30 protein-coding genes and 2 pseudogenes are annotated in these 57,045 nt (G+C 70.4%); 16 read left to right on the forward strand and 16 right to left on the reverse strand.

The genetic code is table 11. The features are described 5' to 3' along the window. Positions 1-128: 128 nt before the first annotated feature. Entirely contained in the window at positions 129-857 is a 729-nt protein-coding gene (locus IF09_RS0132445) for a 4'-phosphopantetheinyl transferase family protein (protein ID WP_078613585.1), read from the reverse strand. Positions 858-1,173: 316 nt separating this feature from the next. On the opposite strand from IF09_RS0132445, the gene IF09_RS0132455 reads away from it, so the two are divergent. Continuing rightward, positions 1,174-1,509, forward strand: a complete 336-nt coding sequence (locus tag IF09_RS0132455) for a hypothetical protein (RefSeq protein ID WP_051833261.1) — start codon at positions 1,174-1,176, stop codon at positions 1,507-1,509. Between the two features lie 83 nt (positions 1,510-1,592). On the opposite strand, the gene ligA is transcribed toward IF09_RS0132455, so the two are convergent. After that, on the reverse strand, positions 1,593-3,632 hold the full coding sequence (gene ligA, locus IF09_RS0132460) for an NAD-dependent DNA ligase LigA (protein ID WP_030301921.1): 2,040 nt from the start codon (positions 3,630-3,632) through the stop codon (positions 1,593-1,595). Between the two features lie 226 nt (positions 3,633-3,858). Here ligA and IF09_RS0132465 point away from each other — a divergent pair, with 226 nt between their 5' ends. Next, positions 3,859-4,200: a HopJ type III effector protein gene (locus IF09_RS0132465; protein WP_030301922.1), complete on the forward strand. Its 342-nt coding sequence runs from the start codon at positions 3,859-3,861 to the stop codon at positions 4,198-4,200. A gap of 301 nt (positions 4,201-4,501) precedes the next feature. On the opposite strand, the gene IF09_RS0132470 is transcribed toward IF09_RS0132465, so the two are convergent. Then, positions 4,502-4,933, reverse strand: a complete 432-nt coding sequence (locus tag IF09_RS0132470; protein WP_030301923.1) for a hypothetical protein — start codon at positions 4,931-4,933, stop codon at positions 4,502-4,504. A gap of 239 nt (positions 4,934-5,172) precedes the next feature. On the opposite strand from IF09_RS0132470, the gene IF09_RS0132475 reads away from it, so the two are divergent. From IF09_RS0132475 to IF09_RS42140, 8 genes and pseudogenes are all read left to right on the forward strand, one after another. Then, positions 5,173-6,756 (forward strand): class I adenylate-forming enzyme family protein, encoded by a 1,584-nt coding sequence (locus IF09_RS0132475; RefSeq protein WP_030301924.1) that lies wholly within the window; start codon positions 5,173-5,175, stop codon positions 6,754-6,756. 55 nt (positions 6,757-6,811) lie between these two features. Beyond that, positions 6,812-8,098, forward strand: coding sequence for a 5-aminolevulinate synthase (gene hemA, locus IF09_RS0132480; protein ID WP_051833266.1), 1,287 nt, complete (start codon positions 6,812-6,814; stop codon positions 8,096-8,098). Next, positions 8,098-9,639 (forward strand): long-chain-fatty-acid--CoA ligase, encoded by a 1,542-nt coding sequence (locus IF09_RS0132485; RefSeq protein ID WP_030301926.1) that lies wholly within the window; start codon positions 8,098-8,100, stop codon positions 9,637-9,639. Before hemA ends, IF09_RS0132485 begins: the two co-directional genes overlap by 1 nt. A 104-nt stretch (positions 9,640-9,743) precedes the next feature. Beyond that, the gene (locus IF09_RS48100; RefSeq protein WP_078613587.1) at positions 9,744-22,379 is read left to right on the forward strand and encodes a type I polyketide synthase; all 12,636 of its coding nucleotides are present in this window, start codon (positions 9,744-9,746) and stop codon (positions 22,377-22,379) included. A gap of 44 nt (positions 22,380-22,423) precedes the next feature. After that, positions 22,424-33,826: pseudogene (locus tag IF09_RS0132495) on the forward strand (type I polyketide synthase); the annotation flags it as partial. Between the two features lie 605 nt (positions 33,827-34,431). Then, entirely contained in the window at positions 34,432-36,009 is a 1,578-nt protein-coding gene (locus tag IF09_RS40985; RefSeq protein WP_234321229.1) for an MFS transporter, read from the forward strand. 38 nt (positions 36,010-36,047) lie between these two features. Beyond that, entirely contained in the window at positions 36,048-38,120 is a 2,073-nt protein-coding gene (locus tag IF09_RS0132505; protein WP_418953089.1) for a HelD family protein, read from the forward strand. An 894-nt stretch (positions 38,121-39,014) separates the two neighbouring features. Then, complete coding sequence (locus IF09_RS42140; RefSeq protein ID WP_158710111.1) at positions 39,015-39,638, forward strand: helix-turn-helix transcriptional regulator; 624 nt, start codon at positions 39,015-39,017, stop codon at positions 39,636-39,638. Here the strand turns inward: IF09_RS42140 and IF09_RS45985 are convergent. Beyond that, the gene (locus IF09_RS45985; protein ID WP_158710112.1) at positions 39,631-40,002 is read right to left on the reverse strand and encodes a hypothetical protein; all 372 of its coding nucleotides are present in this window, start codon (positions 40,000-40,002) and stop codon (positions 39,631-39,633) included. The genes IF09_RS42140 and IF09_RS45985 overlap by 8 nt on opposite strands. A gap of 460 nt (positions 40,003-40,462) precedes the next feature. Further along, complete coding sequence (locus IF09_RS45990; protein WP_158710113.1) at positions 40,463-40,600, reverse strand: hypothetical protein; 138 nt, start codon at positions 40,598-40,600, stop codon at positions 40,463-40,465. A gap of 169 nt (positions 40,601-40,769) precedes the next feature. Here IF09_RS45990 and IF09_RS45995 point away from each other — a divergent pair, with 169 nt between their 5' ends. Then, positions 40,770-41,174, forward strand: a complete 405-nt coding sequence (locus IF09_RS45995; RefSeq protein WP_158710114.1) for a hypothetical protein — start codon at positions 40,770-40,772, stop codon at positions 41,172-41,174. A 116-nt stretch (positions 41,175-41,290) separates the two neighbouring features. Here IF09_RS45995 and IF09_RS0132525 read toward each other — a convergent pair whose 3' ends face one another. Next, entirely contained in the window at positions 41,291-41,731 is a 441-nt protein-coding gene (locus IF09_RS0132525) for a DUF4267 domain-containing protein (RefSeq protein ID WP_030301937.1), read from the reverse strand. A 318-nt stretch (positions 41,732-42,049) separates the two neighbouring features. Then, positions 42,050-42,496: a DUF1772 domain-containing protein gene (locus tag IF09_RS0132530; RefSeq protein ID WP_030301938.1), complete on the reverse strand. Its 447-nt coding sequence runs from the start codon at positions 42,494-42,496 to the stop codon at positions 42,050-42,052. Positions 42,497-42,588: 92 nt separating this feature from the next. Between IF09_RS0132530 and IF09_RS0132535 the strand changes: the two genes are divergently transcribed. Then, positions 42,589-43,167 carry a TetR/AcrR family transcriptional regulator gene (locus IF09_RS0132535; RefSeq protein WP_030301940.1) on the forward strand — a complete coding sequence of 193 codons (579 nt, stop codon included), beginning with the start codon at positions 42,589-42,591 and terminating at the stop codon, positions 43,165-43,167. Between the two features lie 89 nt (positions 43,168-43,256). On the opposite strand, the pseudogene IF09_RS46545 reads toward IF09_RS0132535, so the two are convergent. After that, positions 43,257-43,457 (reverse strand): annotated as a pseudogene (locus tag IF09_RS46545) (MerR family transcriptional regulator); the annotation flags it as partial. On the opposite strand from IF09_RS46545, the gene IF09_RS0132545 reads away from it, so the two are divergent. Continuing rightward, positions 43,426-44,394 (forward strand): 12-oxophytodienoate reductase, encoded by a 969-nt coding sequence (locus IF09_RS0132545; RefSeq protein ID WP_051833276.1) that lies wholly within the window; start codon positions 43,426-43,428, stop codon positions 44,392-44,394. The pseudogene IF09_RS46545 and the gene IF09_RS0132545 overlap by 32 nt on opposite strands. 27 nt (positions 44,395-44,421) lie before the next feature. On the opposite strand, the gene IF09_RS0132550 is transcribed toward IF09_RS0132545, so the two are convergent. The 5 genes from IF09_RS0132550 to IF09_RS46000 form a co-directional block, all read right to left on the reverse strand. Continuing rightward, positions 44,422-45,138: a hypothetical protein gene (locus tag IF09_RS0132550; RefSeq protein WP_158710115.1), complete on the reverse strand. Its 717-nt coding sequence runs from the start codon at positions 45,136-45,138 to the stop codon at positions 44,422-44,424. Positions 45,139-45,308: 170 nt separating this feature from the next. Then, positions 45,309-46,247 carry a helix-turn-helix domain-containing protein gene (locus IF09_RS0132555; RefSeq protein WP_030301949.1) on the reverse strand — a complete coding sequence of 313 codons (939 nt, stop codon included), beginning with the start codon at positions 46,245-46,247 and terminating at the stop codon, positions 45,309-45,311. 680 nt (positions 46,248-46,927) lie between these two features. Next, on the reverse strand, positions 46,928-47,182 hold the full coding sequence (locus IF09_RS0132560) for a hypothetical protein (RefSeq protein WP_030301951.1): 255 nt from the start codon (positions 47,180-47,182) through the stop codon (positions 46,928-46,930). Positions 47,183-47,748: 566 nt separating this feature from the next. Continuing rightward, entirely contained in the window at positions 47,749-48,303 is a 555-nt protein-coding gene (locus IF09_RS47540; protein WP_234321230.1) for a hypothetical protein, read from the reverse strand. Positions 48,304-48,637: 334 nt separating this feature from the next. Next, positions 48,638-48,988, reverse strand: coding sequence for a hypothetical protein (locus tag IF09_RS46000; protein WP_158710116.1), 351 nt, complete (start codon positions 48,986-48,988; stop codon positions 48,638-48,640). A gap of 1,249 nt (positions 48,989-50,237) precedes the next feature. On the opposite strand from IF09_RS46000, the gene IF09_RS40995 reads away from it, so the two are divergent. Then, positions 50,238-50,438: a hypothetical protein gene (locus IF09_RS40995; protein ID WP_037636635.1), complete on the forward strand. Its 201-nt coding sequence runs from the start codon at positions 50,238-50,240 to the stop codon at positions 50,436-50,438. 690 nt (positions 50,439-51,128) lie between these two features. Here IF09_RS40995 and IF09_RS0132585 read toward each other — a convergent pair. Next, positions 51,129-52,526 (reverse strand): MFS transporter, encoded by a 1,398-nt coding sequence (locus tag IF09_RS0132585; protein ID WP_234321231.1) that lies wholly within the window; start codon positions 52,524-52,526, stop codon positions 51,129-51,131. A gap of 101 nt (positions 52,527-52,627) precedes the next feature. Here IF09_RS0132585 and IF09_RS41000 point away from each other — a divergent pair, with 101 nt between their 5' ends. Then, entirely contained in the window at positions 52,628-53,155 is a 528-nt protein-coding gene (locus tag IF09_RS41000; protein WP_078613590.1) for a winged helix-turn-helix transcriptional regulator, read from the forward strand. Positions 53,156-53,732: 577 nt separating this feature from the next. On the opposite strand, the gene IF09_RS0132595 is transcribed toward IF09_RS41000, so the two are convergent. Beyond that, the gene (locus tag IF09_RS0132595) at positions 53,733-54,035 is read right to left on the reverse strand and encodes a hypothetical protein (RefSeq protein WP_158710117.1); all 303 of its coding nucleotides are present in this window, start codon (positions 54,033-54,035) and stop codon (positions 53,733-53,735) included. Positions 54,036-54,933: 898 nt separating this feature from the next. Then, positions 54,934-55,872 carry an NADP-dependent oxidoreductase gene (locus IF09_RS0132605; protein WP_030301961.1) on the reverse strand — a complete coding sequence of 313 codons (939 nt, stop codon included), beginning with the start codon at positions 55,870-55,872 and terminating at the stop codon, positions 54,934-54,936. A gap of 740 nt (positions 55,873-56,612) precedes the next feature. Between IF09_RS0132605 and IF09_RS0132610 the strand changes: the two genes are divergently transcribed. Next, positions 56,613-56,825 carry a hypothetical protein gene (locus IF09_RS0132610; RefSeq protein ID WP_030301963.1) on the forward strand — a complete coding sequence of 71 codons (213 nt, stop codon included), beginning with the start codon at positions 56,613-56,615 and terminating at the stop codon, positions 56,823-56,825. Positions 56,826-57,045: the final 220 nt, after the last annotated feature.

A 57,045-nucleotide genomic window follows, 5' to 3' on the forward strand; every position in this document is an offset into this window, starting at 1 on the left:
TGCAGCAGGTGCAGATCGATGAAGAGGAGGTCGGGCTCGCCCTCGGCGCGCCGGACGACATGGTCGTCCCAGACCTTCTCCGCGAGTGTCCTACCCATCACGTTCCCCCTGGCTGCTGGTCGTTCCTGTCACCTGGCCGACGCTAGGTGAGCCCCTCCCCGAGTCGTCCTTGATCGGTCCTCGACCGCGAAGGCGACGGCGACCGCCGCCGCGTAGCCGTCGGGAACGGACACGTCCCGCACGGTCCAGTCCTGCGGGTGCGCCGCGGGGGTGGGGCCGGTGCCCAGGTAGTCGAGGGTGGTACTGCGCGACAGGCCCGTACCGGTTCCCTTCAGGTACGCCTCCTTCCGGGTCCACGCACGGGTCACCGCGGCGGGCCGCAGGTCCGCGGGGAGGGCGGCCAGCTCGGCCGCCTCGTACGGGTGCAGGACCTCGGCCACCGAGGCGGCGGTCTCCGCTGCCGGGACGCGTTCGATGTCGACGCCCACGGGTTCGGCGGCGATCGCGATCAGGGCGAGGTCGCCGCTGTGGGACAGGGAGAACCGGACGTCGCCACCGCCCGCGACCTCGGGGCGGCCGTGCGGCCCGCCGCAGTCGGCGCAGGGCCGGCGGGTGAACCGTACGGCCTGCGGCGCCAGCCCCAGGCGGGCACCCAGCAGCCGGCGCAGTGCCACGTGCGCGGCCGCGTAGGTCCGCCGGTCCGCCGCATGGCGGAAGGCAGCCAGCCGCTCGAGCTGGCCCCCGTCCAACAGGCCGGGCGCCAGCCGCAACGCCCGGTCCCCGGCCCGCCGACCGTCGACGAGCCACACGGAAAGGGGTACCGGCGCAGACGCCGGCAACAGGTTCGCTCGGATCATGCGCCGAAGCCAAACCCCTCCCGTCCCCGAACCGTCCTCATGGGCCGGGCCGCCCCGGGCCTGTGGCTGACCACCGTCGGCCAGGGGCCCTCGGAGCCGCGTGCCGCAGAAGTGTGGGCCTTCACGAGGATCTCGCTCGGGTACTGCTGGTCCCCGGCGGCCTGGACGTCCCTGGACGAAAACTGGGCGATGGCCTCCCCCGATCGGGGGAGCACCTTCTCCCGCCTTCCCGCGATGCGCATCCGCCGCCCCGGAAGCAAGGATCGTGCCCTGAACAGCTGACCGGAGGCGTTGGATGAACACGCAAGGAACAGAGATGCCGCCGCATCACACGGCATCGAACAACGGCCTGGCCGGGGCGGCCGTGCTGCTCGGGGTCATCGGCGTGAGCACGTCGGTCTTCTTCATCGGCGGCCTGTTCGGCGGCATCGGCCTGATCCTGGGCATCGTCGCCCTGACGACGGCCAAGCGGACCGGTATCGGCCGGGGCAAGGCCCTCACCGGCGTGGCGACGTCGGCCGTCGCGATCGTGGTGTCCGTCCTGGCCGCCGTCTTCTTCGTCTGGTACGCCGACAAGACGCAGGAGTGCTACCGGCCCGACAGCTTCCGGCAGTACGAGCAGTGCGTCCACCAGCAGCTCACCGGGAAGTGACGGGCGGCGCCTCGGCCGAGTACCGCCGGTCCTTTGGGCCGACGCCGGACAAGGCCGTGCCGAGGGCTGGCGGGCGGCGAGGGCTAGGTGGTGGGGAGGAGACCGGCGACGAGGACGGCGAATTCCTCGGGGTCGAGGATGCGGATGCCCAGTTCTTCGGCCTTCGTGCGCTTGGAGCCGGCCTTCTCGCCCGCCACCACGAGGGTGGTGCGCCGGGACACCGACGACGACGCCTTTCCGCCGGCCCGCTCGATCAGTTCGTTCATCTCGTTGCGGGACAACACCGCAAGGGGGCCGGTCATGGCTCCGGTCACCACGACGGCCTGTCCGGCCAGAGGGCCGCCCGCCGAGTCGTCGCCGTCGTTCGCGTCGGCCGCGGGCTTCTGCGGCTCGGTGACCTGCGTGCCGACCTGCTGGGCCTGGAGTTTGTCGAGGAGCGGGGCGAGTTCGGCGAGTTCGGCCGCAATGACGCGGGCCTTCTCGGTGCCGATGCCGTCGACCCCGGCCAGCGTGTCCGCGTCCGCCGCCCGGATCGCGGCCATCGAGCCGAAGTGCGCGGCGATCCGGCGGGACATCGTGCGCCCGGTGCCGCGGACACCGAGGGCGCAGAACACGCGGCTCAAGGCGGCACCGCGGGCGGCCTCGATCGCGGCCAGGAGGTTGGCGGCGCTGGTCTCACCCATCCGCTCCAGACCGAGGAGCTGTTCGCGGGTCAGCGTGAACAGGTCGGCGACGTCCTTGACCAGACCGGCATCCACCAGCTGGATCGCGCGTGTGCCGCCGAGACCTTCGATGTCGAGCTGGTCCCGGCCAGCCGCGTAGATCACCGAGGCCACGGCCTGACAGCTCCGGCCGCGCACGCACCGCCACCGCTGCTCGGAGGTGTCGATCGCGTCGCCACAGCGGGGGCACGCCTCCGGGAAGAGGATCGGGCTCTCGGCGCCGGTGCGCTGGTCGACCAGCGGTGCCTCGACCCGGGGGATCACGTCGCCGGCCCGGTACACGAACACCTGGTCGCCGATCATGAGCCCGCGACGGGTGATGTCGGACGGATTGTGAAGCGTGGCGTAGGTGACCGTCACCCCGTCGATGACCACGGGCTCCAGGACCGCGCGCGGGGCGATGATCCCGGTCCGGCCGACGTTCCACTCCACCGCCAGCAGGCGCGTCACCTTGTGTTCGGCCGCCAGTTTCCGGGCCACCGCCCACCTCGGGGCGCGCGAGCCGTTGCCGGCCTGCCGCTGGTCCTCGGCCGTGTCGGCCTTGACGACGACACCGTCGATCCCGAACGGCAGGTCTCCGCGCAGGCCGGCGATCACGTCGATGCGTTCCTGCACCTGCTCCACGGTCTCGCATCGCACCGGGGCGGCGGCCGTGCTGGCGGCCGTGTTCGCGCCGAGCGCGGCCAGGTTCTCCAGCAGAGCCACGTGGCCGAGGTCCTCCAGGCCGATCGCGCTGTAGGCGAAGAAGGTCAACTCGATCCGGTAGGGGCGGTCCTTGGCCCGAAGCGTGCCGGCCGCCCCGCTGCGCGGGTGCGCGAAGGGCGTGGCCTCGTGGGCGAGCCGGATCCGGTTGGCCTCCTCGAACTGCGCGGTCGTCAGCAGCACCTCGCCGCGCAACTCGACGTCGATCGGCTTGCTGAGTACCGGCGGCAGACCGAGGACGGCGTCGGCGGCGTGGGTGATGTCCTCGCCGGCCGAGCCGTCGCCGCGGGTGAGGACCTGGACGAGCCGACCACCCCGGTACCGGGCGGCCACCGCGAGGCCGTCGAGCTTCGGCTCCACACACCACCCGGCCACAGGGCGCCCGAGACGCCGTTCCAGCCCTGCGGCCCACTCGGCGAGCTCGTCGGCGTCGAAGACGTTGTCGAGGGAGAGCATCGGCACCGAGTGCGGCACGTCACCCTGCACAGCCCCGCCCGCCACCTTCCCGGTCGGCGACTCGGCAAGCACCTCGTCCGGGTGGGCCTCCTCGTAGGCCGCGATGGCGCGCAGCAGCCCGTCGTACTCGTCGTCACCGAGCGGGGTGGTCCCGTCGCCGTAGTACGCGGCCGACGCCGCCACGGCAGTGGTCACGGCCTCCACGTAGGCGGCAGGAGAGAGCAGGGCACTGTTTTCGGTCATGAACGTCATCATCCTGCCCCGCACTGACAACGCCACCACCCGGCCCCGCCCTGCCCCGGCACGCAACCGAGCCGCCCTGCGGCACAGGAGTGCCGGCTCTCGGCGAATCGCACAGTCGCACATCGTGACCTGCGGAGATGCGGCCCGTTACCGGCTGACCTCAAGGGGGTTATCGTCGTCCGGTCGCGGACGGCAACCGGTCGTCCGTTCAATCCAGGGGACCACCATGACTGATCTGAACTCGCTGCGGGCAAGCCTTGCGTCAGGTGAGCACGAGTTCGCCGACACCTTGGCCTTCATCGCCGCGCATTACGAGTATCAGCCGCAGACGTTCCGCAACGGGGAACTGGAAAATGCCGCGGGTGAGAACGAGGGTTCCTGCAAGACGCTGGGACTGGCCCTGCTGGAAGGGCTGAGCGGCCAAGAGGCGCTGCTGGCATTCGGTGAGCACTATCGCAGTGTGCTGGCGACGCCGAACGGCACTGATCACGCCAACATTCGCAACCTCATGGCCCATGGCCTGGAAGGGGTGAGCTTCGCCGGGCAACCGCTGGCCCGCAAGAGCTGAACAGCAAAATCCGGGCGGGCACCAAAGGCCGGCAACGTCCGCTGCTGGACTGTGGGACGGCGCGGTTCGAGGACGTGGCTGCGGTGCGGCCACTTCGCCAACACCGTCGGGTGACGTGTAGCGCAGCGCTACTGCCGTGATCCTCGTTTCCCAACTGACCATAGAAGCCCCGGCTTCGGCCTGCCGGGCGCGCCGCTGCGCGCGGACGCCAGTGCCAGACCTGTCCGGGCCCGGCGGCCCTGCCCCGGGCAGGACCGGCAACGGCGACTTCAGTACCTGTCCGAACCCAGTCTGGACCCGGTCACCAGCACGACCGTGGATCTTGTACGTGCTCCGGCGAGTGCCGGTCCTCTCCCCTGCCCAGGCCGGTCCGGACCAGGAAGCCGGGGTCGGCGTCCCACGGCGGGGCAGCGATGTGCACCCGCTGGGTGCCGGGGATGCCCACCTCGACGAGGACTCCGCCGCGGAACATCCACAGACCGAACAGGTCGTCGTCCTCGTCGTGCAGCATGACCTGCACGCAGGCGGGCTCGTTCCACGGCAGCGACTCCAAGTCCTTGAGCACGCCGCGGCGCCGGTTCCACCGCTCGAACTCGATGTGCCAGCCCCCTACGAACCAGGGGATCTGCACGAAGCAGCCTTGCCAGGTGCGGGCCTCGTCCGGCCGTGTCAGCGGCTCCATCACCTCATCCTCGTACCGCGCCAACACGATGACCTGCGCCATTCTGCTCATGCCCCCATGTCACACCGGGCCGGGTACAGAGCGCAATCGGGTTGGGACCCCGGAGCCAGATGGTGACGGCTGCGGCGCGCTCACCGGCCCGTGCACCGAACGGCTACCCAGATCGTGACGCCTTCCGACACCCCGTTGTAGCCAGTCGAACGATCTACCGCTTCCTTCAATTGTGCGGCGAAGATTGAACCGCCCAATTAGATAACGTCGTTATAGTTGGCGAAATCAAAGGAAGTCCCATGAGCCTGCCCGAGCCTTGGTGGCGTGCAAGTCAAAGTTATGTCTCGGAGATCCTCTCACTGTTCGCAGCCGCGCCCGATCGAGATGTCATGCATTGGCGTGGCGAATCCTTCTCCGGTGGCGACCTGATTCGGTCCGTGACTGAAACGTTTCTTGCGCTACGCAACCGCGGAGTGGGCAAGGGAGATGTGGTAGCGGTCCTGGTCGCACCCAACAGCCCTGAGACGCTCACCGTGCGGTACGCGACGCACCTGCTCGGCGGCGGCGTGTGCTATTTGCGGACCACCAACCCTGGTACCAGGGCAACGGTCCTCCCGCTGGATCACCAGATCCAGATCCTGCGTGAGACCGAAGCCGTGACCATCTATGCCGATGCCGAAGGTTCGGAGCGCGCGGCAGAGCTTGCTGATGGTAGTGGGATCCCGGTGACGCGACTTCAGCACGGGGAAGGCGATGAGGCCGGCCGGGCCGATGTCGCCGATACCCCGGACGCCGTTTCATGGGACCCGAATGCGCTGGCCTTCATCAACTTCACGAGTGGCAGCACGGGACGGCCCAAGGGAATCCGGTTGTCGGGCCGCGCGTGGGAAGCCACCGTGCGTGCATGGATGGATGTCGGTCGTGAGTACGACTGTGCGTCGATCCTGATATCGACCCCTCTGAGCCATGGCGTCGCCCCGATGGCAGACGCGGTCTTCGCCATGGGCGGAGCGCTCTATGCCCATGAGGCCTTCGATGCCGAGAAGTTCGTGGACACCGTCTCCGCGGAAAAGGAGATCTCTTGGACGTTCATGGCGACGAATCACGTGTTCCACGTCCTCGATCATTTGCTTGAGCGAGGAATCGGCGACCGGGATGCCTTGGAAGCCGCGGGTCTTTCTTCGCTGAAGCGGATCGTCTACGGCGGCAGCCCCGCGGCGCCCGCCAGAATTGCACAGGCTTTTCGGATCTTCGGCCCCGCTCTGGCGCAGGGTTATGCCGCGAGTGAGTGTGGTCGGATCACGATCCTGACGCCTGAGGAGCACGGCGACCCGGATCTCGCGGCCACTGTCGGCCGGCCCTTCCCCGGGGTGGAACTTGCTGTCTGCAACTCGGATTCGGGTGCGCAACTGGCGGTCGGGGAAGTCGGTGAGGTTCGCGTCCGCTCGCCTCAGATGATGGACGCCTATAACGGCGAACCGGAACTGACTGAACGAGTTCTCCGTGACGGATGGTATTTCACCGGAGATATCGGTCGTCTCGACGAGCGAGGCTATCTGACTCTCCTGGGCCGGGTGGCCCACGTCATCAAGGTCGGTGGCGTCAAGGTTCATCCCATCGTTCTCGAGGCGGAAATCCTTGCCCACCCGGGTGTCCGGCACGCCGCCGTCTACGGCGTGCAGGACGAGGACGGAAGCGAGCACATCCACGCCGCGATCGAATGCGATCCGGCCGAGGTGGTCGAAGTGGAGAACATCCGCGCGAGCATTGCCGAGAAGCTGTCCCCGATTCACGTGCCCGAGAAGATACATGTCTTGAGCGCACTGCCGATGAATAACAACGGAAAGCCCGACAAGGTGCTCCTGAAGTCGCAGTATTCCTAGCGCAGACCTTTCGGTTCGCAGGTCAATCCAACCGCTACGTCGAGAAGGCGAGTGAATGAACGTTCACCTGGCATCATACCTGAGTGGGAACACCGCTGACGATCTTGCTGAAAGCAAGCGCGAGTTCCTGGAGATAGGCCGCCGTTCCGGCCATTACCCCATGGCCAGTGCACGGCGCGATGGGGTGGATTCGGAAGTAAGCGTCTGGTGCAGCAACGACTATCTGGGAATGGGTCAGAACCGCCAGATCGTCGAGGCCATGCACGCCGCGATCGATGCCCATGGCGTAGGCTCCGGCGGTTCCCGGAACATCGGTGGAACCAACCACTACCATGTCCTTCTCGAAAACGAGCTGGCGGATCTGCACGGCAAGGAATCCGCTCTCCTCTTCACGTCGGGATACACGGCCAACGAGGGGTCCCTCTCCGTGCTGGCGGGGCTCCCGCAGGACACCATCGTATTTTCCGACGCGAAGAACCACGCCTCGATCATCGACGGTCTGCGGCACAGTGGCGCGAAGAAGCACGTCTTCAGGCACAATGACGTCGCCCACCTGGAAGAATTGATCGCGGCCGCTCCCGCGGACGCCCCGAAGCTCATCGTCGTGGAATCGGTCTATTCCATGTCGGGCAACGTTGCGCCGCTCGCCGAGATTGCCGACATTGCGGACAAGTACGGTGCCACGACCTTCATCGACGAGGTCCACGCGGTCGGCATGTACGGCCCGCAGGGCGCCGGCATCGCCGCGCGGGAAGGCATCGCCGATCGCTTCACGGTGGTGATGGGCACCCTGGCGAAGGGTTACGGAACGGTCGGCGGGTACATTGCGGGACCGGCGGCCCTCGTGGACGCGGTGCGGACCTTCTCGCGCTCGTTCGTCTTCACCACCTCGCTTCCGCCCGCGGTCGCGGCCGGTGCGCTGGCGTCGGTTCAGTACCTGCGGTCCTCCGATGTCGAGCGAAAGCTCCTCTCGGAGAATGCGCAGCTTCTGCACAGCCTGCTGATCTCGGCCGACATCCCGTTCATTTCGACGGACTCCCACATCGTTGCGGCCTTCGTCGGTGATGACGACCTGTGCAAGCGGGCGTCCCAGCTGCTGTTCGAGCGGCACGGGATCTACGTCCAGTCCATCAACGCCCCCAGCGTGCCCGCGGGCGAGGAGATCCTGAGGATCGCTCCGTCCGCCGTGCACGACCAGAAGGACGTCGAGAACTTCGCCGACGCCCTTCATGGAATCTGGAAGGAATTGGACATCCCGACCGCCAGTGCCCGGGACTGGTCCACGTCCGAGCTCCGTGGTGGCGGCGCCCGCACCGCCGCGAAAGACGGACAGCTGTCGTAATGACCATGTCAGTTGCCGGCGTGCTGGCCGACACGGCGGCGCGGCGACCCGAACACTCGGCCGTGATCTACGAGTCCGAGCATTTCACCTACGGGTGGCTGTGGGAACAGGCACGTCGCTACGCCTCCGTGCTGCGGGCGAACGGGGTACGGCCAGGAGACCGGGTCGCCATGCTCCTGGTCGACACCCCGCAGTTCCCCGCCGTGTACTTCGGCGTGCTGGCGGCCGGCGCCGTCGCGGTCCCGCTGAACGTCATGTCGACGGCGTCGGAGATCGATCACGTACTGACCGATGCCGAAGCCCGTTTCCTGGTGTGCGCCGCCTCCTTGCTCGCCCGGGCGAGAGAGGCGGCGGAGCCGCTGGGCACGGTGCTCCTCACGGTCGGTCCGGGCCCCGCGGGCACGGTCGACCTGGAGGACGCGGCACAGGACACGGCGCCGATCGACGATTGCGCGGTGCGGGAACCCGACGACGTCGCGGTCGTGTTCTACACGTCCGGTACGACGGGTGAGCCGAAAGGTGTGATGCTCACCCACCGGAACATTCTGTACAACGTCGAGAGGATGGTCGCCACTCCGTACATGTTCCGGAGCGACGACGTACTGCTCGGGTGTCTTCCGCTGTCGCACGGCTTCGGTCAGATCTGCGGCATGCTGACCGGCTTCCGCGCCGGTATATCCATCGTCATGATGCCGAGGTTCTCCGGACGGGAGGCCCTCGCGTTGATGACGGAACACCGGTGCACGGTGTTCATGGGCGTGCCGACCATGTATTTCAAGTTGCTCGACGCGGTGGCCCAGGGAGAGCCGGTTCCTCGGCTCGACCGCGTGTACAGCGGGGGATCGGCGCTTCCGGTCAAGACCCTCGAGGATGTCCGAAGCACGTTCGGATGTCCGGTGTACGAGGGCTACGGGATGACCGAGACCTCCTGCAGCGTTGCCTACCACTACCCCGGCCTGACTTTTCGATCCGGAACGGTCGGTGTTCCGATCACCGGCATCACTGTCGGTATAGCTCGGCCGAATGCCGACAGGATCGATCTCCTGCCCGTCGGTGAGGTGGGCGAGATCGTGGTGCGCGGTCCGAATGTCATGGCCGGATATCTGGGTCGCCCGGATATCACCGCCGAGGTTCTGATCGACGGCTGGTTCCTTACCGGTGATCTCGGCAGGCTGGACGGCGACGGCTACCTTTCGGTCGTGGGCCGTAAGAAGGACTTGATTCTGCGCGGTGGCTACAACGTCTATCCGCGCGAAATCGAGGAGACCCTCCTCGGGCACCCGGACGTGGCGCAGGTGGCGGTGATCGGTGTTCCGCACCCCGTGCTGGGTGAGGAAGTCTGGGCGATTGTCGTTCCCGCCCGGCCGGAGGACGTCACCCTTGGATCGGACGAAGAGCTCATCGAATGGGGCAAACAGCGTTTCGCCGCATATAAGTACCCCCGTCGAGTCGAGTTCACCGAGGCTCTCCCGTTGGGGTCCAGCGGAAAAGTTCTCAAGCGGGTGCTCGTCTCGCAATACGAGTCGACCACCGGCTCGTAGCTGCAAACGAAACAGAATCACACGGGCATAGCACCCGCGGCACCGCTGCGGGTGCTACGCCTCCGCTCAGGCATCGTACGTAACAATAGGTAGGGCGACCGACCATGGGTGAATTCCAAGCTGACACGTCGACATCGACCGAGGCCATCGCCATCGTCGGTATGTCCTGCCGACTGCCGCACGCGGAGAACCCCGCGCAACTGTGGCAGCTGCTGCGCGACGGCCGCAGTGCGATCGGCGCGCCTCCGGCAGGCCGTCCCGAACTGCCCTCTCGGCCGGGGGGTTATCTCGAGGACGTCAGCGGCTTCGACGCGGGCTTCTTCGGCATCAGTCCGCGTGAGGCGTCCTCGATGGACCCGCAGCAGCGGCTGATGCTCGAGCTCGCCTGGGAGGCACTGGAGGACGCCAGGATCCTCCCGTCCGACCTCGCCGACAGCCGGACCGGTGTCTTCGTCGGCGTCATTGCCGACGACTATGCCGCACTCACGCGTCAGCACGGGGCCGAAGCCATCACCCGTCACACCCTGACCGGTCTCAACCGCGGCGTCGTTGCCAACCGGATCTCCTACACCCTGGGGCTGCACGGACCGAGTGCGGCCGTGGACACCGGCCAGTCCTCCTCGCTGGTCGCCGTGCACCTGGCAGTCGAGAGCCTGCGCCGCGGCGAGTCCGCCATGGCCATCGCCGGCGGTGTCAACCTCAATCTGGTGCCGGACAGCACCATCGGCGCGGAGCGGTTCGGCGCACTTTCCCCGGACGGCCTCAGCTTCACCTTCGACGCCAGGGCGAATGGATACGTACGCGGTGAGGGCGGCGCGTTCGTGGTGCTCAAACCGCTGCACGCCGCCATGGCGGACGGCGACCCGGTCTACTGCGTGCTGCACGGCAGCGCGATGAACAACGACGGCACGACCGAGGGTCTCGCCGCGCCGAGTCCGGCCGGCCAGCAGGATGTCCTGCGGGAGGCGTACGAGCGTGCCAAGGTGTCCGCGGAGCAGGTGCAGTACGTCGAACTGCACGGCACGGGAACCAAGGTGGGCGACCCGATCGAGGCGTCGGCCCTGGGCGCGGTGCTCGGTGACGGCCGCGTGGACGGAGCCGAGCTGCGGGTCGGATCGGTGAAGACCAACGTCGGACACCTCGAGGGTGCCGCCGGCATCGTCGGCCTGCTGAAGGCGGCGCTCTGCATCCGTCACCGCGAGCTCGTGCCGAGCCTGAACTTCGAAACCCCCAACCCGGACATTCCGTTCGACGAGTGGAAGCTCGCCGTGCAGCGAAGCCTCGGGGCATGGCCGCGGCCGGACGAGCCGCTCTACGCGGGTGTCAGCTCGTTCGGCATGGGCGGTACGAACTGCCACGTCGTGCTTTCGGACTGGCGCACCGAGTCGGCGGCGGAAGAGGAGTTGCCCGGCGCCGAGTCCGGCTCGGGTGCGGTGCCGTGGGTGGTGTCGGGCAAGTCGGCCGAGGCCGTGGCCGGTCAGGCGGAGCGGCTGGTGTCGTTCCTGGAGGGGCGGCCGGAGCTGGACGTCGCGGCGGTGGGCCGGTCGCTCGCGGTGTCGCGTGCTCGTTTCGATCACCGTGCGGTGGTCGTGGGGGAGACCCGCGAGGAGCTTCTGGCGGGCGTCCGGGCGCTGGCCGAGGGCATCCCTGCGGCTGGTGTGGTGTCGGGTCGTGCGGTGCCGGGCGGTGCGGGCAAGACGGTGTTCGTGTTCCCGGGTCAGGGTTCGCAGTGGCAGGGCATGGCTCTGGAACTCTTCGATTCCTCTCCGGTGTTCGCCGCCCGGCTGGTGGAGTGTGAGCAGGCTCTGGTGCCGTTCACGGACTGGTCGCTGCTGGACGTTCTGCGTGGTGCGGAGGGTGCGCCCGGTTTTGACCGGGTGGACGTGGTGCAGCCGGCGCTGTGGGCGGTGATGGTGTCCCTGGCCGCGTTGTGGCGTTCGGTGGGTATCGAGCCGGATGCGGTGGTCGGTCACTCGCAGGGTGAGATCGCGGCGGCCGTGGTTGCGGGTGCGTTGTCGCTCGAGGACGCGGCGAAGGTCGTGGCGTTGCGCAGCCGGGCGATCGTGAAGCTGGCCGGTTCGGGCGGCATGGTCTCGGTGGCCCTGCCGGCCGACGAGGTCCGCGAGCTCATCGCCCACTGGGACGGCGCCATCGACATCGCCGCACACAACGGCCCCGCGAGCACGGTCGTCTCCGGCGACCCGGAGGCCCTGGCCGACCTCGTCGCCCAGAGCGAGGCCAAGGGATACCGCGCCCGCACCGTTCCGGTCGACTACGCCTCTCACTCCGCCCACGTCGACCTGCTGGAGGACGAGCTGCGGGAGCTGTTGGCCGGCGTCACGCCGCGTACCGGTGACATCAGGTTCTTCTCCACCGTCACCGGGCAGCCGCTGAACGGCGAGGAGCTCGACGGCGGGTACTGGTTCCGCAACCTCCGCCGGACCGTCCAGCTGGAAGAGACCACCCGTGCTCTGCTCGGCGACGGGCATCGCGTCTTCATCGAGGTCAGTGCGCACCCGGTGCTCACCTCGGCCCTCAGCGACACGGCCGACGAGGCCGGCGCCGGCGGCACGGTTGTCGTCGGATCGCTGCGGCGCGACGACGGTGGACGGGATCGTTTCCTGGCCTCGGTCGCAGAGGCGCACGCCAACGGCGTCGAGGTGGAGTGGGAGCGGTTCCTGCCGGGTCCGGGTCTGGTGGACCTGCCCACGTACGCCTTCCAGCGGGAGCCCTTCTGGCTGGAGGGTACGGCGGCCGGGCCGGTCCAGGTCCGTACCGTCGCGGCAAGGCGGAGCGCTCCGAAGCGGTCCGCGCGGCGCGGCGATGTGCTGGAGCTGGTGCTCGCGCACGTGGCAGCGGTGCTCGGCCACGGCTCGGCGCGCGACGTGGACATCGACACGACCTTCAACGACCTGGGCTTCGACTCCCTCTCGGCCGTCGAGCTCCGGAACGCGCTGAACAGGGCCACCGGGCTGTCGCTGCCCTCCGCCCTCCTCTTCAACTACCCGACCCCGGCCGTACTCGCGGAACACCTCAGCGGTCAGCTCCGCGGCCTGGACCAGGACCAGGAGGACGACGCGTACGAGGCCGTGGCCCTCGACGAGCCGATCGCGATCGTGGGCATGGCGTGCCGGCTTCCGGGAGGGGTCGCCTCTGCGGAGGACCTGTGGCGTCTGGTCAGCAGCGAGGCCGACGCGGTCGGCGGATTCCCGGCCAACCGGGGCTGGGACCTTGAAGCGCTCTTCACCCCCGATCCGGACAGCCCCGGCAAGACCTACGCCACCCAAGGTGGTTTCCTGCACGACGCGGACCGGTTCGATGCCGAGTTCTTCGGCATCAGTCCCCGCGAGGCGGCGGCCATGGAGCCCCAGCAGCGGCTGCTGCTGGAGACGGCCTGGGAGGCCTTCGAGCAGGCCGGCATCGACCCCGCCGCGCTGCGCGGCACCCGCACCGGTGTCTACGTGGGCGCGACGGCAATGGAGTACGGGCCGCGGCTGCACGAGCCGTCCGGCGGTTACGACGGCTACCTGCTGACGGGCAACGCCGCCAGTGTGGCCTCGGGCCGGCTGGCCTACACCTTCGGGCTGGAGGGCCCGGCGGTGACGGTCGACACCGCCTGCTCGTCCTCGCTCGTCGCGCTCCACCTCGCCGCGCAGTCGCTGCGCCAGGGCGAGTCCTCCGTGGCCATCGCCGGCGGTGTGTCCGTCATGGCCACGCCCGGCATGTTCGTGGAGTTCTCCCGGCAGCGCGGGCTGTCGCCGGACGGGCGCTGCAAGGCGTTCTCCTCGGCGGCGGACGGTACGGGCTGGGCCGAGGGCGTGGGTCTGCTGGTGCTGGAGCGGCTGTCGGACGCGGAGCGCAACGGGCACCAGGTGCTCGCGGTGATCCGTGGTTCCGCCGTGAACCAGGATGGTGCGAGCAACGGCCTGACGGCCCCGAACGGGCCTTCGCAGGAGCGGGTCATCCGCGCAGCGCTGGCCAATGCCCGCCTGTCGGCGTCCGAGGTGGACGCGGTGGAGGCGCACGGCACGGGCACCAAGCTCGGCGACCCGATCGAGGCGCAGGCGCTGCTGGCGACCTACGGCCAGGGCCGCGAGGAGCCGCTTCGACTCGGCTCGCTGAAGTCGAACATCGGTCACACGCAGGCGGCGGCGGGCGTCGCGGGCGTGATCAAGATGGTCATGGCCATGCGTCACGGGGTCCTCCCGGCGACGCTGCACGTGGACGAGCCGACCTCGCACGTCGATTGGTCGGCCGGCGCGGTGGAGCTGCTGACGCGGGCCCAGGAGTGGCCGGAGCTCGACCGGCCGCGCCGGGCGGGCATCTCGGCCTTCGGCATCAGCGGTACCAACGCCCACCTCATCGTCGAGCAGGTCACGCAGAGCGAAGCTCCCGTGGAGGAGCGGTCGGTGTCGGGTCCGGTGCCGTGGGTGGTGTCGGGCAAGTCGGGGGCCGCTCTGTCGGAGCAGGCGGATCGGCTGGTGTCGTTCCTGGAGGAGCGGCCGGAGCTGGACGTCGTGGCGGTGGGCCGTTCGCTGGCCGCGTCGCGTGCTCGTTTCGATCACCGTGCGGTGGTCGTGGGGGAGACCCGTGAGGAGCTCCTGGACGCTCTGCGGGCGCTGACCCCGGGCGAGGCCGTCCCGGCGGGTCCGGTGGCGTTCCTGTTCTCCGGGCAGGGTAGTCAGCGGCTCGGTATGGGCCGTCAGCTGTACGCGGCGGAGCCGGTGTTCGCGGCTGCGTTCGACGAGGTCGTCGGGGCGTTGGACGTCCACTTGGACCGTTCGCTCGCCGGGGTGATCGAGGGTGAGCCGGAGCTGCTCCAGCGGACGGTGTTCACCCAGCCGGCGTTGTTCGCGGTCGAGGTGGCCCTGTTCCGTCTGCTGTCTCACTACGGGGTGACCCCGGACTATCTGGTGGGTCATTCGGTGGGTGAGCTGGCGGCGGCCCACGTGGCGGGTGTGCTGTCGCTCGAGGACGCCGCGCGTCTGGTGTGTGCGCGGGCGCGTCTGATGGAGGGTGTTGCCGAGGGCGGGGCGATGGCTGCCCTGAACGCCGGCGAAGCGCGGGTCGCCGGCTGGCTCGAGGGCCGTTCCGGTGTGGAGGACCACACGGGCCTCGACCAGCTCGACGAGCTGACCCTCCAGGCACCGCTGGTGCTGGCCGGCCGCGGCGGAGTACAGCTCCAGGTCGTGGTCGACGCTCCGGACGAGGAGGGCCGGCGCGAGCTGTCGGTCCACTCCCGCCCGGAGCCCGGGTCCGAAGACGCCGCGATCCACCCGTGGACCCTGCACGCCACCGGCGTACTGAGCCGCGCGGAAGGAGGTGCGGGCGTACCGGCCGACACCGCCTGGCCCCCGGCCGGCGCCGAGCCGGTCGACCTGACGGCGGCGTACGACACGCTCGCCGAGCGGGGCTTCCAGTACGGACCCGCCTTCCAGGGCCTGCGGGCGCTGTGGCGCGCCGGCCAGGAGATGTTCGCCGAGGTCGCGCTCCCGAAGGACGTCCCCCCGGGCGAGTTCGGGATCCACCCGGCGCTCCTCGACGCCGCCCTGCACCCGCTGGCGCTCGCGGAGGACGGTCGCCTGGCGCTGCCGTTCGCCTGGACCGGCGTTCGGCTGCACGCGGTGAACGCCACCGTGCTGCGCGTACGGATCACCCCGGAAGGCTCGGGTGCCGCCCTGTCCCTCGCCGACGCGAGCGGTGCGCCGATCGCGTCGGTGAAGACGCTCGGCCTGCGGGCCGTGGACCCGGCGCAGCTGGCCGGCTCGGGCACCCCCCGCCAGCCGCTGCTCCAGGTGGAGTGGACGACCGTCCCGGAGGCCGCCCCGGCCACCGGATGGGCCGTCCTCGACGACTCCGGCCACGGTCTGCCCGCCCCCCTGGGCAGCTACTCGGACCTCGCCGGCATGGTGGGAACCCCGCCGCTCGTCGTGGTCCCCTTCCCCGGCGAGGACGGCCCCGGCGCCGTGGCACACCGGGCTCTGCGGCTGGCCCAGGAGTGGCTCGCCGAGGAGCGCTTCGCCGACTCGCGCCTGGTCTTCGTGACCCGTGACGCGACCACCGCCCGCACGGAGGCCGGACTCGGCTCGGCTCCCGTCTGGGGGCTGGTGCGTACCGCGATGGCCGAGAACCCCGACCGGTTCGGCCTGCTGGACCTGACGGACTGGGACCTCTCCGAGGTCGAGCTCGGCCGTGCGCTGGCCGTACCGGACGCGCAGGTGAGCCTGCGGGACGGGGCACTGCTCGTACCGCGGCTGGTCAAGTCGCCCACGGCGGGCGAGACCGTGCCCGCCCTGAACCCCGGGGGCACCGTGCTCATCACGGGCGCCACCGGCACCCTGGGCCGGCTGTTCGCCCGCCACCTCGTCGCCGAACACGGCGTCCGGCACCTGCTGCTGGCGAGCCGCCGCGGCCGCAACGCGGCGGGCGTGCCGGAGCTGGAGGCCGAACTCACGGCTGCCGGAGCCGACGTGTCCGTGGTCGCCTGTGACACGGCCGACCGCACTGCGGTCGCCGCGATGCTGGACGCGATCCCCTCGGAGCACCCGCTCACCGCGGTCCTGCACACCGCCGGCGTCCTCGACGACGGCACGCTGCACGCCCTCACGGCCGAGCAGCTCGACACCGTGCTGCGCCCCAAGGTCGATGCCGCCCGGCACCTGCACGAGCTGACGGCCGGCCTGGAGCTGGACGCGTTCGTCCTGTTCTCCTCGCTGGCCGGTACGGTCGGCACCGCGGGACAGGCCAACTACGCAGCGGCCAACACCTATCTGGACGCCCTCGCGCACCACCGCCAGGCCCTGGGCCTGCCCGGTACCTCGCTGGCCTGGGGCCTGTGGGCCGAGGGCAGTGGGATGACCGGTCACCTGACCGACGCCGACCTCGCCCGCATGTCCCGGGGCGGCGTCGCCCCCATCGGCAGCGAGCAGGGGCTGGCGCTGTTCGACGCGGCCCTCGCGACCCGTCGGCCGGTGCTCGTTCCGGCGCTGCTGGACTACACCGGACTGCGGGCACAGAGCGAGGACGGCACGCTGCCCGCGCTCTTCCACGGCCTGGTGCGTCCGGCGCGGCGCGCCGCCGTCGGCGAGCAGGCGGGCGGGAACTCCCTGCGGGAACGCCTGGCGCCCCTGGCCCCCCAGGACCGGGAGCGCGCGCTGCTGGAACTGGTCCGCGGCGTGGTGGCCTCCGTACTGGGGCACACCGACGCCGGCCAGGTCGCGCCCGGCCGGGCCTTCAACGAGCTGGGCTTCGACTCGCTCAAGGCAGTGGAACTGCGCAACCGGCTGAACGCGGCCGCAGGTCTGAAGCTGCCCGCGACGGTGGTGTTCGACTACCCGAGCACGGTCGAGCTGGCCGGCTTCCTGCGGACCGAACTGCTCGGCTCGGCCGCCGCGGTGGCCGTGGCCGAACCGGTCGTCGGCGCCTCCGACGAGCCGATCGCGATCGTCGCGATGGCCTGCCGCTACCCGGGCGAGGTCAGCTCCCCGGAGGAGCTGTGGGCGCTGCTGTCCGACGAGCGGGACGCCATCGGCCCGTTCCCGGACGACCGCGGCTGGGACCTGGACGGCCTGTACGACACGGACCCCGACCACGTGGGCACCTCGTACACCCGGCACGGCGGATTCCTCTACGAGGCTCCTCAGTTCGACCCCGAGCTCTTCGGGGTGAGCGCACGGGAGGCCACCGCCATCGACCCGCAGCAGCGCCTGCTGCTGGAAATCAGCTGGGAGGCCTTCGAGCGCGCGGGCATCGACCCGACCTCTCTCAAGGGCAGCCAGACCGGTGTGTTCGCCGGTGTCATGGCCAACGACTACGCGGCACGCCTGAAGGACGCCCCCGAGGCCCTGGAGGGCTACCTGGCGGTCGGCAGCACGGTCAGTGTCGCCTCCGGCCGCGTGGCCTACACCTTCGGTCTGCAGGGGCCGGCGATCACCGTCGACACCGCCTGCTCCTCCTCGCTCGTCTCCATCCACCTCGCCGCCCAGGCGCTGCGCAACGGCGAATGCGGGCTGGCCCTGGCCGGCGGTGTGACCGTACTGGCCGCGCCCACCCTGTTCGTGGAGTTCAGCCGGCAGCGCGGCCTGGCACCGGACGGCCGGTGCAAGCCCTTCTCCGCGCAGGCGGACGGGGCGGCCTGGGCCGAAGGCGCCGGAATCCTCCTGCTGGAGCGGCTCTCCGACGCCCGGCGCAACGGCCGCCGGATCCTCGGCGTGATCCGCGGAACCGCCGTCAACCAGGATGGTGCGAGCAACGGCCTCACCGCCCCCAACGGCCCCTCCCAGGAGCGGGTGATCCGCCAAGCCCTGACCAACGCGGGCCTGACCACCGCGGACGTCGACGCTCTGGAGGCCCACGGCACCGGCACCACGCTGGGCGACCCGATCGAGGCCCGGGCCGTACTCGCCACCTACGGGCAGGAGCGCCCCTCCCCCCTCCTGATGGGCTCCCTGAAGTCCAACATCGGACACTCCCAGGCCGCCGCCGGTGTGGCCGGCGTCATCAAGATGGTCATGGCGATGCAGCACGGGGTGCTCCCCAGGAGCCTTCACATCGACGAGCCCAGCCCGCACGTGGACTGGTCCGCCGGCGAGGTGGAACTGCTCACCCAGGCGGTGCCGTGGCCCGAGTCCGCGCGCCCGCGCCGGGCGGGCGTGTCCTCCTTCGGCATCAGCGGTACCAATGCCCACGTCATCGTGGAGCAGCCGCCGACCGAGGGGACGGTCCCGCCGGCCGAGCCGATGCCGGTCGTGCCGCTGCTGCTGTCGGCGCACAACGACGCGGCCCTGCTGGCGCAGGCCGACCGGTTGGGTGCGGCCCTCGCCGACACCGGGGAGCAGGACCTGGCATCGACGGGACGGAGCCTGGCCGTCGGACGGGCCGGACTGTCGCACCGCGCCGTGGTGGTGGCCTCCACCGCCACCGAAGCGGCCGACGGCTGCGCGGAACTGACGGTGCGGGGTACACCCGTGGACGGCCGTACGGCCTTCCTCTTCACCGGCCAGGGCAGCCAGCGGCTCGGCATGGGCCGGGAGCTGTACACCGCGTACCCCGCCTACGCCGAGGCCCTGGACGCCGTATGCGAAGAGCTCGACCCATGGCTGGAAACCCCGCTGCTCGACGTCCTCTTCGGCGAGGACCCGGCGCCGCTGGACCGGACCGGCTTCACACAGGCCGCCCTGTTCGCAACCGAGGTCGCGCTCTTCCGGCTCCTGGAAGGCTGGGGCGTACGGCCGGACTTCCTCGCGGGCCATTCCATCGGTGAGCTGGCCGCCGCACACGTCGCCGGCGTGCTCTCGCTGGCGGACGCGGCGCAGCTCGTCGCCGCCCGCGGCCGGCTGATGCAGGCACTGCCCGGGGGCGGCGCGATGCTCGCCGTGCAGGCCGAGGAGCAGGAGGTGCTGCCGCTGCTCGCCGGACGGGAGGACCTGCTGGGCATCGCCGCGGTCAACGGCCCCACCTCGGTGGTGCTCTCTGGCGACGCGGAAGCCGTCGAGGCCGTCGGAGCCGAACTCTCCGCCCGGGGACGCAAGACCAAGCGACTGCGCGTCAGCCACGCCTTCCACTCCCCGCACATGGACGCGATGCTGGACGAATTCCGGTCGGTCGCGAAGGGGCTCACGTTCGCCGCGCCCACCCTCCCGATCGTCTCCACCCTGACCGGGCAGCTCGTCGGCGCCGGGGAACTGACCACGCCCGAGTACTGGGTCCGGCACGTCCGCCGGCCCGTGCGCTTCCTGGACGCGGCACGCGCCCTGGAAGCCGAAGGCGTACGGACCTTCCTGGAGCTCGGCCCGGACGGCGTGCTCAGCGCGATGGGGCAGGACTTCCTCGACGCGGGATCGCTCCTGGTCCCGGTGCTGCGCGGCGGGCGCCACGAGCCGCACACCGCCGTCACCGCCCTGGCCCACGCCCACGTACGGGGCGTGCCGGTGGACTGGCGCGCACTGTTCGGCGAGAACGCCGGACCGGCCGCGGACCTGCCGACCTACCCCTTCCAGCGCAGGCGCTACTGGCTCACGGAGGGGCCCGGCGGCGGCGACGTCACCTCGGCCGGACTCGACTCCGCACGGCACCCGCTGCTCGGGGCCGCGGTTCCGCTCGCCGACTCCGACGGTGTCCTGTTCACCGGCCGGATCTCGGCCCGCAGCCACCCCTGGTTCGCCGACCATGCCGTCGCCGGGACGCTGCTGGTCCCGGGCACCGCCCTGGTGGAGCTCGCGCTCCACGCGGGCGCCGCACTCGGCTGCGAGCGGTTGGAGGAACTCGCCCTCCAGGCACCCCTGGTCCTTCCCGACGAGGGTGCGCTCCAGCTCCAGATCACCGTCGGCGGTCCCGACGGAGAAGGCCGCAGGCCCGTCGCCGTCCACTCGCGCGGGGACCAGGAAGGCGACGTCTGGAACCGGCACGCCACCGGAACCGTGGGGGCCGCCGCTCCCGGCGGCCCCGCACCCGACCTCGCGTCCTGGCCTCCGGCCGGCGCCGAGCCCCAGCCGGTCGAGGACCTGTACGACCGCCTCGCCGACCAGGGCTACGGCTACGGCCCCGCCTTCCAGGGCCTCCAGGCGGCATGGCGCTCGGGCGAGGACCTCTACGCCGAGGTACGGCTGTCCGTCGACCCCGAGGGATTCGCCCTGCACCCGGCACTGTTCGACGCCGCGCTGCACGCACTGCTCCTGGAGGAGTCGGCCGAACTGCGGCTGCCCTTCTCCTTCGACGGCGTCCAGCTGACCGGGTCCCGGACCGGCACCCTGCGGGTCAAGCTGTCACCCGGACCGGACGGAACGGTCGCGGTCAGCATCGCCGACGAGACGGGCGCGCCGGTCGCCACCGTCGCATCGCTCGCCCTGCGGGCCCTGCCGGCGGGGAGCGCGCTGACCCGCCCCTCCGACCCGTACGTGTACGCGGTGGAGCGGGCCGCTGTGGAACTCCCCACCGGTGGCGACACGGCCATCGTGGTCCTCGGCGAGGCCGACCTCGGCTGGGCCGATCTCGGCTGGGCCGCCGAGCACCGCGCCGACCTGGCCGGCCTGGCCGCCTCGACGGCGGACGGCGCGGCCGCACCCGACGTGGTCGTCCTTCCGGTACGCCCGGCCACTGCGCAGGAGACCGGCCGGGTCACGGAGGAGGTGCTGGCGGTACTACGGCAGTGGCTCGCCACCGACGCGCCGGCCGGAGCGCGGCTCGCCGTGGTCAGCTCCGGGGAACTGGCGCACAGCGCACTGTCCGGGCTGATGCGGACCGCCGAGTCGGAACACCCGGGACTCTTCCAGCACGTGATCACGGACGGCCTGCCGGCCGGCGGCGAGCTGCTTGCCGCGGCCCTGGCCGATCCCCGACCGCAGCTCGAACTGCGCGGGGGACAGGCCTACGTGACCCGGCTCGCCAAGGTCCCGTACCCGGTCCGGACCCCGGACGCCGACGACGCGTTCGACCCGGAGCGTACGGTGCTGATCACCGGTGGGACGGGCGCACTCGGAGCCCAGGTCGCCCGGCACCTGGTGACCGCCCGCGGGGCCCGTCGCCTGCTGCTCACCAGCCGGCGGGGCGGGGCGCAGGACCTGGTCGCCGAACTGACGGCGCTCGGCGCGGACGTACGGGTCGCGGCATGCGACGCGGCCGACCGCGACGCGCTGGCGGCGCTGCTCGCCTCGATCCCGGACGAGCACCCGCTCACCGCCGTCGTGCACGCGGCCGGGGTCGTCGAGGACGCCACGCTGGAGGCCATGAGCCCGGAGAGCCTCTCCCGGGTCCTGCGGCCGAAGGTGGAGGCCGCCTGGAACCTGCACGAGCTGACCGCCGGACTGGAGCTGACGGACTTCGTCCTCTTCTCTTCCGTCGCCGGCCTGGTGGGCAACGCCGGACAGGCCGGCTACGCCGCCGGCAACACCTTCCTGGACGCGCTCGCCGAGCACCGGCGCGCCGAGGGCCTGCCCGCCGTGTCCCTCGCCTGGGGCATGTGGCAGGAGGGCATGGCGAGCGACCTCGACCGTGCCGACCGGGCCAGGCTCGAGCGCAACGGGATCCTGCCGATGCCGACCGACCGGGCACTCGCGGCCCTCGACACGGCCCTGGCCGGCGCAAAGGCGCCACAGGCCGACGGCGGGGCGGGGACCCGACCGGTGCTCGCACCGGTGGCACTCGACCTCGCGGCACTGCGCAGCCTCGGGGACGCACTGCCCGAGCTGTACCGGGGCCTGGTGCGCACCGAGCGCCGAGCCGGCCGGCGCGCCTCCGCCCCGGCGGAGATCCCGCTGGCGCAGCGGCTCACGGGCCTGGACGCGGAAGAGCAGCAGCAGCTGCTGCTCGACCTCGTCAGGGAGCAGGTCGGCATCGTCCTGGCCCACCCGGCCCCGCGGACGATCGACATCGAGCGCGGACTGCTGGACCTGGGCTTCGACTCGCTCACCGCGGTCGAACTGCGCACCAGGCTGAACACCCTCACCGGACTGCGGCTGCCCAGCACGCTCGTCTTCAACCACCCGACCACCCGAGCCGTCGCCGAGTACCTGCGGGGCGAGCTGGTCGGCGAAGCGGCGGACCCGGTCCAGGCGGCCCTGGACGTACTCGAGGCCGCTCTCTGGGCCTCCGGCGCGTCGGACAGCGACGGACCGGCAGGAAGGTACACCGCGCGACTGCGCGGCCTGCTTCGGGCGATGGACGGCGGCACCGACGGCGCCGACCTCGACCTGGCGACCGATGACGAACTCTTCGCAGCACTTGACAACGAACTCGGCAGGTAGACATGAACAACGAGCAGAAACTTCGCGACTACCTCAAGCGGGCAACGGTCGACCTGCGGGAGAGCCGTCAGCGTGTGCAGGACCTGGAGGAGCGCGCCCACGAGCCGATCGCGATCGTGGGCATGGCGTGCCGGCTCCCGGGCGGTATCGCCTCCCCGGACGACCTGTGGGAGCTGCTGAGCGCCGAACGCGACGCGGTCGGTCCCTTCCCGGAGGGCCGCGGCTGGGACCTGGAGAACCTGTACCACCCGGATCCCGACCACCTCGGGACCTCGTACGCCCGCGAAGGCGGCTTCCTGTACGAGGCGGACCGGTTCGACGCCGAGTTCTTCGGCATCAGTCCCCGCGAGGCGGCGGCCATGGATCCCCAGCAGCGGTTGCTGCTGGAGACGGGCTGGGAGGCCTTCGAACACGCGGGCATCGCCCCGACCGCGCTGAGGGGCACCCGTACCGGGGTGTACATGGGCGTCATGTACGACGACTACGGCTCCCGGGTCCCCCAGGCGCCCGAGGACTTCGAGGGCTACCTGCTGACCGGAAGCGCGGGCAGCGTCGCATCGGGCCGGCTGTCCTACACCTTCGGCTTGGAGGGGCCGGCGGTGACGGTCGACACCGCCTGCTCGTCCTCGCTCGTCGCGCTCCACCTCGCCGCGCAGTCGCTGCGTCAGGGTGAGTGCTCGATGGCGCTCGCCGGTGGTGTGACGGTGATGGCGACACCGGGCACGTACGTGGAGTTCTCCCGGCAGCGCGGGTTGGCGCCGGACGGCCGGTGCAAGGCGTTCTCGTCGTCGGCGGACGGCACGGGCTGGGCCGAGGGCGTGGGCGTGCTGGTGCTGGAGCGGCTGTCGGACGCGGAGCGCAGCGGGCACCGGGTGCTGGCGGTGATCCGTGGTTCCGCGGTGAACCAGGACGGTGCGAGCAGCCAGCTGACCGCGCCGAACGGGCCTTCGCAGGAACGGGTCATCCGGGCCGCGCTGGCCAACGCGCGGCTGTCGGCGTCCGAGGTGGATGCCGTCGAGGCGCACGGTACGGGTACGCGGCTGGGTGACCCGATCGAGGCGCAGGCGCTGCTGTCCGCTTACGGCCAGGCCCGTGGGGACGACAACCCGTTGTGGCTGGGCTCTCTCAAGTCGAACATCGGTCACACGCAGGCCGCGGCGGGCGTCGCGGGCGTGATCAAGATGGTCATGGCGATGCGCAAGGGGGTCATGCCCTCGACGCTGCACGTGGAGGAGCCGACCCCCGAGGTCGACTGGTCGGCGGGCACGGTGAAACTGCTGACGCAGCCCCAGCAGTGGCCGGAGCTCGATCGTCCGCGTCGCACCGGTGTGTCCTCCTTCGGGATCAGCGGGACCAACGCTCACGTGATCCTCGAAGAGGCGCCGCGCGAGCCTGCTGCCGATCCGGTGACAGGACCGGATGCCGTCGCACAACAGCCGGAGCCGGGCCGGCCGGCGCTGCCGGCACCGTGGTTGCTCTCGGCCAAGTCGCAGACCGCGCTCCGGGCGCAGGCGAGCCGGCTGCTGGCCTGGCTCGCCGAGCACCCCGAGACGGACGACGCCGACGTCGCCGCCGTCCTGACCGCTGGGCGTGCTCAGCTGGGCCGGCGCGGCGCGGTGCTCGGCGCCGACCGGGCCGGTCTGCTCGCCGGCCTCACGGCCCTGGCCGCGGGTTCGGCGTCCCCGCATGTCGAGTCAGGTGTCGCCACCACCGGCGAGACGGCCTTCCTGTTCACCGGTCAGGGCGCGCAACGTCTCGGCATGGGCGCAGGGCTGGCTGCCGCGTTCCCCGTGTTCGGCGCTGCCCTCGACGAGGTGTGCGCGCAATTCGACGCCCTGCTGGGGGTGTCGCTGCGCGAGGTCATGTTCGGCGGGGCCGGTGCTGCCGGGGACGGCGCCACCGACACCGAGCGCAAGGCCCTGCTCGACCGGACGGAATTCACGCAGCCCGCGCTGTTCGCGTTCGAGGTGGCGATGTACCGCCTCGTCGAGTCGTTCGGCGTGACCCCGGACGTGGTGGTCGGGCATTCGATCGGTGAGCTGGCCGCGGCCTACGTGGCCGAGGTGTGGTCGCTGGCCGACGCGTGCCGGCTCGTTGCCGCCCGCGGCCGGCTGATGGGTGCGCTGCCGACCGATGGGGCGATGCTCGCCGCCGCGGTGTCGCAGGAGCGGGCGCAGGAACTCCTCGCGGCCGGGACGGTCTCGTTGGCGGCCGTGAACGCGCCCGCGGCGATGGTGTTCTCGGGCGAGACTGCGGCGATCGCCGCACTGGAGGACCAGCTGGCGGACGAGGGTGTGAAGACGACCCGGCTGACGGTCAGTCACGCCTTCCACTCGGCGTTGATGGAGCCGATGCTCGCCGAGTACGAGCAGGTCGCCGGATCGGTGGCGTACCGGACGCCCCGCATGGGTGTGTGCTCCACGGTGTCCGGGAAGCCGGCCGGCCCCGAGCTGCTGACGCCGCAGTACTGGGTGCGGCAGGTGCGCGAGGCCGTGCGGTTCGCCCCGGCGGTGCAGTCACTCGTCGACGCGGGTGTGCGCCGGTTCGTCGAGGTGGGTCCCGACGCGGTGCTCGCGGCGCTGACCCGCCGGACACTGACCGACGAGGTGGCTTCCCGCTCGCTGGTCGCGGCCGGGTCACGGCGCGGCGTCGACGAGGTCGACCAGTTCCTGCGGTTGCTCGCCGCCGCCCACTGCTCGGGCATGACCGTCGACTGGGCGCTGCTGTCACCAGGAAGGCCGGCCACCCACCTCGACCTGCCCGTCTACGCTTTCCAGCAGCGCCGTTACTGGGTGCAGCCCGACGACGACGCGCTCGGTGACATGGGCCGCGCCGGTCTCTCCACGCTCGATCATCCGATGCTGCGCGTCGCCGCGCCGCTCGCCGGTCGCGACGAATGGCTGTTCAGCGGCAGGCTCTCCACCACCGACCAGCCGTGGATCGCCGACCACACGGCCTTCGGGGCGGTGCTTCTGCCCGGCACCGGGTTCGTGGATCTCGCGCTGGCCGCGGGTCGACGCCTGGAACTGCCCGTCGTGGACGAACTCGTCCTGGAGACGCCGCTGCTGTTCGAGGGCGCCGCTGCCGTGGACGTGCAGGTCTCGGTGACCGAGCCCGACCACACCGGCCGTCGGCGCCTGTCGATCCACTCGCGTGCCGTCGCCGGCACCGCGGGGTCCCACCCGGGCGAGCCGGACTGGACGCTCCACGCCACCGGCACCCTCGCCCCCGCCGACGGTGTGACGCCGGCCTGGACCGACCCCGACTGGCCGCCGGCCGACGGCACGCCGATCGACGGCACGCGTCTGTACGACCGGCTCGCCGACCTGGGATTCGGCTACGGCCCGAGCTTCCAGGACGTGCGCGCCGCCTGGACCAGTGGTGACGACGTGTTCGCCGAGGTGACCCTGGAAGAGGCGACAGCGGGCCGGGCGGCGGGCTTCGGGGTGCACCCGGCGCTCCTGGACGCGACCTTCCACGCTGCCATCGACGTGCTCGCCGAGGACCTCCCCGACGGCAGGCTGCCGCTTCCGTTCTCCTTCAACGGCGTCCGTGTGTTCCGCCCCGGCGCCACCTCGGTCCGCGCCCGCATCATCCGTTCGGGTTCCGAGAAGGTGCGCATCGACGCCTGCGACGCCACCGGCGCCGCGGTGCTGTCGATCGACGCCGTGCTCGCCCGCCCCGCGGACGCGACCGCTCTCGCCGGTGCCCGCAGCCCGCTCTACGCCGTCGACTGGACGCCGGTGACGGAGTCCGCGGTGCCGGACCAGCAGCTGGTCGCACTGGGTCGGCCCGTCGCAGGCTGCGCCGAGACGTTCGAGGACGTCGCGGCGTTCGCGACGGGCGGGAGCCACACCGGCGCCGCCGTCGTCTGGTCGCCCGAAACGGCGTCGGCGGACGGCGACGACGTCCCCGCGACGATCCGTACCGCCGTGCACAACGCCCTCGCGGTGCTGCGCGACTGGCTCACCGAACCGGGCTGCGCCGACTCGACGCTGATCGTGCTGACCCGCAACGGGGCAGGTCTGCCCGGTGAGACGCCGGACCCCGCGGCAGCGGCCGTCCGCGGACTGGTACGCAGTGCGCAATCGGAATACCCGGGGCGCATCGTGCAGGTCGACCTCGACGACCACGACCTCGCGGACCTGCACCAGCGGATCGCCACCGCGGTCGCCGCGGACGAACCACAGCTCGCCGTCCGCGGCGGCGCCACGCTGGCACCGCGGCTGATTCGTGCGACCACCCTCGAACCGGCCGGCGGGCACTTCGGTGACGGCACGGTCCTGATCACCGGCGGCGCAGGCGGACTGGGCGCCGTCACCGCACGCCACCTGGTCACCCGGCACGGGGTGCGCAGCCTGTTGCTCGCCTCGCGCCGCGGCTTCGACGCGCCGGGTGTCGAGGAGCTGGTCACCGAGCTGACCGCGCTGGGAGCCGACGTACGCGTCGCCGCGTGCGACGTCAGCGACCGCGCCGCGGTCGCCGCGCTGCTGGAATCCGTACCGGCGCACGAACCGGTGACCGCTGTCGTGCACACCGCGGGCGTGGTCGACGACGGCACCATCGAGACCCTCACCGCCGAGCAGGTGGACCGGGTGCTCGCCCCGAAGGTCGATGCCGCCTGGCACCTGCACGAGCTCACCCGCGACATGGACCTGTCGGCGTTCGTGCTGTTCTCCTCGGCCGGGCCGCTGCTCGGCGGGCAGGGCCAGGGCAACTACGCGGCCGCGAACGCGGCGATGGACGCGCTCGCCCAGGCACGCCGCAGCGCCGGCCTGCCCGCGCATTCGCTGGCCTGGGGGCTGTGGAAGCGCGGCATGGCCGAGGCATTGAACGACCCGGGTGCCGAACACCTGGTGCGTCAGATCCGCACGCGTCTCGGTCTGTCCCCGATCGAGCCGGACACCGGCATGCAGATGTTCGACAACGCGTTGACCACCGGCGAACCGATGCTGATGACCGCGCTGCTCGACACACCCGCCCTCACCGCGCTCGGCAGGCTCGGCACGCTGCCCGCGCTGCTGCGCGGCCTGATTCACGTACCGCCGCGCGGCCGGGTCGCCGACAGCCCGTTGCGCCAGCGGTTGCTCGACGCCCCCGCCGATCAGTGGGAGGCGCTGATCCGGGGCGAGGTCCGCGCGATCGCCGCCGCGGTCCTCGGCCACGAGTCGGCCGACGCCATCGACCCCGAGACACCGTTCACGGACCTGGGGTTCGACTCGCTCGGCGGCGTCGAGTTCCGCAACCGGGTGACCGCCGCCACAGGCGTTCAGCTTCCGTCCACGCTGGTGTTCGACTATCCGACCGCCGCCGCTGTCGCGGGCTTCTTGCGCACCAGGGTCGAGGGTTCGGAGCCGGCGCGACCGCGCCGCGCCTCGACCACTTCCAGGGCCAGGGCCGACGAGCCGATCGCGATCGTCGGCATGAGCTGCCGGTATCCCGGCGGCGTCGAGAATCCCGACCAGCTCTGGGAACTGATCGCCGGGCGCGTCGACGCGATCACCCCGATCCCGGGCGACCGGGGCTGGGACCTCGACCGCCTGTACGACACCGAACCCGGCAAGCCGGGCAAGATCTACACCCGGGAAGGCGGATTCCTGCATGCCGCAGGTGATTTCGATGCCGCCTTCTTCGGAATCGGACCCCGTGAGGCAGCGGCGATGGACCCGCAGCAGCGGCTGCTGCTCGAGGCGTCCTGGGAAGCGCTCGAAGATGCCGGTATCGATCCGACCTCACTGCGGGGCAGCGATACCGGGGTGTACGCGGGCGTCATGTACCAGGACTACGGCTACAACGCCCGCGAGGCCGCCGACGGCGCCGCGGAAGGCTATCTGGCGACCGGATCGGCCGGCAGCGTCGTCTCCGGCCGGGTCTCCTACGCCCTCGGTCTGGAAGGACCCGCGGTGACGGTGGACACGGCGTGTTCGTCGTCGCTGGTGGCCTTGCACCTGGCGGTGCAGGCACTGCGCGCCGGGGAGACGTCGCTGGTCCTGGCCAGCGGGGTGACGGTCATGTCGACTCCGCTGCTGTTCTTGGAGTTCTCCCGGCAGCGGGCGCTGTCACCGGACGGGCGCAGCAAGGCGTTCTCGAGCGCCGCGGACGGCGTCTCGTGGTCCGAGGGCGTCGGCGTGCTCGCCCTCGAGCGGTTGTCCGACGCGCAGCGCAACGGGCGCCCGGTGCTGGCCGTGATCCGCGGTAGCGCAATCAACCAGGACGGCGCGAGCAACGGCTTGACCGCACCGAACGGTCCGTCCCAGGAGCGGGTGATCGCGCAGGCACTGGTCAACGCAGGAGTGGCCGCCACCGAGGTGGACGCGGTGGAGGCGCACGGCACCGGCACCACGCTGGGTGACCCGATCGAGGCGCAGGCCCTGATCAACGCCTACGGACAGGATCGCGCCGAGCCGCTGCGGATCGGGTCGTTGAAGTCGAACATCGGGCACACGCAGGCGGCCGCCGGTGTCGGCGGTGTGATCAAGATGGTGCAGGCGCTGCGGCACGAGACGCTGCCGTCCACCCTGCACGTCGACGCGCCGTCGCCGCACGTGGAGTGGTCGGCGGGCGCGGTACGGATCCTGACCGAGGCCGAGCCGTGGCCGGCCGGGGAGCGTCCGCGCCGGGCGGGAGTGTCGTCGTTCGGGATCAGCGGGACCAACGCGCACGTGATCCTCGAAGAGGCGCCCGCGGTCCCGCCGCGGCCGGTCGATCCACCGCGCCCGGCGGCCGTGCCGTTGCTGCTGTCCGCGCGGACGCCTGCCGCACTGCGGACCCAGGCGCGCCGTCTGCACGACGCGCTGCGCGAACGTCCGGAGCTCGACCCGACCGACGTCGCGGTGACGCTGGCGCTGCACCGCGCGCGGTTCGAGCAGCGCGCCGCCGTCGTGGGCTCGGACCGGGAAACGCTGCTGGCGGCCTTGGCGCGCCTCGCAGCCGACGAGTCAGGACAGGGCATCGCCGACGGCGCCGGCCAGACGGGCACGACAGCGTTCCTGTTCACCGGTCAGGGCGCCCAGCGGACCGGGATGGGCGCTGGGCTGTACCGGGAGTTCCCGGCTTTCGCGGCGGCACTCGACGAGGTGTGCGCGGAATTCGATGCACACCTGGGGCATTCGCTGCGGGACGTGATGTTCGGCGCGCCCGCCGCTGCGAGCGGCGCGACCGCCGAAGCCCTGCTGGACCGCACCGAGTACACCCAGCCGGCGTTGTTCGCGTTCGAGGTGGCGATGTATCGCCTCGTCGAGTCGTTGGGCGTGACGCCGGACGTGGTGGCCGGGCATTCGATCGGCGAGCTGGCCGCGGCGTATGTGGCCGGTGTGTGGTCGCTGTCGGATGCGTGCCGACTCGTTGCGGCCCGGGGCCGACTGATGGGGGCCCTGCCGGCCGGTGGGAGCATGCTGGCCGCCGCGGTGCCGGAGGGGCGGGCCCTGGAGCTGCTGGCGGCGCTCGACGCCGATCCGGCAGCCGCCGCGGTCTCGCTGGCCGCCGTGAACGCACCCGATGCGGTGGTCTTCTCCGGAGACACCGGGGCGGTATCGGCGCTCGAGTCGAGGCTGGTGGCCGAGGGCGTCAAGACCAGCAGGCTGCGGGTGAGCCACGCGTTCCACTCCGCCTTGATGGATCCGATGCTGACCGAGTTCGCGGAGATCGCCGCGGGCCTGACGTATCACGAGCCGCGCATACCTTTGTGCTCCACGGTTTCCGGCGCGTTCGCCGACGATTCGGTGGGTACGCCCGGGTATTGGGTACGACAGGTGCGCGAGGCGGTGCGCTTCGCCCCGGCGGTGCAGTCACTGCTCGATTCGGGTGTGGGCCTGTTCGTCGAGCTGGGCCCGGACGCGGTGCTGACGGCCATGACCCGCGCCACTGTGGCGACGGACCTCGCAGCGCGCGCATCGGTGGTCGCGGGATCCCGTCGCACGGTCGCCGAACCCGAGCAGCTGGTCACCGCGCTGGCGACCGCGCACTGCGCGGGCCGGCCGGTGCGGTGGGCGGCCTACTTCGGAGCTCGGCCGCAGGCACGGATCGCGTTGCCCGCCTATCCCTTCCAGCACGAACGATTCTGGCTGCTGCCCGCGGAGGCCGCCACGCCGCTCGCCGGTGCCGACTCCGCCGACCACCCGCTGCTGCACGCCCAGGTGCAGCTCGCCGGCAAGGACGAGTGGCTGTTCACCGGCAGGCTCTCGCTGCGCACGCACCCATGGCTCGCCGATCACGCCGTCTTCGGCGCGGTCTCGATGCCGGGTTCCGGATTCGTGGAACTGGCTCTGGCCGCCGGTGCCCGGCTCGGCGTGCCGCGCCTGGCGGAACTGGTGCTCGAGGCGCCGCTGGCTCTCACGACCGACGGTGGCGCGGACATCCAGCTCGCCGTGGGCGAAGCCGACGCCGAGGGGCACCGGACCGTGGCCGTCCACGCCCGCGCCGCCGACGCCTGGGTGCTGCACGCCCGCGGCCTCCTCACGCCCGCCACGCCGACCGCGGCACCGGACTGGTCCCGGGTGTGGCCTCCGGTCGCCGGCGATCCGGTCGACGGACAGCAGGTGTACCGCGCGCTCGGCGACCTCGGCTTCGGGTACGGCCCGGTGTTCCAGGGCGTTCGCGCCGCGTGGTCGCGCGGGGAGGAAGTGTTCGCCGATCTGGCGCTCGACACCGCCACCGCAGCGCGCGCCACCGCCTTCGGACTGCATCCGGCACTGCTGGACGCGGTGTTCCACGCGGCTGTCGGCCTTCTCGCCGAGGGCGGGCCCGACGACCGGGTGCCCCTGCCCTTCGCCTTCGACGGTGTCCAGCTGGCACAGTCCGGGGTGGATGCCTTGCGCGTCCGCATCGCCCGCATCGCACCGGACACCTGGCGCGTGGACGCGGTCGACGCGACCGGCGCCCTCGTGCTGAGCGTGGAGTCGGTGCGGGCCCGCCCGATGGAGCGGCAGGCGCTGGCCCAGCTGCGCGGCGCGGCACCGCTGTTCGACCTCGAGTGGGTCGCCGTGCCCGCCGCCTCCCGGGCGGACACCGGGCGCATCGTCGTGCTCGGCGACCCGGCGACCGTCGAGGCCCCTGAGCCCCTGACGCGCTGTGCCGATCTCGCGGAACTCGCCGCGCTGCAGGATGCTCCCCACACGGTGGTGTGGTCGGCGCCCCGCGGAACCGGTGCCGGCGCGGAGGACGTACACGCCGGCGTGCTGACGACGCTCGCACTGTTGCAGGGCTGGCTGGGCGCCGAACGCCCCGGACGGCTCGTGATCGTGACGCGCACGGCCGCCGGACTGCCCGGCGAGGAACCCGATCTGGTCGGAGCCGCCGTGGCGGGTCTGGTGCGCAGTGCACAGTCCGAGCACCCGGGCCGGTTCCTGCTCATCGACCACGACGGCGACGCCCTGCCGATCACGTCGCTCGCCGACGCCCTGGCCCAGGACGAACCGCACATCGCCGTTCGCGAGGGCCGGCTCCTGGCGCCGCGACTGCAGCCGCTGCCCGCCACCGAACCGGGCGTGCCGCTCTCGTTCGACCACGGCACGGTGCTCATCACCGGCGGCACCGGCGGCATCGGCGCGATCGTCGCCCGGCACCTGGTCGCAGCGCACGGCGCACGACGACTGCTGCTGACATCGCGGCGCGGTGCCGCCGCGGACGGCGCCGCCGAACTGGTCGCCGAGCTGAGCGACCTCGGCGCCCACGTCCGGGTCGTGGCGTGCGACGTCACCGAACGCACCGCCGTCCAGGCCCTGCTGGCCGACATCGACACCGACGCCCCGCTGACCGCCGTCATCCACGCGGCGGGCGTTCTGGACGACGGCACGATCGACACCCTCACCACCGCGCAGACGACACGGGTGCTGGCGCCGAAGGTCGACGCGGCACTGCACCTGCACGAGCTGACCCGCGACCTGGATCTGTCGGCGTTCGTGCTGTTCTCGTCCGCGGCGCCGTTGCTCGGCGGGCAAGGACAGGGCAACTACGCCGCCGCGAACAGCGCGCTGGACGCGCTGGCACGCGTGCGGCGCAGCGCGGGCCTGCCCGCGCACTCGCTGGCCTGGGGACTGTGGACCGTCGGCATGGCAGGGGTACTCAGCGGGGACGGCGCCGAGCAGTACGCCCGCCAGATCCGGGCCAGGCTCGGCCTGGTCCCGATCGACCCGGAGTCCGGGACGGCGCTGTTCGACAACGCACTCGCGACCGGTCGGGCGACACCGATGACGGCACTGCTGGACACGGCGGCGCTCACCGACCTGGCGCGCGGCGGCACACTGCCCGCGGTTCTGCGCGGTATGGTCCGGGTTCCCCAGGCCGCCGCGAGCACCGGTGTCAGCCTGGCGCGGCAGCTGGCCGCACTGCCCGACGCCGACCGTGACGGTGTGATCCTGCGAGAGGTGCGCAACGCCGCCTCGGCGGTCCTCGGGCACCTGTCCGGCGACGCGATCGACCCGCACGCGCCGTTCACCGAGCTCGGTTTCGACTCCCTCGGTGCCGTCGAATTCCGGAACCGGCTCGCCCAGCTGACCGGGCTGACGCTGCCTTCGACGCTGATCTTCGACCACCCGACCGCCGCCGATGTGGCGAAGCTGGTGCGATCGCTGATCGAGGAATCCGACACCGGGGTGGTCGAGCAGGCACCGGCCGGCGTGCGCGGCACGATCACCGACCTGGTGTCGGCGGCGCATCACCGCGGTGAGCTGGCAGGGGCGATGCCCCTGCTGATCGCGAGCTCGGCCCTGATGACCACGTACTCCGCCGACGAGGCCGCCGTACGCCGCCCGGCTGCGTCGCAGCTCCTGGCGCGCGGCGCCGCGGCACCGGCACTGATGTGCATCCCCTCGTTCCTGGCGGGATCGGGCCCGCACCAGTTCGCCCGGCTGGCCCGCGAACTGGGCGGCGAGCGGCAGGTCAGTGCGTTGCGGCTGCCCGGCATGCGCGCGGGCGACGACCTGCCGGCGACATGGGCGGCGGCGATCGGGAGCCTCGCCGCGGCCGTCGCGTCGGAACGCGAGCGAGGCCCGGTGGTGCTCATCGGCTATTCGGCCGGTGGTGCGATCGCCCATGCGGTCGCCCGGCGGCTCGAGGACGACGGCGTTGAGCTCGCGGGCGTCGCGATGATCGACACCTACTCCCCGGAAGAGCACGAACTCAACCGCCTCGTGCTCACCGACGCGCTGGGGCAGATCCTGTCCCGGGACAACGCACTGACCCCCGTCGACGACCAGGGCCTGGTCTCCATGGGCGGCTACGTGCGGATATACCCCGAGCGCGAGGCCGAGCCGATCGCCGCGCCGACGCTGAATCTGCGGGCCACCGTGACGCTGGGCAGCTTCGGGGACGTCGACCCCGTCCCCGACTGGCAACACCGTGGACCGGCCGAGTACATCGAGGCAGATCACTTCTCGATCATCGAGGAACAGGCCGCACAGACCGCCGCCCACCTGCGGCGCTGGCTCGATTCGCTCAGCGGCCACTGATATCCGAACCGTCGATTCGAGGACACATGACAGCCGAAAACACATGACAGCCCTTTCGGCGGTCGGGTGATTCCCCGAATTCCCCACGATCCGCATGATCGGCGTCAGCAGATTCCCCACCCCTGGGGTCACGACTCCCCAGCGGGACGCTGACGTCGATCATGCGGCCGGCCGAGCCCGAACTAGAGCCGTCCCGGAGAATCGGTCGAGTTCCCCAGGAGAATGCCGCGGCCCGGGTTGAGGAGGGCCGATCGCGTTCCCCTTCTTCGGCCGTGTCCCGCGGCGCCTGGTGCCGGACGCACACCCGTACGAGCGCGCTGGACAAACTACGCGAACGCGGCATCCTTGCCCGAGACGCCCACGGGCGACGCGGTGCGACAGCTCTGGAGACATGAAATTCGTTCAGTCGCAACCATCCGGAAGTGAAATCCTCAACTCGCAAATCCGCCAGAGACACAAATCTGCTCGGTCTGCAAATCCAGCAGAGGCATACAGCTCGTCCGGCCGCAACGGTTTCGGCGAGAAAATCCCGGCTTGACAGTGTTGTGGAGGTTGCCTATATTCCCATCGGTCAAGTCTCCGCCCATCGATATCCGAAGGTGTTCATGACCGTGCCTCCTGCATTGCCGAAGCCCAGGCAGCAGTTAATTCTTTCCATTCTCATGCTGTGTTCGCTGCTGATCTGGATAGAAAACACCGTCCTGAGTACCACGCTGGAGACCCTTGCGGACCCGGCCCGTGGACTGGGCGCCGATCCCGGTCAGCTGCAATGGGCGACCGGGGCGTACACCCTGGCCTTCGCCACATTGATGTTCACTGCAGGCGCCCTGGGTGATCGGTTCGGCCACCGGACCGTGTTTTCCAGTGGGTTGGTGATCTTCGCCGCGTCCTCGCTGTGGGCCGCGTACGCAGGCGGTGCGGCCCAGCTGATCGCAGCTCGAGCTGCGATGGGCGTGGGCAGCGCGCTCATCACGCCCGCCATGATGGCCATCCTCATGTGGACCTACACCGGCCCCGCGCGGGCTGCCGCGATCGGCATTTTCTCGACCTCGGCCGGTGTCGGAATGGCTGCCGGCCCGGTGCTGGCGGGATTCCTGCTCGATCACTTCTGGTGGGGCTCGGTCTTTCTGATCAACGTTCCGGTCGCGGCATTGGCATTCGTCGGGCTTGCCGTGCTGGTTCCGAATTTCCGCAGCCCCACTCCGCGGCCACTGGACCCCGCGGGAATGCTGCTGTCGATGAGTGGGCTCGTGGCGTTGGCCTACGGGCTGATCCGGGCGGGGCAGGTGGCGGAGTGGAGTCGTACCGACGTGTGGGCGCCGATCGTCGTCGGGCTGGTCCTCCTGGTCGTTTTCGTACTCGTCGAACTGCGCCTCAAGGTGCCCAGCTTTGATCCGCGGCTGTTCGCGCAACGCACGTTCGGTGGCGGCAACGTGGCGCTCGGACTGCTGCTCTTCGGTGTGGCAGCCATCACCTTCTACAACGCGTTCTACCTGCAAGGTGCGCTCGGATTTTCGCCGATGAAGGCGGGTCTGGCCAATATCCCGACCGCACTCGGCGCGCTCGCGGGGGCGCCCCTCGCCTCGCGCCTGGTTCGCCGTCTGCCGCTCCGCCTCGTCGCCGTGCCGGCGCTCACCGTGGCTGCGCTGACCATGGGTGGGTACGGGTTCCTCGGGCTCCAGACCCCCCTCGTCTGGATCGAGATCCTGCTGTTGGTCCAGGGCCTCTCGGTCGGCATGGTGATCGGCCCCGTCACGGCTGCGTTGATCAGCGACCTGCCCCTGGAACAGGCTGGTGCGGGATCGGCCGTCACCAACACCGTGCGACAGACCGGCAGTGTGATCGGGATCGCAGTCGGCGGCACGATCATGTCGATCATGTACCGGGGTGCGATCGAACCTTCGCTGGAGGGTGCATCCGGTCCGGTGCAGGAGCAGGCACGAGTCTCCGCCGAACAGGCCCGCCACGTCGCCGCCACCATTCACCAGCCCTCTCTTGCCCGGGCTGCCGACGATGCGTTCATCCATGCCATGCACGTCGGCGCGGGCTGGATCGCGGCCGTCGCGCTCCTCGGAGCAGCGGTGCTGCTGATCACCTTGCCCGCTGCCGCAAAGAAGAAGGCCCCGACACCGCAGCCGGACCACGAAGAGGCGCGCAGCGCCGAGCCTCGATCCACCGTGTGACGGGCTGTCTGCAGAAGGAGACCCCTGTGTTGGCGAACATGAATGATCCCGCTGTGCGTGCGGTCGAATCGGAGCGGGGTTATGTGTCCTCTTTGTACGAGGTGCTCACCCAGCGGATTTCCGAGGCGCGAGCACAGCGCGCGAGTGTGCTGAAGGCCCCGGCGGAAAGCGCCGGTGAGGCCTACGAGAGGGAAATCGCCGCCGAGCGTCTGTCCAGGGAAATCGGCCGACTGGAGGGCGCCGAGAAGGGGCTGGTCTTCGGGCGCATCGACTGGACGGACGGCACTGCCCTGCGCATCGGGCGGATCGGACTGCAGACGGAGGAGGATGACCTGCCCCTCCTCGTGGACTGGCGCGCGAACGCGGCGCGGCCCTTCTACGAGGCGACACCGGTCCACCCGATGGACCTGCGCCGGCGCCGGCACCTGCGCCTCGAGGAGCGCACGGTCATCTCGGTGAGCGACGAACTGCTGGACGGGACCGCCCCGACCGACGAGGACGTCGTGGGGGACGGCCCGTTGACCGAGGCCCTGTCGGCACGGCGTACGGGCAGGATGCACGCGGCCGTCGCGACGCTGCAGACCGAGCAGGACGAGGTCGTCCGCTCCGCCCACCGCGGGGTGACCGTGGTCCAGGGCGGCCCCGGCACCGGCAAGACGGTGGTCGCCCTGCACCGGGCGGCCTACGTCCTGTACGCGTTCCCGCGCGCCGCGGAGGAAGGTGTCCTGGTGGTGGGCCCGAACGCCCGGTTCCTCGACTACATCTCCCAGGTCCTTCCCTCGCTCGGGGAGAACGACGTCGTTCTGGCGACCTGCCGGGAACTGGCGGGGGTGTCCCCGGACGCGGTGGGCCCGTTCGACACGGCGCGACTCAAGGGCAGCTCCGACCTCGCCGACGCCCTGGCCGGCCTGCTGCGCGTCCACCAAGCCCCCGCCGGTGACTTCACCGTGCGGGTCGGACAGGAACTGGTTCACCTCTCCGGCGAGGAGGTCGCCGCAGCACGCGACGCCGCCGTGGCAGCCGTACCGGGGCACAACCCCGCGCGCCAGGTGTTCAAGGAGCTCTTGGTCGACGCCGTCACCGACGCGATGCAACGAGACATGGGCGACCTCCTGGAACAGATCGACGCCGATACCGAACGGGCGACGGGCCTCAACCTCGACCGGTTCACGGGAGCCGCCCAGCGCCGTGTCGAAGGCGCACCCGACGCGGGTCCGGCCCACGAGCTGGACCTGGACGCCATCCGAGCCGATCTCCTCGACGACGCCGGCGTCGACCGAGCGGTCGAGATGCTGTGGCCGCGGCTGGTACCCGAAGACCTCGTGAAGGCGCTCCTGACGAACGCCGGCGCTCTCGCCGAGCACCTGCCCCGCCTGACCGCGCAGGAGCGGTCCCTTCTGCTGCGCGGTCAGGACGACCCGTGGACCGATGCCGATGTGCCGTTGCTGGACGAGGCGGCGAGCCTGGTCGACGGCCCCCCCGAGCGGACGTACGGGCACGTCGTCGTCGACGAGGCGCAGGAACTGACCGCCATGCAGTGGCGGATGATCGTCCGCCGCTGCCCGTCAAGGGCGATGACGCTGGTGGGGGACTTCGCCCAGGCGGGCCCGGTCGCCACAGCACGCGACTGGAAGGAAGCACTGGGCCCCCACGTCGGACCGCGGTTCAAACTGCACAACCTGACCGTCAGCTACCGCACCACGCAGGAGATCCTGGAGAGCGTCCGGGACCTGCTCACGCGGATCGCTCCGGACCAGAAGCCCACACGGTCACTGCGAAGCGGTGAGAGCCCTCGCACCGTGACCACACCTCCGGACGGGTTGGTCACCGCCGTCGTTCAGGAACTCCGCGCCCAGAGCACCGCGCACCCGGGCGAGCTCCTGGGAGTGGTCTGCGCGGACACCAGGGTGGGCGAGCTGACGGCCCAGGGCATCGCTCACCACGCACGCATCGTGCCGGCGTCCGAAGCACGCGGCCTGGAATTCGACGGGGTCGTCGTCATGAACCCCGAAGAAATCATCACGGCCCGCCCCGGTGGGGAAAGGGACTTGTACGTGGCCCTGACCCGGGCCACCAAGCGCCTCTGCACCGTCACCGTCCAGCCCGCCTGACGACTCGGCGCCCGCGTCGTCGCCGCGGGCGCACCCGGCGCGGTACGGACACCGGCCGGCACGCACGGGGCTGCTCGCCGCCTCACCGCTCGTGGCCGCACCCGGCATCGTACGGCCCGGTCCAAGCCGACGACGTTCAGATCCCCTTCGCGCAACAGGGTGAAGTCGACGTCGAGCTTCGGGCCGTACGCGTCGGGTTCGCACGCGGTGCGGGCCACGCTCCCCCTCAGGGGCGCCCCGGCATCCCGCGCGGCGGCGGCGCACCGCAGTTCGTCCTCCAGCTGTCGGCGGAAGGACGCGGCACCGAAGCCGCTGGTCCCGCCCTCCTCGCATCATGACGTCCTCACGTCGGCGGCCGTCCTCCCCGCCGTTGGCCACGCCGACGAGTCTCGCCCTCTCGGCCACCAGGGCGGGCAGAGCGCATCGCCCGGCCAACCGGATCGTCGGGATGAACCCGGTATGCGCGCTCAGGTCGGCGTCATCGAACGCGGCTAACAGTTCCGCGGACCTGTGCAAGACTTTCACTTCAGAGGTGCCTTGTCGATCGAGCGTGGTGGAAGCATAGGAACTCCCACCATCGCAGGTCAGCAGGCACCTCTTCCTATTCCCCGTCCACCGACAGACCATCAGGCGGCGGCTAGTTCAGGGTGGACAGTTCCCGCCGATCCGTGCCATGCTCATCTATCAGGGGTCGAACCTTAAATGGGGGGATCACTGAATGGGTAACGGGGGATCGCTGATATGGGTAGCGTGAAGAACGGGTTGACGTGGCAGTCGATTTCGAGCAGCGAAAATCACGAGAACTACAGCGCTCGGACAGACTATGTGGCGCCTGATGTATCTGGCAGATGGTCTTCCCCGAGGGCTGGACGATCCCTGTTGCAGACCGAGATAGTGCTGATAATCGAAGACGACATTCGTCGTTACAGTATCGAGGGAATGCTTCGTTCGCTCGACATCCAGTTGATAGTGCAATCCATCACGGACATCGAGGATCTCTCCACATTCTGCAACGGCCAGCTGGTCATTTCAGACAGCAATGCTTTGGGGTCCCTGCCTGGCGAGATCGCTGAAAAGCTGCGCATCCAGAACGACGTACATGTACTGATCCTGGTGGATTCGGCAGACGTTGTTGAGCAATCCTGGGTCGATCACGCAAACGGTTTCCTGGACTGGGCAGACCTCCGCCCCGAGACCCTGCGCGAAGCGATCGTCGACGTGAAGGCCGGACGCTTCCATGTGTCGGCGACCCTGGCGCGACGATCCGTGGCGGCGCCCGACCCAGCCGGTGATGACACCACCTCGCCGCGTGCATCGATGTCTGCCCTGACGGCACGTGAACACCAGGTACTGCGCCTGATTGCCGAGGGGCTCAGCAACCGACAAGTCGCTCGATCGCTGAGTATCTCTGAACATGGAGTTAAACGCGCAGTCGGCATCATTTTGGCCAAGCTCAACTGCCCCAACCGGACTCTTGCGGTTGTTCGGGCCATGGAGTCGGGGCTCCTCGTCATGTGAGGTGTCGGCCAATTGGCGAAGTTCTGTCCGTCGCCGCGGCTAGTCCGAGAACATACTTCTCGATGATCGGCGTGCGGATGGGTGATGTGGGCGTGACTGGACCGCCGGGGCCGTTGCCGAAAACGCGATAGACCGCGCCATGGGCAGGCTTTCCTCCCTCAGTCGCGGCCTGTCGCTGCTTGACGAGCAAGCCGTAGAGGGCCGGGGCATTCGCGAATGCCCCGGCCCTTACGTCTGTGAAGTACACAGCCCTGAAGTTCTCCCTCGGGCTTTGATTTAAGATGAGAATAAGCCTCTTTGGATCGGGCGTCTCGTTTCCCTTCCGTCCCGGCCGCACCTGGATTGCGGCGAACGCCTCGAACAATATTTCTGCTTTTGTCCGAGGCCGTATTCTCCGGCCGGTCACTTGAGAGCGCCGGTCACTTGAGAGCTACGTCGCCCAGTGTTTTCCCCCGCCTGGGAGGCCCAATCGAACTAGGCGCTTTCGCGTCGCAGCGCCTTTACTTCCTTCGCCGTCCAGGAGCCAGCCGGTAGAACTTTCCCTCGGTCTTGCCGGAACTCCACTCGAGGGTGAGTCCGGCGGTGACGGCGGCGAAGTCTTGCCGGAGGCCACGGCCAGGCTCCGTAGTGGCTTCAGCCCGGTGTTCTCGGCACGTGCGAGCCAGACAGGTCTTGTCGGGGTGCGCGCCCGGTCTGTTGCGGGTGGCGGCGGACCCTTCGCTTGCTGCCGCCGTAGCCGAGTTCGACGATCTCCGCATGAAGCCGTGGCGAGTCAGCGTCCGCGGAGTGGCGCTCCCGTCGCTTGGTCTCGCGCAGCCCTTCCATCAACTCCGGTACGCCGTCGGCTGCTGGCCGGCCCCCACGATGGCGGGGACGCCGGTCGTGTCCTCGGTGGGCTCGGCGAGACACTTGCGGTGTTCGCCCATCGCTACGGGCGTGTCCGCGGTGCGGTCGGGCAACACGTCCGCCCGCTCCGGGCACCTGCGGCTCGACCGACCTCTTGATGTGCACATTATGAAAATTCGCTACCCTGACCGGCTGTATCCCGTCCCCTGGAACGGCGCATCGACTCCGAGAAACGCGAAAGCGCCCGGAACGTGCCTTCGTTGACCCCGACCCAGACTGGTACCGATGACCACAAGCGCCCCCGTCGTCCCCGCTGCCTGGCGCCGCCGCGCGCTGCTCGCACCGCTGTTGTCGACCGCCTCGGCATGCCTGCTGGTCGCACGATCTGCTTTCGACTCCGACACGTTCAGGAACTGCCACTACCTGGGCCCCTCCATGCGGATGTACGTCACCTCGTGGGCCGGCGTTGCGTGCGCCCTCGGCTCCCTGCTGGCGTACGCCGCCCTGCGGCGCGCCGCGCGCCGGTACGGACCGCCGGCGTGGTCAACGTGGCAGGGACGCTGCGCGACCGTGTCCGTGCTCATCACATCGGTGCCGTTGGTGGTGCTGCTCATGACGGTCTACGCGCTGTACGCCCCGGACCCGAGCGGTGGGTACGACTGCTCAGGCCTGTACCCACTGACGACGTAGGACGGCCGCCGACGCACCGCGGGGCCTTCGAGCAACGGCCCGAGGCCTCAGTTGCGCGCGCGTCACGCACGGTCTACCGGGCCAGGGCCTGGAACGGGGTGAATCCCACGGATTGATCACGGCAGGATCCGTTGGGCGGGCTGCGGGGCGGGCGTTTCCGGAGCGGGCGCGACGTCACGGGTTTCGCGCATGATCAGCAGCCCGTTGACCATCATCAGTGTTGCGGTCAGGCCGTGGACGCCGAGCGCGGTGGCCACGGAGCCGTGGTGGGCCAGCACGTTGGTCATGTCGCCGTACGCGGCGAGTGCTTCCGTCAGCAGCACCCAGCCCAGCGCCCGGCGGTGACCCGTCACCAGCAGGATGCCCAGCACCAGGGCCAAGACGACGTCGCGGATCCCCTTGGTGATCAGGAAGCCGCCGCCGTCACCGGGCGGCCAGTTCGGCAGGCCGTAGCCCGGCGCCGTCGTTTCCGGGCTCAGGATGTACTCCGTCCCGAACCAGAGGATGAAGAGGATGAAGGCGGCGGCCAGGACGGTGTTGATCTTCTTCAGTGACACGTTCTTCTCCATGCGAGTCTTCGTCAGCGTGGTGGCTTCGTGGAGCTTGCCGAGTCATGTGGGGCCCGATGGAGGCGCGGAGAACGCTGCCGGTCGAGGGGCCCGGCTTGCCGGGATCGCAGTTGTGGGATCGGAGCGGCAGCTGCATCTCGAAGGTGGGGATTTCGATGGTCACCCGCCCCCGGGCAGGGGGGTTGGCCACCGGCGCGGCCTCGGCCCGCGGGGTCAGAGATCCGATGCCCTCCCCGGCTCACCCCGACGCGGCACAAGCCGTCGAACTACAGGGGCGAACCGGCCCACGTCGGGGCAGTGCCGGTATCAGGTGAGGGCGACGACCAGCAGGGTGAACGCGGCGACGATGACGGCGACGCGGATGTAGTGGTAGCGATCCCAGCGGTGCAGCTGCTCCTTCCAGTCGGCGGGCCGGTTCTCGGGGGTCCAGGTCTTGTTTCGGTTGTTGATCGGGACGAGCAGCAGGATCGACATGACCACGCTGAGGATCAGCAGTCCGGCGGCGGTGACGACGAGTCCGGCGCCGTGATGGTGCCATCCGGCGACGGCCCAGATCGCGCTGAGGACGAGCGAGCCCATGTACCAGAACGGCATCAGGGCGCCCATCATCCGGCCGCCGTGGGCGTGGCCGAGCTGGCCGGCGTCCTCGGGAAGCGCGTTCAGGATCCGGTTCATGACGAAGGCGACGGAGAACTCCACCCCCACCATCAGGCCGACGATGACGGTGGTGACGACCTCGAGTGTGGTGAACATGACGATGCCTCCGTGAAATCTAGCGTCGCTAGGTGATGAGGCAACGCTAGTACTGCTTACGCTCGATTGTCTAGCGATGCTAGGATCAATTCATGTCGGTTAAGGAACGCAAGGAGCGCGAACGGGCGGAGCGCGAGCGCCTCATCGTGGCGACAGCCCGTGAACTCGCCGAGCAGCAGGGGTGGGACGCAGTCACCACCCGTCGGCTCGCCGAGCGCATCGAATACAGCCAGCCCGTCCTCTACAGCCACTTCCGCGGCAAACGGGAGATCATCGGCGCCGTCGCCCTCGAGGGCGCCGCCGAGCTGGCCGCGGCGGTGCGGGCCGCGACCGCGGCAGCGGACGGCCCGCGCGAGCGGGTCGCCGCCCTCGCGCGCGCCTACCTCGACTTCGCCGCACGCAACCCGGCGGTCTACGACGCCTTGTTCCAGCTCGACGGCGGCCTGGCGTACGCGCAGGAGGACACACCCGAGCCGCTGAAGGACGCCTTCGCCGCCCTGCTCGAGTGCCTCGCCGAGGTCGCCGGCGATGGCGTCCACCCGGGGATGTTCACCGAGGTGTTCTGGGCGGCTCTGCACGGCCTGGCGACCCTGACCCGAGCGGGCCGCCTGCTGCCCGAGGATGCTGAGCCGAGGGTGGAGCTGTTGGTGGACCGGCTCGCCATGGTCTGATGCCCCGTCCAGCGGCAGCTCGCCTTGCGCATGCTCGGCGCACCCACAGGCCATCCCGTCGCAGCCCTACGACACCAGCCGGCAAAGCACTACCAGGCAGCCGTCGTGCGGCCCGCCGCCGCCTCGATCACCTCGTCCAGCACCTCGCGGGAGCGGTTCAGGTCGCCGATCATCCGGTCGATCCGGTCCCGCTCCGTGGCCAGTTCGGCCACCAGCGCCGGGGTGGCGCGCACCGACGGGCCGCCGTCCTCGTCCCGCATGCAAGGCAGGATCTGCGCGATCTTCGCCGTCGGCCTGATCGTCGCCGAGGCCAGCACCCCGAACGCCGTCGGGCAGACCTACCCGCACATCCCCGGCATCCACACCCCGGCGCAGATCGCCGGCTGGCGCCGGGTCACCGGGGCCGTGCGCGCCGCCGGTGGAGGGGAGATGTTTCTCCAGCTCCAGCACGGCGGCCGGGTCGGCCACCCGGAGACCAGCGGGTACGTGCCGCTCGCCCCGTCCGCGGTGCCGTTCCCCGAGCAGCTGCATACCCCCGGCGGCCTCCGGGACGCTGTCGTACCGCGCGCGATGACGACCGAGGACATAAGGTCCACGGTGGCCGACTTCGCGAGCGCGGCCCGGGGCGCGGTCGAGGCGGGCTTCGCCGGGGTGGAGGTGCACTCCGCCAACGGCCACCTCCTGCACCAGTTCCTTTCCGGCAACACCAATCGCCGTACCGACGCATGGGGCGGCTCCGTCGAGAACCGCATCCGGTTCACCGTCGAGGTGGTCCGGGCCGTCGCCGGGGCCATCGGCCCGGAGCGGGTCGGAGTACGCATCTCGCCCGGACTGGCCGTCAACGGGATCGAGGAGGGCGACACCGAGGAGATCTACCCGGCGCTGGTCAAGGCCTTGGCCGACCTGGCGCCGATCTACCTGCACCAGGTCCACGCCGACCCCGACCGGCCCGCCTTCGCGCAGATCCGCCGGGACTGGCCGGGCACCCTGATCGCCAACCCGGCGCTCTCCCGCGAGGAGGCCGCGGCCGACGGCGGCAAGCGCCGGGGCGAACGACTGCTGTCCGAGGGCGCCGATCTCGTGGCACTCGGCCGGGGCTTCCTCGCCAACCCCGACTTCGTCGAGCGGCTGCGCACGGGCGCGCCGCTCAACGAGATCCTTCCGGAGTTCCTGATGCACGTACAGGGGCCGGAAGGCTACACCGACTACCGCGTGCTCGGAACATAGGGCGTTCGGCCTGTGGCGGGGCCACGGTCACCGGGGCGGCTCGCACGGCCGGGGAAGCGTCACGGTCCCGGGCCGGTGCTCGAAGGTGTCCATGACCAGCCACTCGTCCAGCTCGGGGTCGTAGAGGTTCTGGACACCGAACTGCAACACCTGCCAGAAGGTGCCCCGGTCGTGCTCGTCGACGTAGATGTCGCCCAGCGCGAGCGGCAGACGCGGGTAATTCCCGGGAGGCAGCTCCGGGAAGACCACGCCCACCCGCCAGTGGTTCACGCGCCGCTGAGGGCGGGTGCGCCGCAGGGTCTCCGGCCCGACGAACCGGGCGTTCTCGAACCCCTGGTTCAGCGTCTCCAGGTTGAAACCCGGGATGCGCGAGCAGGGATGTTCGTTCAGACCGGGCCATTTGTACGTCAGTGTGTAGAGCGTGTCGTGGTAGATCAGGTTGGTGAACCAGATCGGGTACTGCGGGCCCCCCGCGGTCATCTGGCTGTCGCCGTCCCTGCCCTCCCAGGTGAACGGCACCGTGATGCCCAGGTCCTGGACGATCCACTTGCCCTTGCCGCGGAAGTTGCGGGGGAGGCGGGGCGGGGGCGGCGTCGGGGAGACGTCCTGCCGTGCGGCCACGGTCCCGAACGACAGCGCGGTCCCGCTCCGGGGCTCGGCGCCGGCCGGGGGCGGAGCCGCCAAGACGAGGGCGACCACTCCGGCAAGAGCGGCAGCCGCCCGACGTGTGCCTTTCCAACCCATGGTCTCCCTCAGCTGTCGCGTCAGGCGCCGTCATGGCGCGGGGGACAAACCGGCGATGCTGGGACACCGTCCCCGGAATTTAGGATTCCGAAACCGACGGCTACGGACCTTGCGGCTGTGGTGTCGTCACTGTGAGTCCGGCCCAGTGCGGCATGCGTCGACGCATGGCGTCAGCGGAAACGGTGCACGAGGTTGCCGCGAGCGGCCTCCCGAGCAGGCGTGCACGCGTTCATGGCACTCTCCCGGGTCACCGGCGCTCCGGTGTACGTCTTGATCACGTCGTTGATGAAGTGCCGTGTGTCGCAAGGGTTGAGGGCTTGTGCCTGAAGGTGGTCGTACATGATGTGGTACATGCGCCGGTCGGAGTGTTTCTCCACGTAGAGATCGCCGGTGAAGCGCTCCAGATAGACGACTCCCGCGTCGGAGTCGGGAAACGTGAGGGTGGAGAACTGTCCTGTGAGCCCAGGGTGGGCTCCGGCGCTATGGGGGAGGACCTGCACGGTGATGTGCGGCTGTTCACCGAGAGCGTTCAGGTGCTCGAGTTGTTCCCGCATGACGTCTCGGTTGCCGATGGTGCGATGCAGTACGGATTCGTCCAGGATCGTCCATAAGCGGAGTGGCCGAGCGGGGTGATGTGCGCGGTGCTGGCGCCGCAGCCGCACGTCGAGACGGACTGCGGCCTGTTCGACCGGGGGGCAAGGGATCGTTTCCGCGATGATCGCAGCTGCGTAGGCACGGGTCTGCAGCAGGCCGGGGACCACCAGCGGCTCGTAGGAGTGGATGGCGGCGGCCTCCGTCTCCAGCCCGATGTACACGCCGTAGGGAACATCGCCGCAGGCAACCCACCAGCCCTGCCGAGCCGATTCCTTCGCCATGCGCATCAGCGAGTCGACGACGTCCTGTTCGGTGACTCCGTAGAGTCGGCACAGATCGCGCACGTCACGCGGATTGATGGGGCGGCGCCCCGTCTCGATGAGGCTGATCTTGGGCTGTGACACGAGCAGGTGCTTCGCCACCTGCACGGACGTCATCCCCGCCGCGCGGCGAAGCTGGCGAAGCTCCGCGCCGAGGCGGCGCCTTCTCACCGTGGGACTTCCGTTCGCCGTCACCGGCGGTGCACCTCCAGCTCAAGAACCTCGCGCAGGCTCCCTCGCCCCACGGCCGACATCGGCAAACCGCATTCTGCATACCCGGCCCGGCACTCCGTGCATCTGCACGAAGAGCACCACCTATTCGGACTAAGACGGCAGGATGGGGGTTGGGCTGTTCCTATAATGCGGCCGTCGGTCGCGGCGGGTACCTGCTGACGGTCTGGGGCCGGCCCGCGGCCGGGTTGCGGGATCGGCGCCAGGGGCGGCGTCAGAATGCGCTGGAGATCCACCGTCGGACGGCTGCGTTGGTGGCGTCGTCGACCGTGGCGAGCACTTCGATGGCGTGGAGGTCGCCGACGAGCGGCGGAACGCCCGCGGCGGTCAGGCAAGCGTGCAGATCAAGGCGTCGGCGGTCCTCGGGACTCAGGCCGCCCGGAGGATGACCGGAAGCGGGAAGAGGGGCCGGGGGGCACGGGGCGTTCGATTCCTCGGCGTCCGCCAAGCCCCGTATGCCCGGGAACCGGTAGGGGTCGAGTGGGGTTCGGGGCGCCTTCGGAAGAGGGGATGAAGGCTGCCACGCATTCATGCAAGAACCTCCGCGAGTGTGTCACTTGTGGCGAGGAAGCTGCGGTGTGCCTGCGGGCACGAGGTGGTTCAGGCCGCCGGCCGGGTGTCTCCGGATCGGTCACGGCCCGGAGTCACCGGTCTTGCAGGGCGTGGGCCCCGGCTGCGATGACCTCGGCGAGCCGGTTGGCAAGGTCTGTGCTGCATCCTCCGAGCCGGACCAGACCACGGCAGCCCACAGGGCCGTCGTTGCTGAGTGAGGGAAGGACCAGGCCGGCGAGGGCCAGTGCGGCCTGGAGGTTGGTGACGGCTGCCTGGCCGGCCCGGTACGCGGCGTCCTGGCGTCGCTCGTAACGGATTCGCTCCGCGTGGGCGAGGTCGTGGATCATGATGCTGTCCTCTCTCAATGGACGGGAAACGGGGCGCTCAAGCGCGTTGCCCCTTCGGACGGTTGGGGCACCCGGGCGCCCGGGAGCACAGGGGGCCCCGCGTTCGCACTTCACGGCGTGCGGATCCCTCGTGCGGAGTGGTGGTGCACCGTGGTCGTGCGGATCCGCCGGGTCGCGCTCCGCTGGGTTCGGCTCGGGCCTTGATGCCCAGGTCGCGGCGGTTCGGTGCGGTAGACCCGTAGGACTGAGACCGTGCCCAGCCCGTGACCTATCGGTTTCGATCTTCGTTCCTAAGATGGAAGTGATCACGAGCGCGCGAATCCGGGAAGGATCGAGTTGTCCGACACGTCAGCGACGCTCGACCGTTGTGCGCCGCGTCCCCACGACGCCACGCTCCGTGGAACCCTCGCTCCGGACTCCTTCGACTCCAACCCCGGTAAAGGACGCAACATCGACCTGCAACGGGACCCCCTGCGACGGCGGGCTGATCCGCCATGGTCGCGTCGACCGCTCTCCCCGCGCAGCAGGGGTACCAGGCTGTCGCGCGCGCTGGACGGGCGACTCCCTCATGACCCGTAGCGGAATCTGTAGCCGGGGGCGGAATGCCCCGCGGGCCGGTGGTCCACCACCGGGAATTCGGAAACCGGCGTACCCGGGCTGCTCGGCGCGGCCGGCGGCCGAAGCGGGGAGGCCGTCCGGTTGCGGTGGCGCGGGACGGGGTGACGGGGTGGTCGTGTGAGTGTGATCTGGCGGACGAGTTGCTGGAAGCAGGCCAGTGCCGCGATGGGAGGAAGCGTGGCCGCAGCCTGCGCGGCAAAGGTTCTGGGCGCCTGGGCCACGCACAGAAGGGTGGCGAGGGTGGAGAACAAGAGGACGATGGACCAGGAATGGATGGCGCGACGTTGGTGCAGGGCTGCCCGGAGGATGGACAGGGAAGCGACCATCCAGGGTCCGTAGAGCAGCAGCGGCCACCAGCTGACGACGTCATGCGCGGTGCCCGGTCCGGCGCTCTGGCGCAGGGCCTCGGAGATGGCCAGCCCGCTGAAGATGCTCACCACGGCGGCGATGACCGCGACCAGCAACGCCGAGAAGAGGCTGCCCGTTCGGAAAAGGGTCAGCATCGGAGCCTTCGGTGGAACCCGGCGGTGCCCGTGGGAGGCCTCCGCGCGCGGCCCGTCGTGGGGGCCCTGAGGCAGCCCGGCGGCAAGGTCGGCGGCGCTGACCGTGTCCGCGGTTTCATCGAATCCGATCCACTCGAGCGGCTCTGCGTGCCTCGCTCCCCTGGATTCCTGCAGAAGGTAGGCCAGCTCCTCCGCCGGATCCCACCCGGATTGCACCTCGCTCAGCCCGAGGGGCGGCTGCGCGGGCGCTGTGTGCTGCACGGGTTCCGTCCCCGGCCAGGACACCACGCCTTCCGGCTGGCCGTAGAAACTGCTCGCGTCGTGAAGTCCGTACTCATACAAGGGAGTTCCGCCCGGAGCACTCGCCGGTGGACGGCTTGACCGAAGCAGCCTCTTGAAGCCGTCGGCCGAAGTCGTTCTCGATCGCGCTCATCGCCTCGAGGAAGTCCTCGAAGACCGACGACGAGTAGTGGAGATCGACTTCCCTCCCCTCACGGTGCAACGTAGCGCTCTCGTTCGGCGGCCAGTCTGTTGAGACCGGCGTGTAGGTCCATTTCCCCACCCTCGTGGCCCCCGCGCGAACACCGCGTCCATCGCCCTCGGAGCTCTGCGGAAAAATTGTCGAGTGGTTTGCTGTTGTCATAGTCCACCCAACGCTTCGGAACCTTAGGAAGGTGTGCTCCAAGCAGGTGAGGGTGGCGAGGCAGGCGCGGGTTGACGGGGGTCGCTTATCGGTTATGCACATGCCGAAGTCCGCATCCACACCCCGTGCGAGCTGCAGTTCTTCCCGTCGGCAGCAAGTAGTGCCGTAGGGCCGGGGTGCCCTCGGAATGCGTGACCTCCCCTGTGCGCACGGCCGCCGGGCCCGCCGTACAAGCGCACTCGGCCCCTGACCCGGCGCTCACGTTCCGCCACGCGCCCCCGTCCCGGCGGATCCTCCGGAGCGTGACACATGGCTTGAGATCCCTCCGCCATGGGCGAATCCGACCGTGTCGCCCCACGGCCGCCCCGTCCCGACCCGACTGCTCATAGGTAAAGCATGCGAACTGATTGCTGCGCATGACTGCAAACGGCTGACAAAACGCAACCCGTAATATGCCTCCGCGTTATGACGAGGTGTCGCCGGAGCCCCGGCCACAGGCGCCACTTTCGCCTCAGTCACGGAAAGGAACCGCTGTGACAGACGCCCTACCGTGGATCGTGCTGATCTGCGCTGCACTGGGTACGGGAATCACCGCTTGGACGTCATCAGGGGTTGGCCGTATGCACTACACAGACAGCCGAGAACTACAACGCGCACAACACTTCAAGGACGTCCTGTCCCGGCACGTGGACGCATTGCAGGCCCGGCACGGAGGGGCGGCGGGGGCAGCACGGGAGACGACCGGTGTCCCGGCCGGTGTCCCGGCCTGCTCCGAGTGCGGTGCCATGTCCGGTCGGCTGTGAACCCGTTCGACCCACCGCGACCGCAGTAGACAGCACCAGCCGTACTCGCTCGCCCGGCGGCGCGCTGTCAGTGGTGTGGAAGGGGTGGTCGTTCTCTCGTCACGTGCACGCACGGTCTGCCCCTCGGGCGGTTCGCTGATGTCCTCGTCGCCGTTCTGGCTGGCCTCGACTGTGCCGTTCTGCGGTGGGTCTGGCTGCCGTGGGACAGCGGCAGGGGCTATGGCGAAGCCGCGCAGGAGGTCGGTGAGCTCGCGCAGCTGCCGTATCTCCTCACGTGTTTCCTCCCGGCCCTCCCGCAAGTCGGCGATCATCTTGTCCTGGCGGCGGCGCAGCTCCCGGTTCTCCTCGCAGCCCGGTGACCCCGTGGAGCGAGGTCCCAGCGTCGGGCGGCAGGTGGCCAGCTGTGGGCGCGACGCGGGAAGAAGGCCGGCTCCCGTCGGGTGGCGGCGCGGCTGTTGCGGATGGGGCCTGCTGGGAATGATCCGTTCATGACGAGCTACGTGCCTTCGCCCGATGAGGTGTCCGCCGCGCAGACATCCAACGGCGGCTGGACCAAGAGGCAGCTGGCCGAATGGGGAGTGCCGTGGCCTCCGCCGTCCGGCTGGCGCAAGTACCTCGAAGCGAAGTGGAACGGCGAAGACGTGGCCGAGTTACCCCGTCAGGAGCCTGACCGGGACACCCTGTTCTGACCTCACCCGTGCTGGGGCTCGCGTAGCAGGTCGTGGAGAACGAGGTGCGGCCCGGGTTCGTCGGGGCCCACCTCTTGTCCGTGCTCCTCACGCAGACCGCGAGCGGATTGCCGTGCTGGAGCGGGCCGAGCGTGTCCGCGCGGACGCCGCCAGCCGCCGGTCGTGGAACGGGTCATCGAGTACGGCATCACTGCTCAGCGCCGGCCCGAGGTCGTACCCACCGGCGACTGCCGCATGACCTCCGGCCGCCTGCTGCTGGAGATGGGCGCCCGCGGCCCGGGCACATCGACAGCCTGGGCGACACCACCTGCCCGACGACCTCCACGTTCCTCGGCGTGGGATCGGCGCACATCGGGGAGTCCGGCTCCCGCGACGTCATCGCTGACGCCACGGCGGAGATCGTCCGAGCCCTGCCCGTGCACGGCCCGCCGTCCTCAAGGGGGACGATCCGCTCGTGGTCGCCATGGCCCTCAACGCCCTGGCCGCAGCTACGACCGCCGCCGCTGCCGCGATCCCCGCCGACCGCATCGCCCAGGGGCTGCGGGAGGCCGAGATTCCAGCGGAGGCCGTATGAAGGTGACCACCTGGCCGGACGCGGTCACCCGGGGTCGCGGGCGCTCCGCTCCTGAAAGCGCGGCCCTTTGGGCGAGTGCGAGTCCCGTCCGTCCATCGACGGACGGGACTCGTCTCTCAGGCGGCGGCCTCTGCGGCCTCTGCGACGTCGGCCCCCTCGGCGGCGGCGGCCGGTCGCGGCTTGCGGACGAGCGGGACCGTCGCGCACGCGGCGAGCAGGGACGCCACGGCGACCGCGTACCAGCCGTGCCGGAACGCGGCGACAGCGTGTCCGGGTGCTGGGGTGCCGAGGATGCCGACCAGGATCGCGACGCCGAGGACCGCGCCGATCTGGCGGCCCATCGAGGTGATGGCCGAGCCGGTGGCGAAGCGGGCCGGCGGCAGGGCGGCCGCCGACGCCCCGGTCAGTACCGGGAGCGTCATGCCGACGCCGAGGCCGGTCAGCATCATGCCGGGCAGGAGCGAGGCCGCGTAGGCCGAGCCGGTGTCGAGCGTCGCGGCCCACCACAGGATGCCGGCCGCGAACAGGACGGTGCCCGCCAGCGCGATGCGGCCCGCACCGAATCTGGCGACGGCGGGCCCGATGCGCAACGCGACCGGCGGCACCAGCAAGGGGCCCGGCGCGATGGCGAAGCCGGTGCGCAGAGCCGAGTAGCCCCACACCCCCTGGCACCACAGCACCGCGCCGAGCAGCATTCCGGCGAACGCGACGGTGAACAGCGTCAGCGCGGCCGCGGCGGATGCGAATGCCGGAACCCGCAGCAGCGGCAGCTCGACGATCGGCACGGGATGGCGGGCCGAACGCAGGACGAACCAGACGCCGAGCAGCACCGCGGCAGCCAGGCCGCCCACGGCGCGGGCACTCGTCCAGCCCCAGTCAGGAGCCTTGACCAGGTCGAGCGCGAGCGTGGCGATCGATCCGGTGAGAAGGGCGGCGCCGAACAGGTCGGGCAGCGGACTCTTCTCCGCCCCAGCGCGTCCGGGCGACGGCAGCACCGTGACACCGAGCGCGAACGCCGCGATCCCCACTGGCACGTTGACGATGAACACCCAGCGCCATCCGGCCTCGACCAGCAGCCCGCCGGCCACCGGCCCGAGTCCGGCGGCGATCCCGCCGATCGACGCCCAGGCCCGCACCGCCCCGGCGCGCTTCTCGGGCGCCGTCGTCTCGAGCAGCAGCGCGAGCGACGTCGGCATCAGCAGCGCGGCGCCGGCGGCCTGCACGAGCCGTGCCGCGACCAGCGTCCCGACGTTGGGAGCGAGTGCGCAGCCGACCGAGGCGAGGGTGAACACCGCCAATCCGGTCAGGAAGACCGGCTTGTGGCCGGAGCGGTCGGCGACGCGGCCGGCGACTACGAGGAGCGCCGCGAAGACGATCGCGTAGCCGTTGAGGACCCAGGAGAGGGAGCCGAGGCCGCTGCCGCCGAACGAGCGGCCGATCTCCGGGAGGGCCGCGTTGACGATGAAGAGGTCGAGGTTCGACATGAAGACCGCGGCCGTGACCGTCGCGAACACGGCTCGAGACGCCCTAGGTGGGTTTGAAAATCCAACTGTCATGGATCGGAGGCTAGCCGGGCGAGTTTGAAAACACAACGGACGCGAGAGAGGATGGGAACGTGACCTCGAACGCGAAGCAGGGCGAGAACTCGGTTCCGCACCCCGAAGTGCCCGGTCGGCCGTGCTCCGCGGCCGCCGCGCTGCAACTCGTCGGCGAACGCTGGGCCCTCCTGGCGATCCGCGAGATCTTCTACGGCAACCAGCGCTTCGACCGGATCGTCCGCAACACCGGCGCCCCCCGCGACCGCCTCGCCGCCAGACTGCGCGCACTGGAAGAGGCGGGCGTGGTCGAGCGCCGCGCCTACAGCGAGCGCCCCTTGCGCTTCGAATACCACCTCACGGAAGCCGGCCGCGATCTCGCACCGGTGATGCACGCGCTGCTGGCCTGGGGCGATCGCTGGGCAGTGGACACTCCGCCGGTCGCCTTCCGGCATCGCGGCGGGCCCGGCTCCGAGCACGACGCCGAGCACGACCTCGATCTGAAGTCGACGTGCCGGACCTGCGGTGAGGAGGCCGGGTCGGGAGGTCTCACGGTCGACGTGCGGGCGCCTGGATGGGATCGGGCCGGGCCGATCGAAGGCTCCTGAAGTCAGCAGCGACCAGGGGTGAGGGGTCGCCTCGATTGGCCGGATAGGCCAGCGCACCCCGTTTGGAGCTTGCTCGGATTCCCAACGGGTTCCCGGTGGGTCTCAAGCTCACCTCTGATGTGAGGGACGTCTGGCGCAGCCCACTCGGCTCTGAGGTACTGCCGCCTGTCGAGGCGGGAGAAGACCAGGTCGCTCAGTCACGTCCGTACGGCAGCGCCCTGGTGGCTGAAGGTCCCGCTGCGCCAGGTGATGTATCGGCTCGTCTCCGAGGGCGTCCTGCCGCGCACGCCGCCGATGTACCGCCCCTGTCCGCGCAGCTGGCCGGCCGCCTGCCGAGAAGGCCGCTTCCCCCAACCTGATAGACACCGTCCGCGAAGTCCGCGTCCCGCCTACCGGGCCGGACGCGACCACCATCGTGAGGGAGATGCCCGGCTGGTTCCGGCTGGACATCACCAACCCCTCCGTCCCGTACGCGAGGGAATGTCCCCGCACACGATCGCGTCCATGTGCACGACCAAATTAAACGACGCGGGCACGTTGAACCCGGTACGCCCCCACTCCGCCGTTTCGCGCGCCCCTACTTAACGAACTTCAAGACGGTGCGGCCGGCTTTCCACGCTCCGAGGGCTGCCCCGCCGCCCTTCACTGCCTTCTGACCGAGTGCGCGCATGCGCGCCCGGTCTTCCGTGGATGCCGACTGGTACGCCTCCTCGGCTTTCACTCCCGCACAGACGCCGCCTACAGCGCCCGTGGTGAGACCGACGACCATGCCCGTCGGGCCGGCGATCAGGAACCCCGCGATGCCCCCGCCGGCGGTCAGCGCCCCTGCCACCGCGGGGCCGACGACGCAGCCCACGGCCACGTCCGGTGCCGCTGCCACGAGGGTTACGACATAGTCGAGGTACTGCTTGTCGCACGCGCCTTGCGCAGACTGCGCAGGTATTCTTCCTTGTCTTCCTCGAAATTTCCCACTGTTGATCCTCTGCTGCGGCGATGAAGGTCTTGACGAAGACCTTGAGGAGGAACGAACTTGATGACCAGCGGCCCCAGCCTCCCGGGAGGCGCCCACCGCTGGGGCCCTCCGCGCCGCCGAGCTGTCCGCAGCACCCGGACCCCACCTGGCCACCCGGCCCGAAAGCGACACGCTGTACCTCTTCGCGGCCGAGGCCACCCCCGCGCTCCACCCCGCGAGCGTGCAGCCGGCTCTCCCGCACACGTACGCCGCCCCCGTCGGCATCAGCGAAGGAGCACCCGCACACGACACCGACACCCTCACGACGAACGATCTGCTCGTCTTCCGCACGTAAGGGCCGGTGGCGGGGGAGAGCTGACTGCCGGCCTGACTGACCCGAGCCCGGCGGCCGTTTCACGGCCGCCTCGGCGGCGAAGCCGACCTAGACGTACGCGACCGGCGTATGCACGGGCGGTCTCCGCAGGGGATGCCCTTGACCAACGCAGAGCGGGCAGCAGCGGGCAGTTCCTGCCGGACCCGACGACGAGGGCAGACCCCGCAGCCTCCGCCCGGGCGAGGCCGCCGCTGATGCCAGGCGCAGTGGTGCCGACGGCAGGATCCCCTCTGTGCAACACTCCGACAGCTGGCAGCCCTGCCTCCGACGCCCCTGACTGCACGTCGTGCCCTTCATCCGGTCCTTCGCTGTGCCGGCCTGTCGGTGACGGGTGAAAAGTGAACCGCTGAACGCATCCCAGGTCTGGCAGCCCGGACTGGAGGTGGGGTCGCCAATGACACGAAAGCGGTTCATCGCACCAGGACGTCGGGACTACGGCACGAGGACGATCTTGCCCTGGACCCGGCCGGTTTCGCTGAGCTCGTGGGCCTTCGCAGCCTCGGTGAGCGGGAGGGTCTCGGAGATCGTGGGGCGTACGCCGTGGGTGTCGACGAGTTCGGCGAAGGCGGTCAGCACGGCGGGAGTGGGTTCCAGGAAGAACTCCACGAATCGGATGCCGAGTTCGTCGGCGCGGGCCGTCACCTCGGTGCGGTCCACGCCCACGCCGACGACGTCGACCAGGATGCCGCCCGGCTTGAGGGTGGGCAGGGAACGCGGGCCGTAGTCGTTGCTGATCGTGTCCAGCACCGCATCGATGCTGCGCAGGGCCGAGAAGTCCTCCACCGTGTAGTCGATCAGCTCGTCGGCGCCGAGTCCGCGCAGGTAGTCGTGCTTGGCGGCGCGGGCCGTGCCGATGACGTACGCGCCCCGGGCCTTGGCGATCTGCACGGCGAGGTGGCCGACGCCGCCGGCCGCGCCGTGGATCAGCACCCGCTGGCCGGGCCGTACATCGGAGAGGGTGACCAGGGCCTGGTAGGCGGTGAAGCCGGAGATCGGCAGCGCCGCGGAGCCGACGTGGTCCAGGGTGCGCGGCTTGGGCGCGATCCGGTCTTCGGTCACCACCACGTGGTCGGCATGGCTGCCCTGCGGCGGGACGGTCCAGCCGTAGACCTCCTCACCCACCGCGAAGCGGGTCACGCCCTCGCCGGTGCCTTCCACCACGCCGCTGAACTCGTGGCCGAGCACGAACGGCGGCGGGCCGAAGAAGTCCACCTTGCCGATGCGGACCTTCCAGTCCGCAGGGTTCATACCGGTGGCCCGTACGCGCACCAGGACCTCGCCGGGGCCCGGCGAGGGAAGGGGTATTTCGGCGAGTTCCAGCACGTCGGAGCCGCCGATGGCCTGCTGTGTGATCACCCGTGTCGTCGTCATGCAGAACATTCTGCGCTTGGTGATCATGAGAGAGAAGCAGTTTCGCCACCGGCCTGGCACGAAAGACACCGCCCAGTGCGGCGATGTCTGTGAAGGGGACCGTCGACGCTGGCGAGGTGTCCCTGCGCACCCTGCCAGGCGGGGCGGCCGCCGCCTGGTGCGCTCGGGCGGGGCCGGCTCGGACGTCGTGGAACGGGCCGCTGGCGCGAGCGGCGCGTCGTCCGTGCTGCTGGTGCGGGTGCGCCTCCGGGTTCAGCAGAGCGGTCTGAGCGGTCTGACAGCCCGGGCCGCCTCAGCCGCTAGCCGCTGCACGCGCGATCCGCCCATCATCCCGTCCACGGCAGGCGTCCGCAGCGGCCCGTCGGATAGGCGTCCTTCGCCCGCTGGCGGTTTCCCCCGACGTGGCGTCGAGGCCGACGGTGTGGTCGGCGGTGGGGGCCCAGAACCGGTAGGCCATCCGTTTCACCTTCACGGGTGCCCTCACAGTGTCGCAGGGCAGGGGTCGGTGACGTGGCATACGGCTTCGTGTCCGCCGCTGACTGCGGACCGGATCCTGGCTGAGCGGGAGTAAGCCCCCGCCCGGATGCCGGTGACGTGGGAGGGTGCCGGATCGTTTCAGCCGATGTGAATGAAAGATTCCGTTGCGCTGTGCCGGGTCCCCCTCGAACGACCCCCGGCGGCCCGTCCCACGGGCCCCTGCGGCTCCCCGTCCGGCTTTTGACTCCATACCGGGAGGCGGTGTGAGGGGACGGTGCTTCTACTGGTGCCGCTCCTGTCGGCAGCCGCTCTATGCCACCAGTTCGGCCGCCATCCCGGCGGATCGGGACTGGGAGATCGACCACCAGCACCCCGGGGAGTGCGCCAATGGGCACCTGATGCCCCTGACCGGCAGGGCGGCCGTCCCGGAAGACCTGCCCAACGCTCCCCGCGTCCTGCGCCTCTTCGGCTCCTGAGCGACGGCGCCCGCGGGACGATTAGCTCACCGGCAAACACGCGAAAATCTATATCGGCCAGAGTAGACATTGGGCGATGGCGTGGTTATGGTTTCTCTCGTAGCCCAGTCAAGAAGGGCCTGGCAGAGACGAACTGCCGGGCAGCAGTACCCGCAGTTGCAGTTCGCATGACGGTGCGGTGGTGGAGTTCCGAAGCCAGGGTTGTTGCAGGACGGCGACG

Origin of the sequence: Streptomyces katrae (assembly GCF_000717655.1) — a bacterium.
Taxonomy (GTDB): Bacteria; Actinomycetota; Actinomycetes; order Streptomycetales; family Streptomycetaceae; genus Streptomyces; species Streptomyces katrae_B.

Coding starts and splice junctions, on each gene's coding strand:
- IF09_RS0132445 (WP_078613585.1), bottom strand. CDS start 857: ATGATCCGAGCGAACCTGTTGCCGGCGTCTGCGCCGGTACCCCTTTCC.
- IF09_RS0132455 (WP_051833261.1), top strand. CDS start 1,174: ATGCCGCCGCATCACACGGCATCGAACAACGGCCTGGCCGGGGCGGCC.
- ligA (WP_030301921.1), bottom strand. CDS start 3,632: ATGACCGAAAACAGTGCCCTGCTCTCTCCTGCCGCCTACGTGGAGGCC.
- IF09_RS0132465 (WP_030301922.1), top strand. CDS start 3,859: ATGACTGATCTGAACTCGCTGCGGGCAAGCCTTGCGTCAGGTGAGCAC.
- IF09_RS0132470 (WP_030301923.1), bottom strand. CDS start 4,933: ATGAGCAGAATGGCGCAGGTCATCGTGTTGGCGCGGTACGAGGATGAG.
- IF09_RS0132475 (WP_030301924.1), top strand. CDS start 5,173: ATGAGCCTGCCCGAGCCTTGGTGGCGTGCAAGTCAAAGTTATGTCTCG.
- hemA (WP_051833266.1), top strand. CDS start 6,812: ATGAACGTTCACCTGGCATCATACCTGAGTGGGAACACCGCTGACGAT.
- IF09_RS0132485 (WP_030301926.1), top strand. CDS start 8,098: ATGACCATGTCAGTTGCCGGCGTGCTGGCCGACACGGCGGCGCGGCGA.
- IF09_RS48100 (WP_078613587.1), top strand. CDS start 9,744: ATGGGTGAATTCCAAGCTGACACGTCGACATCGACCGAGGCCATCGCC.
- IF09_RS40985 (WP_234321229.1), top strand. CDS start 34,432: ATGACCGTGCCTCCTGCATTGCCGAAGCCCAGGCAGCAGTTAATTCTT.
- IF09_RS0132505 (WP_418953089.1), top strand. CDS start 36,048: ATGAATGATCCCGCTGTGCGTGCGGTCGAATCGGAGCGGGGTTATGTG.
- IF09_RS45995 (WP_158710114.1), top strand. CDS start 40,770: ATGACCACAAGCGCCCCCGTCGTCCCCGCTGCCTGGCGCCGCCGCGCG.
- IF09_RS0132530 (WP_030301938.1), bottom strand. CDS start 42,496: ATGTTCACCACACTCGAGGTCGTCACCACCGTCATCGTCGGCCTGATG.
- IF09_RS0132535 (WP_030301940.1), top strand. CDS start 42,589: ATGTCGGTTAAGGAACGCAAGGAGCGCGAACGGGCGGAGCGCGAGCGC.
- IF09_RS0132545 (WP_051833276.1), top strand. CDS start 43,426: ATGCAAGGCAGGATCTGCGCGATCTTCGCCGTCGGCCTGATCGTCGCC.
- IF09_RS0132550 (WP_158710115.1), bottom strand. CDS start 45,138: ATGGGTTGGAAAGGCACACGTCGGGCGGCTGCCGCTCTTGCCGGAGTG.
- IF09_RS0132560 (WP_030301951.1), bottom strand. CDS start 47,182: ATGATCCACGACCTCGCCCACGCGGAGCGAATCCGTTACGAGCGACGC.
- IF09_RS47540 (WP_234321230.1), bottom strand. CDS start 48,303: ATGCTGACCCTTTTCCGAACGGGCAGCCTCTTCTCGGCGTTGCTGGTC.
- IF09_RS40995 (WP_037636635.1), top strand. CDS start 50,238: ATGACGAGCTACGTGCCTTCGCCCGATGAGGTGTCCGCCGCGCAGACA.
- IF09_RS0132605 (WP_030301961.1), bottom strand. CDS start 55,872: ATGACGACGACACGGGTGATCACACAGCAGGCCATCGGCGGCTCCGAC.